Genomic DNA, 57,671 nt, shown 5'->3' on the forward strand with positions numbered 1-57,671 from the left:
ATCAAACGATTTAAATCCCATTCCATTTTTAAAAACAGTCCGTTTATTGTAAAGATGAATCGTTATGACGATTTATGGGTTCCTCCAAATTTTCGTATTTTAATTAAAGTAGAATCTCAACATCCTCTTTACATGTTGTTAATAAAGGGAAGAAATCATCATAACTTCAAAAATTTGTCCATATCTGTAACAGTAAATGGAGAAAAATCGCAAAACTATTCAATAACAACAAGAGACTTTTCTCTAGAGATACCAGTCTATTCAAATATTGCGGATAGTGTTGTTAACATTACTAGCAATAAACATATTATTCCTTCAGACCTTGGGTTAAGTTCCGATAAACGTTCCTTAAGTTTTATTGTTGATGAAGTGATCCCGCTACCACAATTAGAATACAATTTTATGAAGATATTAAAAAAAGATTTAGTGTTAGTTGAGAAATGGCTTCAAAATAATAGAAAGGTAGATCCCTTTGAATGAATAATATAAAAATAAAAATGAAGGGATGGAATCATGAATTTAGCCGATAAAAGAATTATAGTAACAGGCGGATCAGGTTTTTTAGGGAGACATGTATTACAAAAATTGAAAAAACGCGGTTATAAAAATATATTTGTTCCAAGAAGTAAAGAATTTGATTTAAGAAAAGAAAAGGATATTAAACGTATGATGAATGATTACAGTCCTGAGGTTATCATTCATTTGGCAGCTGTTGTAGGAGGTATAGGGGCGAATAAAAATAATCCTGGAAAGTTTTTTTATGATAATTTAATGATGGGTGTACAATTAATGGAACAATCACGTTTGTTCAATGTGAGGAAATTTACAGCAATCGGAACAATTTGTTCTTATCCCAAGTTTGCACAAGTTCCCTTTAAGGAAATTGATTTGTGGAATGGATATCCTGAAGAAACAAACGCTCCATATGGATTAGCCAAAAAAATGATGCTTGTTCAGTCCCAAGCTTATCGCCAACAATACGGATTTAATTCTATTTTTTTGTTGCCTGTTAATTTGTACGGTCCCCATGATAATTTTGATTTAGAAACCTCTCATGTGATACCTGCCATCATACGAAAATGTGTAGAAGCCATTCATCATAAAGAGCCAACTATTACACTATGGGGAACGGGAAATGTAACAAGAGAATTTATATATGTTGAAGATGCAGCAGAAGCGATTATTTTGGCAACAGAGCAATACGATGAATCAGCTCCGATAAACATTGGTTCAGGGTATGAAATATCAATTAAAGAGTTAGCAGAACTGACTAAACAATTAACAGGTTTTAAAGGAGAAATCATTTGGGACGATAGTAAACCAGATGGTCAACCAAGAAGAAAACTAGATACTCAATTAGCTAAAGAGAAATTTAATTTTGAAGCAAAAACAGATTTAATTACTGGTTTGGACCGTACAGTTCACTGGTATCAACAGAATTATAACAAATACATTTAATTTGGTTAGGTAAACGGTTGCTTGATCACAAAAAATGGAAAAAATTCTAAACGTAAGATAAAGGGGGGTAGGGATGAATCAACCGCTTGTAACAGTGATTACTCCGTCTTTTAATCAAGGTATGTTTATCAAAGAGACAATTGAAAGTGTACTTCAACAAGATTATCCTTTCATTGAATATATTGTTATTGATGGCGCTTCAACTGACAATACAGTTGAAATCTTAAATCAATATAAGGGTAAAATCAAATGGATTTCTGAACCCGACCAAGGACAAACAAATGCTTTAAATAAAGGTCTTTCCATGGCTAATGGAAGTATTATAGGGTGGTTAAATTCTGATGATCTTTATTGTCCCGGAACAATAAAGAGAGTTGTAGAAGCCTTTCAACAAAATTCAAATGTATCTGCTGTGTATGGTCCGGTAAAACAAATTGATACAAACGGCAAATATTTTGGTGATTATAAGGGTGAAGAATTTAAGTATTCTTGGTTGCCACATATATGTTTTATTCCTCAACCAACATGTTTTATGAAGAAACAGATGCTTGTAGATGTCGGAGGGTTTGATGAGACGTATAAGCACTGTATGGATTATGAATTATGGATGCGAGCGGGTAAAGACTATAAATTTATGAAACTTGATTTGCCTCATTTAGCATGTAATCGGAATCATTCAGACAACAAGACTCATACGCAGTTTCGTACAAATGGTTTATTTGAAATATTTAGAAGTAGCTTTCAACATTTTCAATTTATATCAGATCAGTGGATTAATAAGTATTTCGATTTTTATCCAGACACAAAGCTAATCAATTTTATGGAACTTTGGAAAAAGTATGGGGCAATACCGACAATGCCTTCACTTGTTTCTTTAGATAGGTATTCCGATTATTGGGTCTCCCCTAAGTTTTATTTTACAGTTACGAATTCATCGAAACATCCAGTAAAATATATTCATCTTGTAGCGGGTGTGAATCCCTATTTAGAAGAACAAAAGGTTTCTATTTTTATAAATGAAAAGTATTTAACGAAAATAACGATCAAAGCTGAAAATTTTGAAGAAATAATCTCTCTAAATGACCTAGAATCTACCTCGCCAAAACTACACTTTAAATTAATTTCAGACAATGTGCTTATTCCCAAAAATCATGGTGTATTAGATGAACGTTCACTTGCATTTCTCCTTTTTAATATTGTTCCTTATTCAAAATTTGAATATGATATGTACAATTTTCTAAAGAATAAAGACAAATTTGTTAGTAATAAATCAAATTTTTATCGGTAAAAATATAAAATTGCTAACTTCTTAGTTTAAAGTGTTGGTGAATGATTCCCTTAATGATTATTTAAACAAATACCTATTAATATAGGTTAATTTTGTTTGAGCTAATAATCGAAGATATAGGACTAATGTGAAAAAAAAATTGGAAGGTGATTTTATGCCATATTATAGTCAAATTGGGCAGGATAAATATACGAACGAAAAGATCTTTAAAGGTATGGAAAATGGTTTCTTTGTGGACGTTGGTGCACATGATGGAATTGAGTTAAGTAATAGTTACTTTTTTGAAAAAGTTAAAGGTTGGAAAGGTATTTGTATTGAACCATTACCTGAAGTATACAAATTATTGAAAAAAAATAGAAATTGCATTTGTATAGAGGGAGCAATCTCCACCCAAAATGGGTATCAGGATTTTTTACAATTACAGGGCGATATTGCTATGCTTAGCGGTCTGGAGAATAATTATGATAACAGACATAGGGCTAATGTAAACCGTCGAATTAAAGAATCTGGTCAAAATCCTAAGATTATAAAAGTTCAAACCTTTCCGCTACAATCTGTATTGAACCAATATAATGTTACCCATATTGATCTGCTAAGTATTGATACTGAAGGTTCTGAATTACAAGTACTTCAATCAATTAATTATAATAAGGTAAAGATTGAATGTATTATTCTTGAAAATGGTTTTAATGATGAACATGTTAGAGATTTTTTATCAGGTAAAGGCTTCAAATTAGTGAAAAGATTATCTTGGGATGACGTATATCTTCATAAAAACAGTAAGTTTTCACATAATTAGTTAGATCAAATTAACGTTATAAAGAAAAAATGTACCCTCCCATTGAAAATTGTTAAATAGTATTAATTGGAGGGTACTTTTGAAAGTAATTAAAATTTTATATATCAACTAAAAAATAAAACAAACACTATAGAAGATTATGTTGTATAGGCCTTGTGTCTGTTTTAACTTACTCATATGAACTATTTTTATAGAAACAAGTATTTAAAGTTAATATTTTTGAATTTTCAAAAAATAGTGAATCATCCTTATAAGAAAAAAGCAGTAATATGAACAATATTTTTTAATCCAGACGAAACTAAGGGTGAATAATTAAATGAAGATAAATATTTTTGGGGTAGGACGATCAGGTACAAAAGCAGTTCAACTATATTTAGCATATTTAATTGCAAGCAAGGAAGGGGTTGTTAAAGTAAATTATGAACCATATTATTGGTTGAACCGAAAACTAATATGAACCATATTATTGGTTGAACCGAAAACTAACTGGAATATATCAAAATGGTATACACTCTCATATTAACTCCGACTTAATTAATACAGATGGGGTTCTTACCGAAGATCATTCTAATTTTCTTTCAAGTCTGCTTCCTGCAAATATCAGTACCGTAACAAAATTTATAAGGGCTAATGGTCGAATTAAAGCCATTAATAAAATTATGAAACCAGATTATACGGTTGTAATCATTAGAAATCTTTATGACGTTTTGAACTCATTATCAAAGTTTAAATGGGATTTATTAGGGAAGGGATTACCCTACCCAAATGATTGGGATAGGTTAATTATTGAAGTTCAGGAAAAAAATATTATTTCTGAAAATGATCTTAAACAATATCTACAAAATATAAAGAATAGCATGGATAAAAATGCACTCTATTGGTATGTTATGAATTTATCAGCATTAGCTAGTTATGAAGAGGTAGATTTTTTCTTGGATTACTCTAACATTTGCCAAATTGAAAAAGTTGCGAAACATCTTCATCTGTTTGATCAGAATATCAAACCAATTACAGATGAAATGTTTGAGGGGAAGAAAATATGTGAAGACTCCTTACTTGTTGAAGCAGATGAAAAACAACTTCAGTTATTAAATGTACAAAAAACTAGTGTTGGTACTATTGATAAGGTTGGAATTGATTTCAATGCGGGAGAAAAGAGCCGAAATGAAAGGTCTAATTTCAAAAAGGAACCTATTATGAATGATTTATATAAATTTTTTAGATATTAAAACAAGACTAACTAAAAATGAAAAAAATTACAAAAAAGTATAAATTTAACTGGTAATCATGTAACATATTTTGATGATTATAGATAAGTACGATCTTTAGGAAAAGGAAATTTAGTCTAGATTTTGTCTCTTTAAAAGTTTTAAAAATTATTTTTATAAAATGAGGAGCCCTGTAATTTAAAAGAAGAGTTATTTTTTAATAAAAGTTCAAACTTTACTTATACCAGTCATAAAAGAAAAGAGGATTAACGGTTAAGGATGAAGTCTTCCTAAATAGTGAAAAAAATTTATTATGGAGTGGTATATTGTAGAAGAACTGTATGGAAATGATGAAAAAGCAGAAGCACAGCTTGTCTATCAAACCAAGACCTTCATCATACGGGAGTTAAAAAGCTATATAGACATGGGGATGTGTATGTAGCCGGTGTAGCCGGTCCAATCTGATTATTAAACCGTCCTAAACATGGATTATTTTAAAAGTTTTATATGGACTTAAATAAAAAAGGTAATGTTTGCCCATTTAGGACTTTTCCTCTCACCTGAACTTTTTACAATAAAAAATATGCTCAAAAAACATCGGTTTGATACTAATGGCAACAGGCTTGAATTGGCTAAGAATTTTTCTTGCATCAAAGGTGCCTTAATAATTTAGTATAACTAGATATTTCAATGAAGTATTAGTTTATGATGCTAGTATATTTTCATGGACACATCTTAGTTAGGTTTTTCCATATTTGACTAAAATGTAAATGAAAGGATGTGTCCTTAATTCGATCAATCATACAGAAAAAGTACCGTCCTTATTCAAGTAGGTAAACAGTCGAAGAACGTGAGAACCTAATCGGTCGAGATTAATTTTTTGATTTTGTTTAAAATTCATTGTGGAGTCCTCCTTGGTTAGCAAATTAGGGGTCAATTCGGCGAGATTTGACACCCCGTATCATACCAAGAGGGCTCTTTTTTGTTCAAGTCTCCGAAAAAACTTCTAACAGGAATGCTCCTTTCTTAACTGTTATTGATATATCCATCAGTATTATATTTAGATAATTGTTAAATTACCCCTATTAAATCAATTTGTATGTTTATCCACTCCAATTTAAGATAAAAGGAGGATGTTGTTCGCAGAATAAAAAGAAATATATATATGCGTAGCTATTTTTGGCTACAGGTTAAGAACATAAGTAAGCAAGATTCTCCTTATTGTAGCTTGACAAAACATGAAAAGATTACGAAACACTTATACTGTGCAAAGTTAAGTGTTTCGTAACCTTTTTCTAATAATGGCTTTTAGAAATTTCTTGATTCCAAGATTAAAAACCCCATTTTGCGAAAAGCCAATGAATGCAGTTGACAATTTTCTGCTCTTTTAAAAATGAACAAAGTGATAATTTCGCTCTATCCTTTGACTGCCTATAAATTAGGATATTTAAACTTAATATATGTTAGAACTATTAGACTCTACTAAAGTGATATGTTTAAATTAGTGATATGTTTAAATTGCATCGGAATTAAACCGGTAATTAAATAAATCAATTTCCTTTTTAAAATATCTTTCTACCATTTGTTTCTGTTCTAATGTGTAAAATTCAGTATAATGTTTCCTATTTTTCCTATAATTCCCCTTAGCTTTTGGAAGCCATCCATCATATGGTAATCCTATTTTCCTACAAACCCTGATTATATCTTTATCTAAACTTTCGTACTTACCAACAAAATCAACAGCTGTATTACCATCTATTGTATATAAAGGGAAATTGCAGGAAAACCCTAAATATGAATCAAGGAATTGTTCAAAAGTTATTTCTTCTTTCGTAGCAACAAAAAAGTAAGCAGAAATAACTTTATCCCACGGATTTCTTTCAAAACAAAATTTATAATAAGAACCCCATATATCTACTCCTATTAACTCTTTAATATCTTTAGCAGGCATATGATTATAAAATTCTTTTTGCTTGATTTGATTGTTTTCCTGAACTTTAATTACATAGTTTTGTGGAAATTTGCCCAATTCTGCTCTTATATTTTCATCTTCTTTTGGATAAATCGGGGTTATTATATCATCCTCACCACAAAATCGTGATAAGCTAATCTCAATACTAGTGCCCGCTGTTTTTTTCGTTTTTATAAAGATAAATTTATGTTTATGAGATATAATCATAACTTTCTCCTAATTAAATATATTAATGCTAATCCTCGTTTTATAGTACAGGACTAACTAATTTTAATGGAAATTTAAAAAATATTAGCCATTCTGTTATGAAAAGGGACCAAACTTGCAATACATGAAGTCTATTTAAAAACCAAAAGTTTTCATATTTAACCTATTTAATATAGTTTCTTATCTACGAAGATTGAACTGTACCTGGATGTTCATATACAAATAAATCCCCATACTTAAATGTTACACTTGGGACGACAGTTGCTTGAAGAAGGTTTATCCCAGAAATATAAGGAATAACTTTTTGATCATTTGTTCTTACGACAACTTCATAACTAGTAGGAAAAACCGAAGGAGTAAAAGTTACGGAGTCCCCACTACTTGGAGGAATTAAAATAGTATCCGAAGCTATTAGAGTTTTAGGGGATACTCCTGTATTAAAAAGCAAAACATTAGCTACTTGAGATGTTCCTTCAGTTTTGTTCATAATATCGATGCGAACAGAACCAATATTTAATAATTCCACACCTACTTGCCCTGTCGTATGAATAAACATAATAAATAGTCCCCTTTCTTAACATTTAATTTTATACATATATATTGTATTTAGATAACTGTTAAAAAGAACCGTAAATTCCTTTATCAAATTACTTTTTATATTTGTCCACTCCTTTTTACATAACACAAGATACTTTCAGAATTAAAATAATGTATCTAAGTCAATTTTAATGTTGGCTGATTGATAATCTAAGTATTTTACATGGTGGATTTCTTCTTTTTTTAAAGTGGCATGAAACGATTCGATGCAGGCATTATCATATGGGCAACCTTTATGACTAAATGACTGTTTCATGCCTAAAGATCGAATGTGTTTTGTGAATTCTTCACTGGTATATTGAGATCCTAAATCTGTATGAATCGTAAGTCCTTTTGACGGCTGTTGTGTTTGGTACGCATTATCTAACGCTTTTATCACTAAGTCAGTCGTCATCGTTCGTGAAAAGGAGTAGCCAACAATCTTTTTAGAATGCAAATCTAGCACAAAAGCTAAATAACACCAACCCTCTCTAAGAGTATGGATATAGGTAATATCCGCCACCCATTTCTCATTGATCGTTTTCGTAGAGAAGTCTCGACCGATTAGGTTCTCACGTTCTTCGACCGTTTACCTACTTGAATAAGGACGGTACTTTTTCTGTATGATTGATCGAATTAAGGACACATCCTTTCATTTATATTTTAGTCAAATATGGAAAAACTTAACTAAGATGTGTCCATGAAAATATACTAGCATTAACCGTATATCTTCATTTCTAATGTTAAATTAGGAAAGACACCTCTCGTAATTTCTATCTAAAAACAAATATTAAATATAACATTTACCGTCGTACAGAGTATAAGTACATCCCCTTAGATAGTGGAAATTTGATCTAGATTTACCTCAATAGGAAAGCTAATTAGTATTCTTTAAAAACGTAAAGCCCCGTAAATTAATAAAATACGAGGTTATTGTCATTCAAGATATTCCCATTATGATACTATGTTGAAGTTATTGGATTTTAGCCATTTTTTGTACTTTAGCCGTGCTTTTTTAAAGATTTTTGAATTTAATAATATATATACTTTACGGTTGCTCTCTTATAGTCATTAAAAAGACGAATAACAAGCAGAAAAGGGAGCAGTTTTTGTAGGGGGTAATGTCTGAGAAAACTCATCATTTTTGTATTCATTGGTTTTTTAGCTCAATTAGTAGACGGAGCATTAGGGATGGCATACGGTGTTACTTCTACATCCTTATTATTTATTGGAATTTGGACTTGTTCCTGCTATTGTTTCAGCAACTGTACACATGGTGGAAGTAGTGACAACCGCAATATCTGGTATTTCTCATATAAAGTTTGGAAATGTTGATCGACAAGCTGTATTTAAATTAATTATTCCTGGATCTATAGGGTCTTTTTTAGGAGCATGTTTTTTGAGTAATTTACCAGGTGATATTATACAGCCTTATATTTCCTTATTTTTATTATTTCTCGGGGGATATGTTCTTTTTCGTTTTTTGCTTATGGAACATTAGAAAAGCGAACAAAAGTCAATTGATTTATCAAGAAAAAAGTCGATTTTATTAGGATTTATAGCCGGATGGGGACCAATTACAACTCCTGTACTCTTATCCTAAAAAGGATCCTCAGCTAGAAAAGTTATTGGCACCGTGGATACAAGTGAGTTTGCGATTGCTGTTTCAGCAACGTTAGGGTTCCTTATTTATTAGGAGTACTCGTAGGCGGATTTATTATTTTAACAAATATTCAAACCTTACTACAAGTGTGGTTTATAAATAATTTATGGGATGTATTAATTAACTCATGTATTGTTATTGGTTGGATGGTTGCTATTCTCTTTGTCATTAGGAAAAACAAAGGATAGTTCCTTGCCACAATTCTTAAAAATTGAAAATAGAATTGAGGTTATTATTTGATTTTATAGTAGAAAAGGAGCAGAGTCGTGAGTCAACAACATATTTTTCCTCATTTGTTTAATGTGAAAAAAAAGGACAGACAAGAATTACATGGACATAAAAGTTTTATTCTTTGGTTTACAGGTTTATCAGGTTCAGGTAAGTCCACAATAGCTAATCTAGTTGAGAAAAAACTTCATGAAATGGGAATATCCACGTACATTCTTGATGGTGATATTCTCCGAGAAGGATTAAATAGAGACCTTGGTTTTAATTCAGAAGACCGTAAAGAAAACCTTCGCCGCATTGGTGAAATTGCTAAATTGTTTGTGGATGGAGGTATTGTTACTTTAGCTACTTTTATATCTCCCTATGCTAGTGATCGTAAGGAAGTCAGAAAAAAGGTAGGTCAAGGTGAATTTATTGAAATTTATGTGAAGTGTTCATTGGAAGAATGTGAAAATAGAGATCCAAAAGGATTATATAAAAAAGCAAGACAAGGAGAAATTTCAAATTTTACGGGGGTTTCAGCTCCCTATGAAGAACCTGAAAAACCTGAAATTATAATTGAAACGAATCTGTATTCTGCTAATGAATGTGTAGACAAAATAATCAATTATATAAAACAAAATGATTATTTGTAAAATTAGTGATTTAGAACATTACTGAGTAGTTCTTCAGTGAAAGGAGTGGAAAACATGGATGTGTCAAAAAAGTTTATTGAACCACATGGCGGCAGACTAATTCAACGTGTATTAAAAGGAAATGAACGTGAAAGCTATCTTCAAAAAATAAATAAACTGCCTGAAATTATGATTTCAACATGGAGTATTTCAGATATAGAATTGATTTCAAATGGAGGTTTTAGCCCGCTTAACGGATTTATGGGGAAAAAGGATTATGAAAACGTCTTAAAAGATATGCACTTATCAAATGGCTTACCCTGGACCATTCCTATTACTTTACCAGTAACAAGAGAAATAGCGAAAGGATTAAGGCTTGGAGATGAAGTCTTCCTGAAAGGGGTGGATGGAACCTATTATGGAGTGATTCATTTAGAAGGGATATATGAATATGACAAAAAGAAAGAAGCGCAGCTTGTATATCAAACAACAGATCCTCATCATCCAGGGGTTAAAAAGCTATATGAACAAGGTGGTGTGTATCTAGCTGGTCCTATCTATTTATTAAATCGTCCAAAACATGAAGATTTTGAAAAATTTTATATGGACCCTAGGCAAACAAGAGAAATGTTTACTGATCTAGGATGGAATACCATTGTTGGGTTTCAAACAAGGAATCCCGTTCATCGGGCACATGAATATTTACAGAAAGTGGCTTTAGAATCAGTTGATGGTCTTTTATTAAATCCTCTTGTTGGTGAAACGAAAAAAGATGATATCCCTGCAGATGTTCGAATGAAAAGCTACGAAGTACTGCTTAACAACTATTATCCACTAGATCGAGTTAGGCTCGTTATTTATCCAGCTGCTATGCGTTATGCAGGACCACGTGAAGCTGTTTTTCATGCAATTGTTCGAAAAAATTATGGCTGTACACATTTTATTGTTGGCCGTGATCATGCAGGTGTGGGAAATTATTATGGCACCTATGACGCACAAAAGGTTTTTAGCCAATTTGATCCCGCTGTAATTGGTATCAAACCAATGTTTTTTGAACATAGCTTTTATTGTAAGAAGTGTATGAATATGGCTTCTTTAAAGACGTGTCCTCATTCTGATAATGAACGGATTATTTTTAGCGGTACAAAAGTTAGGGAAATGCTTAGAAATGGTCGTCAGTTACCGTCAGAATTCACACGTCCAGAAGTGGCAGAAGTGCTAATTAAAGGTATGAAACACAATAATTAAGGATAATCGTAATCTCTAAGTGGATTAGGATTTATCAGAACACTCTATTTCATGTATTCTTTATTATTATTGAAAATGGAAAGTAGCAAATAAATTTTCTTCGGCATCTTTTAATTGTTACTTTGATTTTATTATTCTTCAACAAAAACTAGCAAAATACGTTTAATGTAATACTTTATCATAGTTCTCCGAGATGTCTTTGTATCTACCAGAAAAGAGAATTAAATCAGGGTTGTCATCAAAGCAATCAATATGAGTGAGTTTATCCATAAGATCTAATGCTACTTGATCATCATCCTTAAATTCAATGTTACACACGCTACAATATTATTTCATATTAACCCCCCTCCTTTTTCCATATTATATACATAAATTAAAATATTTTATTAAAACGGCTCTCACGAATATTTTTAAGTAGTTTGCTAATCTTATTTCAACGCTTTAAAAAGTTCTAATTGTTCCGTATTTGTAAGCTCATTCACATCTAACCACACACTTGAACAATATTATATCGACTCATTAGTAATATGATCAATAAAGCAACAATCTATACGAAAACAGTGTTTTTAAATGATTTTCTCATTCACCGGAAGAAGGTATTGACATTATACCTGTATGGGTATATCATAACTCTTGTCAGGTAATAAAATTTAATTCAATGTGAAATAGTCTAATAATAATAGAAGGTTAATAGGAGGCATAAAAATGAGTGAAAAAGTAGCAATTATCGCAAGCAATGGTGGATTATTTGATGCATATAAGGTATTTAATATCGCAACAGCTGCAGCTTCAATGGATCAAGAAGTAGCTATTTTCTTTACATTTGAAGGATTAAACTTCGTTCATAAAGAAGCAAATCAACAATTACCAATGCCAGCAGGAAAAGAGAATTTTGCAGAAGGCTTTGCTAAGGCAAATGTTCCGGCTATTCCAGATATGGTAGCAATGGCGCAGGAATTGGGAGTTAAAATGATTGGTTGTCAAATGACAATGGATGTCATGGGACTTGAACAAGAAGTGTTTGTCGATGGAATTGAAGTTGGTGGAGCTGTAACTTTCCTACAGTTTGCTAAAGGTGCTGACGTAACACTCACATTTTAATACAAGCGTTGCAAAAAAGATCTGTTAAATAGTAGTGTTCCAAAGCTTGCAGGAGAGTGAATCCGTTTCGTTTTCTATTTTAAAAAAGAGCTGTTTCTCTTGTAAGCCACTTTCAACCATGATCATTTATTTCCTTTTTTTTATAAAAAAATATACCATACTGGGTAATGGTGGACTGGTTGAGCATGTATAATTTAAATTAACTTTTAGGGGGCATTTTTTATGACAGAGAAGGTAATCATCGTAGGTGGAGTTGCGGGTGGAGCAACAGCAGCAGCAAAGTTAAGAAGAATTAGTGAAGACGTAGAAATTATTTTAGTAGAACGTGGAGAATATATTTCATTTGCCAATTGTGGTTTGCCTTATTATATTGGTGAAACGATTAAGGACCGCAGTAAACTATTAGTGCAAACAATCGAAGGAATGTCAGAACGTTTTAACCTCGATATTCGCAATTTAAGTGAAGTTGTGAGCATAAATCCTGAAAAGAAAACGGTGACGATTAAGAATTTACAAAATAATGAAGTATATGGTGAAACATATGACAAATTATTATTATCTCCTGGGGCAAGACCGATTGTACCTCCTATCCCAGGTTTAAAAGAAAATGAAACTTTATTTACCTTAAGAAATATTCCTGATACCGATAGGATTAAAAGCTATGTAGACGAGCAAAAACCTCGTAAAGCGGCCGTTGTTGGCGGAGGATTTATCGGGATTGAAATGGCAGAGAACCTAGTCGATCGCGGGATTGAAGTAACGATTATTGAAATGGGCAACCAAGTGATGGCACCCATTGATCTTGAAATGGCAAGCATTTTACACGCTCATTTACAAGAAAAAGGAGTTCGCCTCATCTTAGAAAATGGTGTCCAATCATTTGCAGATAATGGAAAAAAAGTAGTTTTATCAGATGGAATGGAAATTGAGACAGACATGACTATTCTTTCAATTGGGGTTCGACCTGAAAATGAATTAGCAAAAGCGGCAGGTCTTGAATTAGGAGAACGTGGCGGTATTGTTGTTAATGACTATCTGCAAACATCAAATGGAGATATTTATGCTGTTGGGGATGCGATTGAAGTCGTTGATTACATCAATAGTAACAAGGCGATGATTCCACTTGCAGGTCCAGCTAACCGTCAAGGCCGTATTGCAGCGAATAATATGATGGGAAAAAAAGAGAAGTATCAAGGAACACTTGGAACGTCTATTGCAAAAGTGTTTGATTTAACAGTTGCTGCGACTGGAAATAATGAGAAAATATTAAAACATTTAGAAACTCCATATGAAGTCGTTCATATTCATCCAAGTTCTCGTGCGGGTTACTATCCTGGGGCTGTAACGATTGCGTTAAAGTTAATTTTTGATAAAGAAACAGGAGAAATCTTTGGTGCTCAAGCTGTTGGAGCAGAGGGTGCGGAGAAGCGAATTGATGTCATTGCGACAGCCATTAAAGGTGGATTAACGGTAGAGGATTTAACGAATTTAGAATTGTCCTATGCCCCGCCATATTCATCTGCAAAAGATCCTGTAAACATGGCTGGCTATGTTGCTACAAACGTTATGGACGGAGAGTTGGAACAGATCCAATGGTATGAAGTAGATGGAGTGGTTTCTAGTGGTGGACTGTTAATTGATGTTCGTGAACCAATGGAACGTGAATTTGGTTACATTGAAGGATCTAGCAATATTTCGTTAAACGATTTAAGAAATCGATTAGATGAAATACCAAAAGATCAAACGATTTATGTTAGCTGTCAAGTTGGATTAAGAGGGTATTTAGCTTGCCGAATTCTAAAAAATAACGGATATCGTGTGAAAAATGTTGATGGTGGTTGGAAAACGTACTCCTCTGTATTTGGTAGCAACATTCATACAGGTGTTGAAATAACAGCGAATAAGCTTGGAGAAACAATCATAAAAGATAACAACGATATAAATGTTGATAAAGTTGTAGATGTTACTGGGTTAACTTGTCCAATGCCGATTGTGAAATTGAAAAAAGGGATTGAGTCAATTGAGAGCAATCAAATATTAGAACTTCATGCAACCGACCGAGGCACATTAAGTGATCTGCCTGCCTGGTCAAAAAATGCTGGCCACACGATCTTAAAAACGGAACAAGATGGTCCAGTTCTTAAATTTTGGATCCAAAAGAAATAACACGAGGCTAATACGCCTGGCTGACTTTAAATAAAATAAACAGGGCATTCAAATTTGAATGCCCTGTTTATTTTAGGTAAGAACATTAAAATTGAGGTTTGAAAGGTTTTTATTTCGTTCATAAAGGTAATAAAGAATACTATTTTAATTCAAAAGGAAGTGCCTTATGAATGATATGTTATCAGTTTTTTCTAATTCTAATGAGCAGATGTTAAAGTTAATTATATCTATCATCGCCATCCTATTTATAGTGTCGATCGTGCGTTCAATCTTTCGATTAGTGATGCCGATTGTTATCATCGGTTTAGTCATGGTTGTCTTTTTAGGGTTTACACCTAATGAGGTCATTAATAAAGGAAAGCAGTTCGTAAGCGCTGGTACAAATTTTTTCTTAGAGAATATTTTACCCTATATAGATCCAAATAACGAATCTTTAATTGATAGAGATGGAAAAGGAAATGATATTTCAGAAACCCTACCTGAAAATAAACCTTTTATAGAAGAAGGTTTAAAGAGGTTTTTTCATGATAATGAAGAAAACAAAGAGAATGAAATATTTGATGAACCAAGGAGTGATGATAGTCTAAATACACTTTGATGATATAAAATCTAGAGTGGTGTATAAGTAAAATAAACAACCACGAGTCCCTGCATTTATGTATGGGATTAGATTGTTTTATTTCTTGAAACAATTGTTTTTAAAAAATAATGAACGTTAACAACTTATTTAATTAAAGTGAGTTTTTCATAAAAGAGGAAAGAGTATTCAAACAAAGAGATGTTGTCATAAATATCTCTTTGTTTGCTTTTTGAAAATAAGTTTAGGAACGTAGCGTTTTCTTGAATTCATTCATACAGTTCGTCACACGTTAGGTGTTACAACACAAAAGATCGTATGAAATTACACTATGTGCTAAATACACATTAATAAGTCAAAAATCCTTCGTCCGATAAATTTGCCATTTTCGTTTTTACGTGCTCGTAGTAAGGTAAATAAAATATGATTATATTGTGTTTTGGTACGATGAAGAATTTGTATTTAAAAATGTGAGTTAGGATAAACGGATGAGATATTATCTCTTACTTGAAGATAAGATGAGTGGATTGTTGTAGTTGTTGGAAAATGGTTATACAAGGAATGTTAGATAAAAGTCGGTAAATACTACTGATAGAAATAACATAGATGATTTGCAGCAGACTTTAAATGACTAAGAAAAGGTGATGTTGATGAAAGAGAAAGAGAAAGATGGAGAACCTCAATTTCAAAGTGGTGAGAAGGTTAATAAGACTTTGAAAGGGTTATATGGACTAGATCCGGAGATGAGTTTACTATCAGTTCATTTCGCTACAACTGAAAATCCATTTTTAAATGAACATTATCAAGAAGACCCTGAAGAAAATGAATGATTCAGGATATTCTATATAGAAGGGCTGAATAATATCAGTCCTTTTTCCCATGGAGTTTGGGTCAAAACTTATATATTTCTACTAGAACCTGAGCAGTTTTTTATAGATGGTTCTAGGGTAGAGGGTCCATCATTGAAGGGGAAGAACCAATAAAAAAGCCGAACTCTATTGAAATCGGCTTTTATTGGTTAAAAAAACCTATAAAAGTGTTATATTTCCTTTTTTGCAATTCTCTATGGTTTGATCATTCCATACAGAAGCTTGAACCTCTCCGATATGGGCTTTCTTTAGTAAAAACATGCATAATCTGGACTGTCCGATTCCTCCACCTATTGTATAAGGAACCTTTTTATTAAGGATCGATTGATGATATTCAAGATGTTTTCGATCCTCATTGTTGGAAAGCCTTAGTTGTTTTAACAGAGTCTTTTCATCTACTCGAATTCCCATAGAAGAAATTTCAAATGACCTTTCTAAGATTGGGTACCAAAGAACAATATCTCCATTTAGGTTCCAGTCATCATAATCAGGGGAGCGTCCGTCGTGCTTTTCACCAGAACGTAAGTTGCCGCCAATTTGCATAATAAAGACAGCGCCAAACTCTTTAGCAATTTCATTTTCTCGCTGCTTTGGGGTTAAATTTGGAAACCTGTCCTCGAGATCTTGAGTCGTGATAAAGCGAATATCTTCTGGCAGGATAGGTTCAAGTTGAGGATATAACTTATACAAGTAATTCTCAGTCGACTTTACTGTCTGATAAATCTTTTGTACTTCTGATTTTAAGGTGTTTAGATTACGTTGTTTATAGGTAATGACCTTCTCCCAGTCCCATTGATCCACATACATGGAATGCAAGTTGTCTAATACCTCATCTCTTCTAATGGCATTCATATCTGTATATAGTCCTTCACCGACATTAAATCCATATTTTGTGAGAGCCAATCTTTTCCACTTTGCCAAAGATTGAACCACTTCAATTGATGAATGTTTGACATCTAATGCATCGAAAGAAACGATGCGTTCCACTCCATTTAGGTTGTCATTTACGCCATTTCCATTTTTTAAAAGAATAGGGGCTGATACTTTAACTAAATTTAGTGCTTTCGACAGATTGCTTTCAAAATACTCTTTTCCTTGTTTAATTGCCATTTCTGTTTGGATAAAATCCAATTTGGGTTGATATACCTTTGGGACAATAAGGGATTTGGTCATTGTTTACGAAATACCTCCAGTTAAAAACTAATTTTTTATTTTTCTTAGGTGATTACCCTTTTTACTCTATGATGGAGCTTTGAGGTTTGCTATCCGCATATGCCTAAATCAGTTTAGAAAATAGTAGGCGAAGCATAAATTAACTTTTGTACTGGTTAACTTTACTAAATCAATGGAAGAACTTCATCAATTAGATCATCGTCTTTATTGTCAAAATATCATTAGAGGTTTTATGAATAATATTACTTAAAAAAAGCAAGATAGGGTTATAGAGAATAGAGGAAACATGATCGTGGTTAAACAGGAAATAGGTAATTCTAGACAGTGGATTCAGAAAAATTACCCTCTACCGAATAGATAATATATAGTTCATTTTACTTTTTCACCTATTGTGAACCAGTAGCAATGAATATCTTTTTAATAACAAAGGAAAACACGGTTACATTTAATCGTGTTTTCCTTTGTACTTATACGGTAGTAAGCTTCATTCCTACTGAAGAAAGAAGGGGAAGAGAATATGAATAAAGATAATGTGATCGATGCCGTAGATCCTCTTTTAAAAATACGCATCGAAAATGAAATTGAAGGTTTAAAGTTCACAAAAAATTTTCGATCAGCTACTGCGGAGGAATGGTATGTTTTTCTGCCTGGATTTAAAGATAGACAATTAGGTGGTGCAGCGGGAAAGGTGATCATTCATTATAATCTCTATGGAAATCGGGATATGTTTATCAATACAACGATTATTTTTGATGATCCAGAAATGTATGTATCACAATTACAAGAGCTTGTTTATACACTTGCAGATGAAATTGTCAATCGTCTTGTAGGTTATGCAGATACGCTACTTTCTGTCCATGCTGGAGAAAACTCCTATCAGGCAGAATATAAATCACATTAATACAAAGCCGATCTGTTGAGAGACGTGAAATATTCTAACAACCATACTTTTTTTGAAAGTTGTCTATCGTCTTAATACTTATTAGTGGAGGTAAGGTACTTGTATGATAATATTCTATTGGATCTTGTAGTAGGTTATATGGCTCTATTTATTGTTGTTAAACTTTTAGGGAAAAATCAACTGAGCCAGATTACTCCTTTCGATTTTATATCGGCTTTAGTAATGGGGGAACTTGTTGGGAGTGCGATCTTTGATCAAAAAGCAGGAATTTTACAGATCCTATTTGCGATAGCAGTCTGGGGATCGTTAATTTTTTTTACAGAATTATTAACGCAAAAATTCCGCTCGATGCGTTATTTATTTGAAGGTAGGCCCGTCATGATTATTAATCAAGGAAAATTAGATTGGAAGGCAATGAAAAAGAACCAAATAGATGTTGACCAACTACAGGAATTGTTAAGGTTTAAAGATGTTTTCTCACTTCAAGATGTGGAATATGCCATATTGGAGAATAATGGCGGGGTTAGTGTGTTGCGAAAATCAGAAGTGGATCAGCCCACATGCCGAGACTTAAAAATTAAAGGAGAAAAGAGAACAGTTCCTTTAACGATCATTAGTGATGGGGAAGTGTTAGCGAATAACTTGAAAAAGGCTGGTGTAAATGAGGATTGGCTTTATAAACAGTTAAAGATAAAAGGTGTTGATCGGCCTAAAGAAATTAGTTATGCGGAATATGAGCCGGGGAAAGACCTATTTATTCAAAAGTATTGATTCAAATGTAGTAAAGTGGAGTTTGTTTCATATTCAGCACCCATGAATGTACCTCATTTGTTAACAGGAGGATAATCCATTATCTATTAGATCATATTAAAGGAGTAGTGTCATTCTTGAAAGACCTTTAAAACTAAAATGTTTCCAAAATATAATACACAAAAAGGCGTGTCAGCAATGGAATATGTAGAAAATATTCAACCCGAAAAAGATAAAAAAGGCTCAAAACGTGATTCGAAAAACAAACCTAATAACCAAAAATGGGCTGTATTGTCTATTTCATCCATTCCGCTTGTTATGACATTGGGAAATTCGATGCTAATCCCAGTTCTTCCAATGATGGAACGTGAAATTGGGATATCACCTTTTCAATCCAGTATGATTATTACCATTTACTCGATTGTAGCAATCATTTTAATTCCTGTTGCAGGATTTTTATCCGATCATATAGGCAGAAAAAAAGTCATCATTCCGTGCCTAGCGATAGCAGCAATTGGTGGGCTCATTTCTGCATGGGCAGGTTGGAAAATGGATAACCCCTATTGGATTATTTTGATCGGACGAGCATTACAAGGAGTTGGGGCGGCCGGTGCTTTCCCTATTGTTCTGCCGCTCGTTGGTGACATGTTTAAGACGAATGAAGAGGTAAGTAGTTCATTAGGATTAATCGAAACGTCTAATACTCTTGGAAAAGTATTAAGCCCTATTTTGGGAGCCTTTTTGGCAGGTTTCTTTTGGTTTATCCCTTTTTTTTCCATTCCAATCTTTTGTCTAATATCAATATTACTCATGTTCTTTTTAGTGAAAACACCTAATAAGAAACAAGAACCGATCCCATTTAAACACTTTGTAAATAATATCAAAGATACTTTTAAAAACAACTGGAAATGGCTCTATGCTGTTTTTGTTATTGGGATTATTCTTATGTTTGTGTTATTTTCCGTTTTATTTTATTTATCTGATACGTTGGAAAAAGTGTATGATGTGAAGCATATAAAAAAAGGACTTTATCTAGCTATACCATTGGGGGGACTTTGTATTGCCTCCTATATTACAGGAAAGTTAATTAAAGAAAATAAAGTTCTTATGAAATGGATCACCTTTGGAGGCATTATTCTACTAGCTGTCTCGATCGCAACGTTAAGTTTTTCTCAAGGAATGTGGTTTATGATTACTTTATTTGTGTTAAGTGGAATTGGGATTGGTGTAGGGCTACCTTGTCTCGATTCACTGATTACATCAGGAATTGAAAAGGAGGAGTGTGGAACCGTTTCATCTATTTACAGCTCGATGCGTTTTATCGGGGTAGCCGCTGGACCACCTGCTATGGCTATTATGATGAAGTATACGGAAAACTCTCTTTTTTATATTTTAAGTGGTTTAAGTGTTATTGCAGCGGTCGCCACTTTTATAGCGATTAAACCCGAAAAAGGAGAATAGATGTAATTGAATCAATTAATAAGAAAAAGAGAGTGGAAAAAATCCCTGTTTTTATGATTTTTTCACTCTCTTTTTTGTTGAATTTTTTAGAAGGAAATAAAAGGGATTATAAGGATCTAAATTAACAATGTTATTTCCTCAATTAAATTTCGATTATAATAGGCAGGATCATGGGTTTTCTTTTCGTTTGGGTAAATAAATATTGTCCGACTGATTTTTTTATGTTTCGTTTGATCACGTTCCATTGTTGTATATTCTCTTCTTGTAAGTCGTTAACGGTCGTTTTAACGAGTCGATTCACGTTTCTTATGAGGTCCTCGGAATCTCGTGCATAGACAAACCCACGAGAAATGGTGTCGGGCTCAGAAACCATTTTTCCTTCTATCTTATTAATGGTTAAAATAATCACGAGCATTCCATCTTCAGAAAGTTGTTTACGGTCCCGTAACACAATATCTCCAACTTCACCAATACCTACTCCGTCTACGTAGGTATCTCCAGCTGGAATCTTCCGAGTCTGACGAGCTACCGAGTTTTCAATATCAACGACATCGCCATTTTTAATGATAAAGGTATTTTTTTTCTCTATTCCAACGGCTTCAGCTAACAAACGGTGTTGGTGCAGCATTCGAAATTCCCCGTGAATGGGAATAAAATATTTCGGTTTCATTAAGGTGAGCATGAGTTTTAAATCCTCTTGATTGCCATGTCCGGAAGCATGCATCCCTGTAATACTTGAAGATCCATAAATCACTTTGGCCCCTAGTTGAAACAAGTTGTCTACAATACGTGAAACAGCCTTCTCATTTCCAGGTATCGGAGATGCAGCAAAAATAACCGTATCTTCTGGTAAAATCTCTACGTCCCGATAGTTTGAACTAGACAGGCGAGAAAGAGCAGCGAGTGGCTCTCCTTGACTTCCTGTACATAAGATCACTACTTTTTCAGGAGGTAATTGATTGACTTCACGTGCATCGATGAGCATCCCATCTGGAACATTTAAATACCCACGTTCTATAGCAACAGCTACGACATTCACCATACTACGACCAAGTAATGCAAGCTTTCGATTTGTCTTTAATGTTGCATCGACTATTTGCTGAACACGATTTATATTAGAGGCGAAGGTAGAGATAATGATTTTACGCTTCACTCCCATAAAGGCTTCTTCAATATGGCCACCGACCAGTCGTTCCGATGGGGTAGAGCCAGGCTGTTCAGCGTTGGTACTTTCAGATATGAGAGCTAAAACCCCTTGTGTACCAATTTCGGCCATTTTATGGATATCCGAATATTGTTCATTCACAGGAGTTAAATCAAATTTGAAGTCTCCAGTATGAACAACATTCCCTTCTGGTGTATGAAAGACAACGCCTAGACAATCAGGAATACTGTGGCTAACTTTGAAGAAAGTGACACCGATTGTTCCAAAATTGAAATTTGAATTTGAGTCTATTTGTACCAACTCTGTCTCCCTGAGAAGCTTATGTTCTTTTAATTTTAATTCAATTAATCCGAGTGTAAAACGAGTGGCATAGATAGGTACATTTAATTTTTTTAAAAAGTAGGGAATGCCTCCTATATGGTCCTCATGTCCATGTGTAATAACGAGAGCCCTGATTTTTTCCTTGTTTTCTTGTAAATAGGAGATGTCAGGGATAATCAAATCAATTCCTAATAAACTTTCATCTGGAAATTTACCACCACAGTCGATAATCACGATATCGTCTGCGTATTGAACCACATACATGTTTTTACCGATTTCATTTATACCACCTAAGGCGAAAATGGATAATGCACTTTCTTTTACGGTCAAAATGATTCCCTCCTAATTTCAGTATGTATGATTAGCATTCCCCTATAAAACCCTTTTATAAATGCTAGTAGGAACTAGTTTTAATTAGAAAATTAAAATGGTTATTTCATATACAATGTTAGCCCATAGATCTAAGTGATCGCAGGAAGAATAAATAATAGGTGTAAGAAAATAATATAAACAAAGTTTGTTTAATTTATTGGGGGTGAAAAAAATGCCTGTTTTTGTTTACCAGACATTTGAAATCAAGCAGGATAAGTTTCAAGAAGGAATAGAAAACTTACAAGAAATGAAAAAGTATCGAAATGAGAATTATAACCATCAGGTAGACATCTTAGCACCCATCACTGGACGTGATCATTCATACGCACTTCTTTCAACATACGAGGGTCTAGCCGAAATGGAATTGCAAAATAAGAAAATGTTCGAAGATGAAGAGTATACAAAGTTGATTGGTGAATTTTTTCTCGAAACCATTGTACAAGGTAGTATGAATACACAATTATACCGGACTATGGCGGATAAAAAATCTGATAAGAAGAATGATAAGAAACAAGATTAAATGTCAATGCCTGAAGTAACTGGTTTAAGAATGTATGAACAGAATTTAGGACGTGCATGTAATTAAAAATAAAAAGTCTACTCCGAAAACATACTTTTGAGAAATCAAAAAGGAGTGCGGGCGCGTTCCCCACTCCTTGTGAAATAAGAAAATATAAGCAACTGAAGTGATAACTAGCACCCTTTAGTCGCTATAAGAAACAGTTGTTTTTATTCCTAGTGATTGTAAGTTGTTTGTGTATCGAGGTGAGGCTGATTTTGACAGAATTTTATATACTTGTTTTCAATCTCATAGATACAACGTTTACAATAACCCATTTCACCATCAAATTCATACCACTTCTCACAGTTTAAACATCGCTTATGCCATACATTGTTAATAATGAGATCATAGCCATAATAGGTTATTTTTTTCTCAATTCTCATGTTTTAATCTCCACCTTATAGCATAATAGGCACTGTATGCAGAAGGATAAGAAAAGTGATGAGGAAAAATTGATTATGTTTAGCAATATTCATGTTGTTAAACATAATCATTATAATTTGAGTTAGACCGGAAAAAGAGAAAAGACATTAAAGGACGAATGTTATAAAGGAGTCAACCGAAGAAATTGGATCAAGAGATAAAGATTAATATCTGCGATTAGCTACATTGATGTAATATATATGGGAGGTAAATAGCATGGATAATAAAGAGAACCTTGAACAATTACTCCACAATTATGGATACCCTAAACAGGCTATCCATCGCTTTATGCAAGATGCAGAGGGATTAGATTATGAAGAAGTAAAAAAGCGAATTTTACCTTATCGAGATATAACTGCTCGTAAATCATAAAGCAGGAATGCTCACTAACTATTGGTCTTTTTGTAATCATTCTGTTCATATGAGAATAAGGAGGGATCAAACATGGACATTGACCATATGAAAAAATGCACATTTAATATGGAGAATAATAAAGGCGAGCTTGTAGTAAAAGGAGAAATCATCGGAGAAACGGAAATTTCGTTTTTTGATGATTTAAAGTTAAAAGCAGTAATTGCTCTGCTGAATTCTATTGATCATCAAAATTTCATTGATTCAGGGAATGATCAGCTATTTGATCACTATATAAGAGAAATAGAAGAAATGATCAACGAAGTGAAAAAACACAAACAATTTCAGGGGAAAACCAAATTAATGTGATTTGTTTATACAAAGCTTAGCATAAGGTGACCTGTTATGGTAGTTGCACTTAATTGTTGTGCTTGATGACTTTGATTATTGGATATCTGACCAATGGTAATTACACCCATTGGTCTTTAGAAACATTTTTATTTCGCTAACACCGATTTAACTTCCTCAAAATTCCTTCATAAGATTCTGTTGATCTCAAACCGTTTTATTCCAAATTTTATTTAGATCCAATGGTACATAGATTTCATCACCATGAATTTCTCTATGTATAATAGGGTTAAAAAAATATTGATCTAAATTATCGTTGAATAATTCCTGTCGCCTAGCTCTCGAATTTATTCCTAATACATTTTTAATGTTCTTCTCATTCATAAGAATACCTCGCTTATTAAATGTTTTTTGTATAGATCATTACTTATGAAATATATTGTTCCTTTTTTGTTTGAATTGTATGTATATTATAGGGTGCACCTTGGATAATTCTTAGTCAAATTTCCCATAAATAATATAGGCCATTACGATTAAAAATAAAAAAGAAAAAGAAAAGGAGAGCAAACATCATGAGAGGTTATGTTCTTTCATTTTGGAGTTTAATCGACCCTTTATACTATTTTTTCACACGTCTAACGTGCCTTCCCTGTGAAGAAATAAAAGGTAATATTTTTCGGATTAGATTAACAAAGTATAAAGGGCGGAATATTGTCCTTTCAGATGGAACGCAAATAAACAAAAATGATACGTTAGTAAAAATTCATTTTCACAATGTTAGACTATTGAAAGAACTAAAAGACATAAAGAGTGAAATAAAAAAAGCGAAAATTATTTATCGCTATGTTCAAAAGTCATTGCCAGGTATTGGAGTTTATATTCAGAATTGTAGACATTCACAAGAAATTAAAGGGATTATAGGTATTACCCTGTTGAACAAAGGCTGTGAACGGCTTGGTTTTGAGGTTGTTTACATATCCCATCCCATTTACAAATGGTTTAAACGGTTAGCTTTTTTGCCAATAGGGATTCTCTTTAGTCAAAATGCTTCTATCAGGCATATCCTTAATGATCAGCAGCCAACATATTTATTTATGTCTAAAAAGAAATTATCAAATATGTACAGATATTAAGTAAGTCATCGCCTTTAAAGAGTTCTGTCCTTAATAGAAAAAAAGCTGTTAAAAGTTAACAGCTTTTTCTTTAAATGGCTTTAACTGCTTCTCTGTCGGCAGTAACTAACGTTAACTCATGAAGAGTTATTTCAGGACGGCTTCCGACACGGATATTAACACCGGTTTGACCAAGTCCTTCACTAATATAAAAAGGTTTTCCATCTTGCCAATGAGATCCTTTAATCATATTCATTCGTACCAATTTTCCCATTTTTACAAGGTGATATGCTTTTGGATAACAAATTTGTCCACCATGAAAATGGCCAGCAAGTAAATAATCAAAATGATATTTTTTCATGTGTAGAACGATATTTGGATCATGGGTTAATACTAAGTTTGTTCCTGGTTTCATTCCTTTATATGAAGCTTCCAGGTCGCTATGTTTTGTACTAAAGTCATCAATGCCAATGATATTGACTGGTGTTCCGTGAACAAAAATCATGTCATTTTCATTTCGTAAAACCTTGCAGTTATATTTTTCAAGTGTTTCGATTAATATTTGTAAGTCCTTTTGGCGTAAAACATAATCATGATTGCCTAAAACGGCATAGATGCCATGTTTTGCATGTAATTGGTTTAGTGTTTCTAAATAGGGGACAAGCTTCGGAATCGTACGTCTACGGTCGAGAAAGTCTCCAGTAAGTGCAACCAGATCAATAGGCTCATCTTTTAACTTTTCATATAGTTGGGCGGGAGAAATCGATATATTTTCAAGATGTAAATCGGAAAGGTGAAGAATATTTAATTTTGGACTATGTCCACTGGATAATGGTGTACTGATTTTCATTCTATTAATCATGATATCCTTCGTGTTTTTGTAGGCTCTTTTGATGAAATAACAAAGGAAAATGGCTAATGCAGCAAAGAATAATATCTTCAAATGGAATCACACTCCTTCTTTACAGATTATACATGAAAAAGAATGTTATTTTTACAAGAAATAGATGGAATGAATACCATGGAAGTATTTTCAAATAATCTTAATCGAAAGAATGACAAATATGTTAGATAGAAGAAGAGGTGCTTTGTGAAAAAATTGACGAAATCTATTCTATTCTTGCCTTTTTTGCAAATCCCATCTGGTCATCATCAGGTTGCAAATGCATTAATAGATGAGGTCCTGCGAATTCATCCACAAATAAGGTGTCATAAAGTAGATATTCTTGCATACAGTTATGGAAAAATTGAACTTCTCGTTTCTAAGATTTATCTCAAATGGATACAAGCATTTCCCGAAATGTATAATTCCATTTATCAAAACTCAGTCTACAAAGATATAGAACAACATAAACGTTATCGACTGTATGAATTTTTATTTATTTATTTCATGAAAAGACTTATACAAGAAAAAAAACCAGATCTTATTGTTTGTACTCATGCTTTGCCTGCTTATATGTTAAATTACTTGAAAGAGAAAAACGAACTAAGAGTGCCGATTATCAATGTATACACAGATTATTTCATACATCGCTTTTGGGGAGTTAAACATATCGACTTTCATTTTGTACCTTCTTATCAAATGAAAAACTTCTTGAACGAAAAAGGAATCGACGACAAGCGGATTTTTATTACTGGAATTCCGATCCATTCAAAAATTTCAAAACAGAAGAAACCAGCACCAGTACCTTCCAGCCAGTCTATATCTTCTGTTTTAATTTCCGGTGGAAACCTAGGAGTGGGTGCAATCGACGACTTAATTCAAAAAATTGCAGAGGTTAAGTCTCCCCACCAAATTCATTTTTATGTGTTATGCGGAAAAAACAGGAAATTATATGAAAAGCTTAAAAGAATGAACAAAAGTCATATTATTCCTTTCCCATATATCAACTGTAGAGAGGAAATGAATACACTTTATGAGCAAATGGATGGCATTTTAACAAAGCCTGGAGGAGTGACAATTAGCGAAAGCCTTTTTAAACGAAAGCCCATTTTTATTTATGATGCTTTGCCCGGTCAAGAAGAAATCAATCTGAAGCAGTTAAAGGATTTAGGCTTGGTCTTTCACCTAAACAAGGGTGAAGTTTACGAGCAATTATATTCCATTCTTCAAAATCAAAATGAACTAAAAAGATATCAAAATCGAGTAGCAAATTTTCACTCGCGTCTCCATACAAAAGAACCATCAGAATTAATAGCAGAAATTTTAACTTCATTCAGCAGAAGTCCTCCACTTCTGTAAGTGGGGGATGAATGCAAAAAGCTCTCTGATTCAGTGGGGGTTCAAACCCCGGCTGAATGAAGTTAAGCCTCCGGCGGATGCCTCGGATTTTTTAAAGGTCATTTATCGAGCGAGCTCGATAAAAATCCGGGCGCAAATTCGGCGGGGCGAATTTGATTGTGAAGGTAAAATAGTTCTGACCTTTTCTAAAACACCATCATTTTAAAAAGAGCTATCGTATGTTTGTCAACTAGATTTTTTTTAATTAGTTTAATTTTTTTATCAAAGGATTTACTGAAATGGAGTCCATATCAAAAGATTGCCAGTATCATCAAACCTCTGTAAGTAAATATTAAATGGTGGAAGGGAAAAGTTTGCTTTCCAAATTCTCTATAAAGGAAGTGCTTAAAAATGAATAACTGGATACCAGCGCTTTTAAATACAGGGAGAAAACAAAATATGTTTAAGATGTTTGGCAGAAAAAGAAACAATAGGGGCATGATGTGGGCATCTTTATTAGGTCTAGGGGTTAGTGCAGTCGCATATAGACTAAGAAGAAATCAAAACAGAAATATGTTACGTCCTGTTCAAAATGCAGTGAATAGTATTCGAACACAAACAACTGGCAATATGCCAAACGTTGCTGCTGTAACAGAATTTGCAAAGGAATTAGTACCTGATAAAAATTCTTTAACAAAAAAATAAATATTTCTTCAAATAAAAATGCCCGCATTAAAGTGGGCATTTTTATTTGAAGAAATGGGGATCAATAAAATCTAAAACAAATTTTTCTGTTAGTACTGTGTAAAGATAAATGGAAGTTTCTTGTTATCCAAAAAAGGTCAAAAAATTATATATAAATTTTTAAATATATAAAATCCAATAAAGTTGAATAAAAACCTTCTTCATTAAGCATTCTAAAAAAGGTCAAAAAAATATTAGGAGGCGTTATTCATGACAGTAATCAGTGACGTAAAGACAACTCTAGCAGGATTGAAAAGTGCTCAAGCTAGCTTTGAAACATTTGCTCTTGGTACAGAGAATCAACAAGCGAAGCAACTTTACCAAGATGCAGCTAAACAAACTCAATCTGTAGTAGACAGCGTTGCACCACGCGTTCAACAGATCGAAGAAGAAGAACCTCAGTACAAACAACAATAATTAAAATATTTAGAAAAAGGGCTGTCCCAAAGCAAGGGTTTCAGATGCCACAAGATTATATCTAGTATCAATAGGTTGAACATGATTCTAGATGGATATGATTTTGTGGATGTCAGAGACCCTATGGGGGAGCCCTTTTTACTCATCGATAAGAATGGTAATTGAGGTGGTTTTTATGAAAGACAAAATAACCAAATTAATAATTTTCTTTTTAGTACTAATGCTTATCGGAGTAGGTTCAGGATGTAACCAAAATCAGAATCAGTTGGGTGATAGTAATAAAGGTTTGAGTGTTTCACAAGTACATACTAGCAATCCAATCAATCAAACTGTTGCCAATCAAGCAAAGGAGAGGGTCATTACTAAGGAAGAAATTTCGGATGTGAAGGCTGTGAATACAGATAAGGAGTTATTAGTAGCAATAAAGGTTAATCCATTTGATCGATTTCGCTTAAAAAAGATAGAAAAGACTGTGAAATCAGACTTAGAAAAAGCATATCCGAATCATAAAGTTCTTGTCTCGACTGATTCAAAAATGTATTTGGAACTGGAGCAATTAGAACAAAAACTACAAGAAGATCACAGGAATAGGAAGAACTTAAAAAAGGATGTCAATAAAATCAAAAGTCTGATAAAAGAACAAACGTAAAGCGAAGGAAGGTTAGTTCCATGTCAAATAATCAAAAAAAACAATTAACTCCTGTTCAACAGGAATATCAAAGTATGCAAAAACAACGAGAAATAAAAAGGCCAGTGGTTAAAAATTGCATAAAAGCATTTTTAACAGGGGGACTTATCTGTCTTGTTGGTCAGTTCATTCAAACATTTTATATTACTTACTTTGACTTTACTGATAAAACAGCTGGAAATCCAACAGTGGCAACATTAATTTTTATTGCTATGCTCCTTACAGGTTTTGGAGTGTATGATCGAATTGCTCAATTTGGAGGAGCAGGATCGGCTGTACCGGTTACTGGATTCGGCAATGCAGTTATATCAGCTGCCATTGAACATCGAAGCGAAGGATTTGTATTAGGTGTAGGTGGCAATATGTTTAAACTAGCCGGTTCGGTTATTTTATTTGGTGTATTTTCCGCATTTGTAGTTGCTTTGATTAAAACGATTTTAATACAGTGGGGTGGTTTGTGATGTTGGCAGGTCATCGTACATGGATCTTCGAACAAAAGCCTGTGATCATTTCCACTGGAACAGTGGGTGGACCATTTGAAGCAGATGGAGCTATCTCGGAAGATTTTGATCTTCTTCATGCCGATTTATGGATCGGACAGGATTCCTATGAAAAGGCACATAAAGTCCTTTTTGAAGAAGCCTGTCAAAGAGCGATGGAAAAAGGGGAAATCCAAAAGGACCAGGTTCAGTTTATCCTCGCAGGGGACTTAATCAACCAGATTACGCCCACAAGTTTCGCCAGCCGAACCATTGGAGCACCTTATTTGGGTTTGTTTGGTGCCTGTTCTACCTCTATGGAAGGATTGGCTCTAGGAGCTTATATTATTAATACAAAGGGAGCTAAATATATATTAACAGGAGCTTCGAGTCATGACACGGCTGTTGAAAAACAGTTTCGTTATCCGACAGAGTACGGAGGACAAAAACCTCCTACTGCACAATGGACTGTCACTGGTGCCGGTGCAGCCTTATTAAGTGATTCTGGGGAGGGGCCACGTGTCACTTCTGCCACAATAGGCCGTGTCATTGATATGGGACTGACCGATCCATTTAATATGGGAGGGGCTATGGCGCCGGCTGCGGTTGATACGATTGAAGCACATTTAACGGAAAGAAACATTGACCCTTCTTATTATGATTTAATTGTCACTGGGGATCTTGGTCAGATCGGGCATGAAGTTTCTCTTGATTTATTTAAAAAACATGGAATTTCCATCAGTGAAGAACAATACCAAGATTGTGGTCTTATGATTTATCGGGAAGGACAACCAGTCCTTGCAGGTGCTAGCGGTGCGGGGTGTTCAGCAACAGTAGTCTATGGCCATTTATTAAATCGCATGAAAAAAGGTGAATTTAAAAGAATGTTAGTAGTGGCTACTGGTGCTTTATTATCACCCTTGTCCTTTCAACAAAATGAAACCATTCCGTGTATCGCCCATGCGGTCTCGATAGAGTACGGGGGTGAACAATAAAGTGATCTACTTTTGGGCTTTTGTCGTAGGTGGTTTGATTTGTGTCATTGGGCAAATTATGTTTGACGTATTTAAACTTACACCCGCACATACATTAAGTACCTTTGTAGTAGTGGGCGCTATTTTAGATGGGATTGGTCTATATGAACCACTGATTGACTTTGCTGGAGCGGGAGCTACCGTACCTATTATAAGCTTTGGAAATTCACTTGTACATGGGGCCATGCAAGAAGCAGAACAACATGGACTAGTTGGCGTACTCACAGGAATGTTTGAAGTGACGAGTTCCGGTATTTCATCTGCGATTGTTTTCGGGATGGTGGGTGCTTTAATTTTTAAACCTAAGGGATAAGGAGGGTGTAATTATGACTGTAGGATCGGACGTGAAACAGTGTCTTTCCAGTTTAAAAGGAGTAGAAGCTAGCCTTTCCAATTTAGCCATACGGGCGCAAGAAAACGAATCCAAGGAAACCTTACATGAAACGATGATGGTAGTGAACGAATTAGTGACAGATTTGCAAAAAAGGGTTGGAGAATTGGAACGAGAGGAATTGCAGTATAAAGGATTTTAAGATGGGAGGATCTATTAATGCCTATTTGGTTAGATGTTGTTTTCCGAGCAATCTTGTTTATGATCGTGCTATTTTTTATAACAAAATTATTAGGCAAGAAACAATTATCCCAACTTTCCTTCTTCGAATATGTAACGGGTATAACGATAGGTGGGATAGCAGCAGTAGTTATTCTTGATGTCAAATATAGCATTTTTGTAGGGGGATTAGCAATTGTCGTTATTGCGGCTATCCCTTATATAGTTGATCTCATTTCTTTAAAAAGCAAAAAGTTTCGTGATTTTGTAGAAGGCAAAGGTTCTGTATTTATTAAAGATGGGAAAATTATGGAAGATAATTTGAAAACAGAACGATATACAACGGACGAATTATTGGAACTCCTTCGCAAGAAAGATGTTTATCAGGTGTCTGATGTAGAATTTGCAGTATTAGAGGCAACCGGAGATTTATCTGTCATGTTGAAGAAAGAGAACCAACCTTTAACACCAAAGGATTTAAACTTATCAGTTACCTCTGTCAAGGAGCCTCAGACTGTCATTATGGATGGAGAGATATTGGATGAGCCACTTGCTACAATTGGAAGAAGTCGAGCTTGGTTACACACTGAATTAGAAAAACTAGGGGTTACGATTGAAAATGTATTTCTTGGACAGGTAAATTCGTATGGAGAATTAACCGTTGACCTTTTTGATGATAAGTTGCAAGTCGCTTCCCCTGAAGAAAGACCTTTACTTCTTTCTACTATGAAAAAATGCCAAGCTGACTTAGAACTATTTGCTCTTGGAACTGAATCAAAAGAAGCTAAACAAATGTATAGTAAAAATAGTAAAAAATTACAAGAAGCCATTGATAAAGTGACCCCAATTTTAAAAGTTTAATTAAGGTATTATTGAGCTTATTTTAGGGTCCACCGAAATGGGGCCCTTTTTATATGTGTGCCAAATGATCAGGGAATAAAGAGGATACAGTCTTAATCCTTCCTTCTGCTTTGGAAGTTTTAAAGGGCTATCTTCAAGTTAGGAACGTTATAAGACTGCTGATAATACCCTTGTTTTAATTGTTAGTTACCAAAAAGGGCATTGATTCCTTGATATCCGAAATATAAGCCAAATCCAATTAATGATACTCCTGAGAAGATGGTTATAAATCTAAGGCTGCTAATATTAAGAAATCTTCGGAAACCTGTTGTGAGTGCAGCAATAAGAATATCCCATAAGGTTAAGCCTAGAAATATCATACTACTGTAAACCAGTAACATTCCTGTTCCGTTTACTTGGGCAGTTTTCGCCAAAATAGAACCATAAATCCCTAACCAAAAAAGAACGGATAAGGGGCTAGTGATCGACATAATAAAACCAGTAAAAAAACATTTAAATAATGAATCTTTTCCTCTACTATCTGCAAGAGTAATAGAATTCACACCTGAAATTCCTTCAACTCCCGAATAAATAAGGATAAATGCACCGAATAACCAAAGGAAGATTTGGATGATTGGAATTTGGAGAAAATGAACCATCCCTAAATAAACCATCAGCATGAAGAATCCATCTGCAATCATGGAACCTGCTCCAACAATCCATGCGTGCCAAAAACCGTTTTTAATTCCTTTATCTAAACGGGCAGAATTTACTGGGCCGATTGGTGCGGCTAGTGTAAAACCCAGCAAAATGTAACTAAATAAAATGCTCATGCTCAACAATCATCACTCCACTCGGCATAAAATAATAACTTGTACAAGTCTATGTAACAAAATATATGGCTATGAATCCTTGTCCCAAATAAAAAGCACAAAAAATCGCGCTGGAAACCAGTGCGACTTTTTTGTGCTTAAAAAACTTTACTATGACGATAGGATAAGCTGATCATGGATTTATCCCGACTGGCTCTCCTTCTTCCAGACCTTTTTTTGCATAATAAATGCAATCAGACCGATAATGGCGACAAACAATAAGCTTACAAAAAATCCCATACGGATACTTTTTTCCATCAAGGTTCCGCTTACTGCAGCAAGAATTAGGGCCAGGCCTATAAAAGCTAATATCTTTCCCCATACCTTCGTTTCTAAAATACGAAGAGCAGAAATAATAATGAAAGACCAATTGAACAAAATTAAAATACCCGCAGCTGTTGTAATGTACTCATAAATCTTACCAGGTAACAATAAAGCAGTGACGATGGATGAGATTAATCCAATTGTTGCAAGACCTAAAGAAGGAAGCGGAAGTTCCTTGAATTTTTTAAGCTTTTTCGCAAACAAAGCTGGGGCATCACCGCCATCTGCTAGGGTTACAAGGAGTGTTGTTACCCCAAATAATGATGCTGTCATTGTTGAAAAACCAGCTAAGATAATAGCTGCATTAAATACATGTGGAAAAAAGGCAAAATGATATTTATCTAATGCTGTTACAAAAGGACTCTCCTTTTCAGTAAATGCTCCATGTGACGCCATATAGACGGCAAGCCCTATTGAAATGACATATATGACCACTAGTATCAATAACATAATGATTCCTGCTTTTGGAGCATCTTCTTTCTTTTTAAGTCTCATGGCCATCAGTCCAATTACTTCTATTCCTCCATAGGCGTAAAAAGCATAAATCAAGGAAGACCAAAAACCTCTTAATCCTTCAGGAAACAGTTCAGTAGTTGTGTTAGGAAACCCAGCAAATGTCACATCCTTATGAATCCATCCAAATACGGCAGCAGCAGCAAGGATAATAAACATAACAATAGCAGCCGTTTTGATAACAGCCAATAAATTTTCCACTTTATCAAAACCCTTATTGCCTGTTAAAACAACAACAATGGAGAGTAATGCATACCCAGATGCAAAAAGCCAAAGAGGAACATTTGGAAACCAAAATCTCGATAAGATCGAAAGAGCCGTTAATTGGCTACCCATAATCAGGATATTTGAACTCCAATAATTCCAACCACAGCTAAATCCTGCCCAACGTCCATAGGCTTTGTTTGCATAGTAACAGAAAGATCCATCTTGAGGATCCTCGGCTGTCATTTTAGCTAATAAATTGTATACAATATAGGTCCCCATTGCTGCTAAAATAAAGGAAAAGATAATCGATGGTCCAGTTATTTTAATACCAATAGCGGACCCGAGAAAGAAGCCAGTACCAATTGTGCAGCCGATCCCTATTAAGGACAATTGCCACCAACTTAAATTTCCATCTTTACTCCCCTTACTTTTGTTATTACTACTAGGAATAAAAAAATCCATGTAATACCTCCTCATATAGGTATTATCATTCGATAAGGCTTTGTTTTTTATGTGTAATTTCCTTTTAACCAAACATTAAAGATTTCGCTGCTATGCTTCAGTTTAGTAGGATTATTAGAATTCTTCAGCTAGTTGGTCATCAATGATCCATTGGCCTGATGTAAGGTCCTTCCAAAGTATGAAATCAATGTTTTTGCTTTCACTGCTGTTATCTCGTTTATAAACCACTGCTGTCATCTTTATATGTTGAAAGAAGAGGTTCTGTTGTGTGTCATTTTTTAATGATGAGTTTTCTGCAAACTTTATAATAAGAATATCGTTTAATTTTTCGTGTAGACGTACTTGTTTGTCTCCATTTTTTATGATCCTATTAAGTATTCTTTGATCACCTTGATTGACAGCAGATTCAAAAACCTTTACGACCTGACGGGGATCAATTTCATTTAAATAGTTCTCAAGCTCTCCTCCTGCCCGTAAGATCATTAATTTGTGGGTTAAATCTTGATGTCTAGATCCATGTGTTGTACTTCCGTCAAAATGCACACAGAAATGACCGGGAAATCCATTCTTAAGTGCACCAGCTCCGTGTGGCATCCCATGCATGGAAGCAGCTACTAATTGATCTTTTGTCATAATTAATATTGCTTTGCGTTTCCAGCTCCATTTTCCACTATAAATTTTTTTCATGATTTTTGTATCTTTATGTGTTAAAGGTTGGACATCGGCATGCCTTTGACCTGCTCTTCTTTGGACGTTAAATTGTTCTCCTGTCTCAACATCTATAATGGTGAATATAGATTTTCTGGGAATGATTCTATCGACTTGTTCCCAAGGTAAAATATTGACGGTAAAACTTGTTGGGTTATGTAGGTTTTCTAGTGTAAGTGCACGAACAGGAGTAACATTCATATTCATAAAAGTAAATAAAACTATGCATAACATCAATTTCTTTATCATTTTTTCGTTCCCCTCATTTTTTCACTATTTTTTGTTAGAGGTCAAAATGATAAACAACTAATATTTGGAAATAGAGGTTAAACGTACAGTTTTACATTTTATAAATAATAAAGTTCAAAAAGTGGGTATGCTAAGATTACAAGCCCTTTGAATGATGAACTGTTGAAGGGATTGTGTTTATTTCCTTTTTTAACTCTACCTTGAATGGGGGATTAGTATGCCGAATGTAGAAGTCAAATGTTCTGTATCAAATTGTGCTTTTCACGCAATAGGGAATGTTTGCGGTGCTGATAGGATTACGATTGACATGGATTATGAGTCAAATTATGATACAGAGTTCTCGGGAGAACTAGGTTTTGAAGATCGAACGGAAGAGGCTAATAAATCCAGGGATACTTGCTGTAAAACATTTAAACAAAAATCAGAATAGCTTTCTGAAAGCTTAGAGTTTAATTTGTGACTGACCTATCCAAAAATAAATAGGTTTACCTATTTAACCGCTCGGTGAAATGATCAACGGAGCGGTTTTTTTGTATTTTTACTATTTCGTTTTGAATCGTCTTTTTTGAAATCTATTTGTTCTACAAGTTCTGGAAAATCAATAAAGGGATTGCGATTACCCTGTATAAGATAAATAGCTTGATTACGGTGTTTTTCATAAACCGTTTAAACTAATAGTTAAAAGAGTATCGAGTGCTTATTGTAGGGGAGAAATTGAGGTGATTTACTATGGATAGATCAGCAATGTTACGATTGATTAATGAGAATGAAAAAATATAAAGAATACAAAAGAGCTATTCCTAGAATTGGCTCTTTTGTACCGATTACTTTCTATTAAGCACTATTTAATCGCGTCATCCTTTGAGGCAAGCCAAAAGGCTGCTATAATTGAAGCAATGGTAACAATTACGGGTGCGTAAAAGATAAAGAAATCGCCCATTCAGAGTTCCTCCTTATGCATAATCCTTCCTTTTTCCTTCAACATAATCCTTGTTAAATAAAAACAAATTGAGGAGAAGATACAGTGATGGAATAAGCAATCCAAGTCCCGCAATAAAAGCTATGATTAAGGCAATGGCCATCGAGACGTTCGTAAAGCCATCATAAATGGAGAGAAATGGATAGAGCAAATAGGGATAATGAGAAATGCCATAGGCGAAAAAAGCTAGGAGAAATTGTCCTATTAATAATCCCAATGCGCCTCCATAGTTTCTCCTTTTCCATATTAAATAAATGGTTCCGACAAATAAGATAAAGGATAAACTAAACAACCACCAGAAATCCATAATTCGCTCGTAGTGTTGTGGATTATGTGAGCGCAATTCTACAATAATACCTGTAGCTGTTAAAATGGCTGGAAGTGCCCAGACTAATGCATATGTACGCATCAAATTCGTAGCAGATTCGTCTTTTGCTTTATGCGAATACCAAGTTAGAAATACTGCCGAAATATAGAGTACAGCTGTTGTGCTTAGAAAAACAATGCTCCAAGTTAGAGGACTTGTAAATAGTGTCCAATAGTGAAGAACAGGACCGGATTCTTCCATGGTGACGAAGCCACCTTCTGAAATGGTTAGAACGATCGATAATGAAGCTGGAATGAATAAACCGGTAAGGCCATACAAATATACATACCGTTTATGTTTCAGCCCTCCATAAATGGTAAATGCATAATAAGCTCCCCGGATTGCAAGTAGAATAATGGCAATGCTGACAGGTACAAGCAGTATAGTGCCGTAAAAGTAGGCCGTTTTCGGGAAGAATCCAACAATTCCGACGAAAAAGAATACCAAGAATACGTTCGTTACTTCCCATACAGGTGACAAATAGCGTTGGATGATCTTAGTCAAAATCTGCTGTTTGCCTCTAAGTGTACTGTATGCATTAAAAAAACCAGCTCCAAAATCGATAGAAGCGATCATGATATAACCAAACAGAAAGATCCATAATACTGATATTCCAATTATTTCCAAAGTCACAATGAGTCACCAGCTTTCTCTAGCTTATGATCAGCTAATTCTTGTTCAACGGTATTTTTGCGGAACATTCGTAAAAGAACCACAATACTTCCTATTCCTAAAACTAAATATAAACCGGCAAATAGGAGGAGCATGGTATCAACATGGGCACTTGTTGTTGCTCCTTGCGCTGTTCTCATAAATCCGCGTAATATCCATGGCTGTCGACCCACCTCAGCGAGCCACCATCCTGCTTCAATAGCAAGGAGGGAGAGTGGACCTCCAAGTACGATTAGCCAGTTAAACCACTTTGACAATATGAAACTCCATTTTAGCCATATGCCTAAACAATAAAGTAAGGCTAAAAATATTAGCAGTACCCCAATTGTGACCATGATGTCGAATAGATAATGTATATAGAGTGGTGGAATCTCATCCTTCGGGAATTGATCAAGCCCTGTGACTTCAGTATATGGATTACTATGGGCTAGAATACTGAGTGCATAGGGGATTTTAATGGCATATTTCACTTCTCCATCCTGGAGAATCCCATATAAGATAAGAGGGGCGCCTTCTTCCGTTTCAAAATGCCACTCAGCTGCTGCTAGTTTTTCTGGTTGGTATTCAGCGAGGTACTTTCCAGAAAAGTCTCCAAGTATAGCTGTTGTAATGGAGAATAGGAATCCAAGCTTCATCGTTAGGAATAGAGCTTTTTTGTGATACACATGATTGGAACCTTTAAGTAGTCGGTAAGCACCTATTGATGCAAGAACAAAAGCACAGGTCATATAGGCAGTAGCGAGAACATGGGTTACCTTTGTAGGCATTGCTGGATTAAACATGGCTAATAATGGACTAATATTAATCAATTGACCATCTACGATATCAAATCCTTGCGGAGCATTCATAAAAGCATTTACAATACTGATAAATACAGCAGAAAAAGCGGCTCCTAGTGCAACAGGCACGAGCAGCAGGAGATGTTTTTTTTGATTTTCAAACCGATCCCAAGTATATAAATAAATTCCTAGAAAAATGGCTTCGAAGAAAAACGCGAATGTTTCCATAAATAAGGGAAGGGCGATAACGTTTCCTGCCAATTCCATAAAGTTTGGCCATAGAAGTGATAATTGTAGTCCAATTGCAGTCCCTGTTACCACTCCAACAGCAACTGTAATGACAAACCCACGAGCCCAGCGTCTTGCTAAAAGGATATAATGTTCATCCTGTTTCTTAATTCCTACCCACTGAGCAATCATGATCATCAACGGTATCCCTACTCCAATGGTTGCATAAATGATGTGGAAAGAAAGCGTCAATTCTGTTAGTACTCGACTGAAAAAAATAGCCTCTTCATTTTCCATATTCCAAACTCCTTATCCTGAAAAAATACGTCCTATGAGTGACAGTCCCATGATGAAAGCCACAATAAAGCTTAGCCAAATCAATTTATGTTCGTGGTTTTTATACATTCCGATGCACTCCTTTAAGCTCATCAAACTACCATTATTGTAAATGTTTTCTGGCCTACAGTAATACTCTCTCGATAGAGTAACCTAAATAATGATAATTATACTTTCATGAATAGTTGTAGTAACGGATAAATCGATGACTTCTTTCGGTCATAAATATTGTTATCACATGTTGCGTAGGAAGTCAGACCGATCATGAAATAATGAATTAAATTTTAAGGAAAGGTTTATTTACCTAATAATTTTTTAGAGTTGATCATTAAATAAAGAGTAGGTGAATAATGATTTTAGAGATAGGTGGAAATAGCAAAGAGATGTTGAGGGGAAAAAACTAAATACCCTCCTAATCAAATGAGTGAGGAGAGTGCTCATTACGCGAAAAAAGGGGATCAAGTTATTATACGCCCATAAAATGGAAAACAGTGGAGTGATTAAAGTATGTAAAAACTACAGAAATAAATAAGTATAAAGAAGATTGCTTCGGCAACTTTTTTATACGGCTAGAATTTATATTAAGTGAACGATAATATAAGTGTAATAAGATTTTTCTTTGGGCTTTAGTCCTTAGAAAAATCCATCAGGTTCTGCGTGACGACGTCTCTGTTATCATCTTTACAGGATCACTCGTTGGAGAGTTTTCTTTATGTTTATTTCTAGAACTGTTATTTGGTGAATCGATTGGCATAGCTTGAGGCTACGAATGAATCCGGTTTTATTTTAGGTTCAAGTCCCATGGATTCAATTCGAGCTACCATTTCTTCTACAAATATCCTTGTTTTATTTCGATTTCCCGATCCAATGTCTAAATGTCCTTCCATCGTAAAAGTAGCACCCTTATATATATAAGGAAGTACGATATCAATCATAGCGTTCTTTCTTTCTTCGGTAAACAAAGCAACAATTTCTTCTGTTAGCGAAGTTTCTTGTGAGATTCGTTCATGCAATCGAGTCATTCTTCTTGGAATGATGACTTTTCGAATACAAGCCCAAGCTCCTTTTCCTTCGTTTAAAATGACAATGCCAGTAATAAATTTCGTATATTTAACATGAACTTGAGAGTCTGTACCGATTATTAAGCGGTAATTTCCATTACAATTTAATTTCATAAACTTTATAATCCTTTCAAATACTTGTTCAAAACTCATCTTTCTTTCTTGTAAATTTTGAAATAGAAAAAAGTTATCATCATTTATCATATAATCACCTCAACCTATCTGTTTTTTATTTCATCTTACTATGAAGCAGGCTCAACGTTAAAAACTTTCTACATTTATATCTATGCAGGTTGTTTTAGTTTTTGTGAATATTTTTAGTGATTCGTTGATTAGATGATGTTTTTTCTTTTATAAGTGAAGCAAGCATTTGAATTTTTGAAAAATAATGCTTGACTAGGGAAACTTCAGTTGTTTGTTATAGAGCTTGACAATTTTCATCTATCAAGTATAATAAAAATCTGCTGCAAACACTGTGAACTACGTCTGAAATGATCATGGAATATTCAAATTTAATGGGTTAGATAAATACTAGTTTGTAAGCTTAGTATATTGTAATTGGAAGTTTATATTGAAACCGTGTATAATAGATTTTTAGAGGGTGGTGCAACTGTGAATAAAGTATTTCAAAGAGGTCAAAGTATTTTCAATAAATATATTGGCTTTTTCTTATTGGCTGTCGTTTTCCTTTGGATCAAAACGTATGTAATCCAACTAACTCAATTTGATTTAGGAATTGAAAGTCCTATTCAAGAGTTCTTGTTATTTTTAAACCCATTAGGGTCTTCTTTACTATTTTTAAGTTTTGCTTTCTTATTTAAAGGACGCAAAAAGTATATTTGGCTGATCATCATTGATTTCCTTATGTCATTTCTTTTATATGCTAATGTTCTATACTATCGATTTTTTAATGATTATATTACACTACCAACTATTTTTCAGACGCAAAATTTTGGTGATGTAAGTGGTAGTGTGACGACATTGTTAAAACCATATGATATTTTATTCTTTATTGATATTATCGTATTAATTGGCTTGCTTGCATTTAAATTTGTGAAAATGGAAGTAAAAGATATGGCTCGCCGAAAGGTAGTTGCTGTATTCTCATTGGCTTTAGGGGTTTCATGCTTAAATTTAGCTTTAGCAGAGGCGGATCGTCCTCAATTATTAACAAGAGGATTTGACCGAAACTATATTGTGAAATATTTAGGGGTGTATAACTACACCATCTATGATGCTGTTCAAAGTACGAAAGCATCTGCACAAAGGGTTACAGCAGATAGTAGTGATGTTACAGAAGTCATAAACTTTACCCAATCTAACTATGCGGAACCAAATCCAGCTTACTTTGGTGCTGGAAAAGGAATGAATGTGATTTATTTCCATCTTGAATCAATTCAAAGCTTCCTTATTGATTACGAGTTACATGGAGAAGAGGTAACACCTTTTTTAAATTCTTTAACAAGGGAAGAAAATACCATGTACTTTGATAATTTCTTCCATCAAACGGCTCAAGGTAAAACGGCAGATGCTGAATTTATATTGGAAAATTCATTATATGGACTACCTCAAGGTTCAGCTTTTACAACAAAAGGGTTAAATGCCTATCAGGCTGCACCAGCTATATTGGGTCAGCAAGGTTATACATCTGCTGTGTTCCATCCTAATGCAGGAACTTTTTGGAACCGGAATGAAATTTATAAATCATTTGGATATAACAAGTTTTTCGATTCTAGTTATTATGAAATGAACCATGAAGATCTAGCAGATTATGGATTAATGGATAAGCCGTTTTTTGAGGAATCAATTCCACTTTTGGAAACATTACCTCAACCGTTTTATACAAAGTTTATTACGGTAACACATCATTATCCTTATCCAATTAATGAAGAAGATGCGACTATTGCACCTCATACTACAGGTGATAAATCCGTCGATACGTATTTCCAAACAGCACGTTATGCAGACGAAGCACTAGAGCAATTCTTTACTTATCTGAAGGAATCTGGTTTATATGATAATTCCATTATTATTATGTACGGTGATCATTATGGAATTTCAGAAAATCATAATAAGGCAATGGAACAAGTTCTAGGAAAAGAAATTGGTCCTTTTGAAAATAATGGTTTACAACGTGTACCATTGTTCATTCGTGTACCAGGAATAGAAGGTGGAGTGAATCATGAATATAGTGGTCAAATTGATCTTCTGCCAACTCTTCTTCACTTGACTGGAATTGATACAAAAGATTATTTACAATTTGGAACAGATATATTTTCTGAGGAGCATGATGAACTTATTCCATTTAGAAATGGTGATTTCGTCAGTCCAAGCATCACATTTACCAAGGGTAAATTCTATGATTCTACCACAGGACTAGAATTGCCAGCGGATCAAAGTGAAATGGCTAAACGATATCAGGAAATTGCAAACCATAAATTATTACTTTCAGATAAAGTCGTAAATGGAGATTTGTTAAGGTTCTATACACCTGAAAACTTTACTCCAACCGACCGATCACAATATAACTATATTAAAGTTCAGGACGATGAATCGGAAGCTCAAGATAACGAATTTGAAGCTCAAGATGGCGAACCTGATGAAGATTCTGTAAAAGAATAATGAAAGAATAAGAGGCTGACTTAAATGCAGTGTCAGACCGAACAAATAATATAGCAATCATGCGATATATTATTTGTTCGGTTGGACCTGTGTCAAGTCAGCTTTTTTTATTTTGTTAACTCTCCGGCTAACTCTCCAATTCTTATATAACTTCTTCTCGTAAAACATGATTAGAGAACAATCCATATTTATAAAATATATTTCTTAAAGTAACAATTATTAAAATTAGTATGATTCGTATGAAAAAAAGAAAAAAGATAGGTGGAATCAATTGTATACTTATTATTCAGAATATTTTAAACTAAGAATACGCTTACAAGTTAGATGAAAAAAGAGATGAATACTAGAACAAAATAATAGGTTCTCTTTTAAAAATGATAAGCGTTTAATTTACTAGAGGGAATTCAAGATTCATGAGATTGCTCATGAGAATGTACAAAAGGTGTAGCCAGTCTATGGGAAAAGAGTTTTGAAATTTCAGAATTATAAAAAGGGGGAGAAAGAATGTCAACAAAACCTACGTTCAAAAAAACCATTAGGGAGCAACCGTGGGATTGGAAAACGAAGAATGAATATGAAGAAGTAACGGTAAGACAACAACCATATGTACATATGCATTACCGTCATGTTTTTGATGAACGTGATTTTGATATTTATGATCCACGTTATACACGGTTAAAATCTTCTGACTGGGAAGCTTTCCGTGATCCGAAAAAATTCTGGTATACGACTTATGTCAATAACCGAAAGAAAATGGCAGAAGAAGTGGAAAATGGATTCGCTTATGCCGATCAACTTAATGTCATTAAAAATCTATCACCACAGTGGATTGATGCATTAAGGGATCTTTATACGCCGCTAAGACATCTTGAATATGGTGAGAATGTACAAATGCAGCATGTCATCCGTTATGCATTAGGAACAGCAATTGAACAATGTGCCACGTATCAAGCATATGACAAAACGGGACGAGCTCAGTGGATCTCTCAATGGGCGATGAACATGCAAGAGCATCATGGTGAGTTTCTTGCACACGGCAAAGAGGTGCTGTTAAACGAACCTGCCTTTCAACCATTACGTCATTATGTAGAAGAGGTTCTCGTGACGGATGACTGGGCAGAAGTTCTTGTAGCAGAAAACTTAACATTAGACCTTTTATTAGGAAATCTGATGTATCGCGAATTTAATCAAGAAGCCGTCAAACAAGGTGATACACATTTATCCATTTTGAACTTAGTGATTGCGAAGCAGTTAGATTGGCATCGTGATTGGGCATTCTCTCTTTTCAAACTATTAGCAAATGATGAAGCGGAAAGCCGCTGGGATTATTTAAAATCTTTAGGGTATGAAGAGTGGGAAGGCGATTATCGTTGGGGGAGAACGTTAAGTGATCCTCGAGAAACACCAGAAGAAACCCTTTCAAATGTAGAAATCATTCAAGAGTGGGTAGATAAATGGTATCCGAAGGCATTCGAAGCGGTACTTGCCTTAGAACCATTGTTTGAAAAACATGGAATCAAGATTAATCTTCCAGAAACATTGAAAAAGGTTGAAGAAGAACAAATTATTCCGATCTATAAAAAATATAAACTAGCATTTAAACCGTATGAGATTGCATTTAATTAAGAGAGGGGAACGATTGCTATGACAGTAAAACAAGCGTACGTAGGGATGGATTTAGATACTAGTGGGGGCAGCGTTGTAACAGCAATCATTGAAGCGATTCAAGAAGATAATGAAGGTGCCGTTGTAGAAGACTTTTCGGTTTATAAAAAAATAAAAGTGCCCGGAAAGCTTGTGTTAAATAGAGAAACGGTAGAAGAACATCTTGGCGCAGATTTTGAAATGGATCGAGTACATATGGTGATGAGCTCATGTTTCGGTTTTATTACAGATTGGGACGAAGAACATTTAACAATCGAGTGGGAAGACGCAGAATAAGGAGGAGGATATACTCGTGGCAAAATTAGGAATGAAAGAAAAGTATCATGCAATGACAAGAGATTTAATGTGGGAACCAAAGGATTTTGATATGACCAAGGTATATCCTTTAATTGAAAAAGAAGGAATTATCCTAAAGGATCCAAGTAGATGGGAAGATCCTTTCCGTATGGCGTATAACCAATATGTGAAGATTCAGTCGGAGAAAGATGGAATCTACCATGCCGTACGTAATGCCTTTGAAGCAAATGATGGTCATGCGAAAGTCGTTGATTCACGCTGGTATGAAGGGGTAAAAGTATTTGCGACAGCCGTTCAGCCTGCTGAATATTCCGCACACCGCCTAATGGCATATGTTGGTCGTAATATTCCAATTGAAGCCATTCGTTTTGCGACTTTCAATCAGGCCATTGACGAACTGCGTCATGCTCAAATTGAAATTAAGCACTATGCTCATATGAGTAAAGAAATTGACGGGCTTCATAATTTTGCGAACACAACGCAAAATTTATGGTTTAATACCGTACCAAGATCATTCTTTGATGATGCGATGACAGCGGGACCATTTGAAGCATTAATAGCGATTTCCTTCTCATTCGAGTATGTGTTTACAAATATTCTATTTTTACCGTTTGCTTCATCTGCGGGTGCAGTGGGCGATGATAACTTCGCTGCTGTTGGAAAAACCGTGCAATCTGATGAATCCCGCCATATGGCATTAGGAATGTCTGCCTTGAAGATGTTGTTAGAGGAAGATGACCGTAACGTTCCGATTATTCAAGGATGGATCGACAAATGGTATTGGAGAGCGTATCGGTTGTTCTCAGTTATTTCAGCACTTGTGGATTACTATCCTCGTATTCGTCCAATTTCTTGGAAGAAAGCATTTGAAATTTATGTAGAACAACAAGTGTTCGATGGATTGTTTAAAGATTTACGAAAATATGGAATTCGTTTACCGAAGCATGCAGAAGACAGCATAAAGGAAAAAGACCACTATTCTCATTCGGTTATGCGAATTCTTGATCACTATAAGCATGCGAACTTGTTCAGAGGCTTCAAATTACAGCCGGATGATTATCAGTGGTTATCAGAAGAATATCCAGATACATTTGACCGGTATTATTCTCCATATTTCCATCGCATGGATGACCATGTGTTAGCTGGGGCAAGTCCAGGAATTCCGTCTGTATGTACGGTATGTCAAGTTCCTGCAGAGTTTCCGGATCCAGATAACCCATCCAAAATGTGGACGCAATACAGTGAATATAACAATAAAACCTATATAACTTGTTCACCAGGCTGTAAGCATATTTTTGACCTAGAACCACAGAAATATATGCAAATCTGGTGGCCGGCAGAAGCTTATTTAAGTGGAGAATTTGGGGAAGATCCAATCGCTGGAATATTCAAATATACTGGCTTATCTCCAGAAGAAGCAGGTGAACACTACTCTTCCAGAGAACATGCTCATTGGCTGGAGCATCGTAAACATTTAGGATTAGATAAGAAATTTTTCTAAAGCTACGTGAAATAGGGGTGAAATAAATGGCAAACTATTTGAAACAGGAAAATCAATTGATTGTTTGGCCGGTACTAAAAGAAGTAACAGAAAGTGATTTGTTTCAAGGAAGTATTGGGCTTAGAGCTCGTTACGATATGACAAATAAAGAATTATTAGGAGCATGTTTAGAGGCTTGGAAGGTCAACGACGACCAGAATTATCGTTTATTCTTAGTTCGTGGTGATGGAAAAACAGAAATTTCTTTAGAAGGAAATGTGAAAGAAGCAGGGCTTCGCAATGGCGATTATTTAGAAATTGTTGGGGCGTAAGTTCTATGTAAGATTCTTTTTTAACACTCTATAAATCTATTCTTCTTCATGTGTTACCATATGTCTCTATGTCACATGAAGAAGAAGGTTTAAGATTCATATTTTTACATAGTGATCTTACGTTTTATAAAAGGAATGACGAAAATGATGAGAGAGGAGATAGAAGGATGACAAAAACAGCAGTTGAAACATATGAAATTACATTAGAACCAAGCGGGAAAACGATTACAGTGAAGGAAGGCCAAACGTTATTAGATGCTGCAATTCGTAATGGGGTTCAAGTGGCTTATGGATGCCGTCATGGAAGCTGCTCTGCTTGTAAATGTCAGGTGCTTGAAGGCGATTATGAAATTATGGATCGTGTATCCGAATATTCTTTAATGAGTTTTGAAAGAGAAGAAGGATTTACTTTAATGTGTAGTACATTAGTAGAAAGTGATTTGGTGATCGAAGTAGAAGAGGAAGAATCAGAACTACCATTCTTCGCCGTACATGATTTTGAAGCAGAAGTTGTGGAAAATGTAGCATGTACACATGATATTCATATGATTAAGCTGAAATTACAGGAGCCGGAAAATGTTGAATATGCATCAGGTCAGTTTTTTGAGTTTGATATCCCTGAATTTGAGGACACGCGTGCCTATTCCTTAGCAAATAAACATAGCAATGGCAATATTTTAGAGTTTCATATCAAACGTGTTCCAGAAGGAAAAGGTTCTAATTATATGTGTGACCTACAAGCAGGTGATGTTGTAACAGGCTCTGGCCCTTATGGCAGTATGCAGCTTCGCAATCGAGATAAAGATTTAATTTTCATTGCAGGTGGTTCTGGTATGGCACCAATTAAGTCCCTTTTAGAAGAATTATTTTCGCAATCTTTTGAAAAAAATGCATGGTTCTTCTATGGAGCTCGTGCGAAAAAAGATTTGTATTTAACAGAGGAGTGGGAAGCACTAGCGAAACAATATCCAAACTTCCACTTTGTTCCGGCTTTATCACAGCCAGGTACTTCTGATAACTGGGATGGAGAAACTGGTTTTATTGCAGATGTGATTTCTCGTACACTTGAAGACACATCAAACATGGATGCTTACCTTTGTGGACCACCGATTATGATTGAAACAGCTTGTGATGCGCTTTATAAAAGCGGCATAAAAGGTACCAATATTTCCTACGATGAATTTTAATCAATAAGAAAGATGTACATGATATGGTTTTTCAGTAAAGCTATTTAATGAGATATGGTTTAACTCTAGTAACTATAAAGCTTTGAATGAATATCATTGCATTCAGGGCATCTCATGACATGAAGGATGAGGAGGGTAATAATGGACAACTCTAAGTATATTGACGTTAATGGAATTTCAACACACTACCATGAAAGTGGGCAAGGTGAGCCTGTTCTATTAATCCATGGATCAGGTCCAGGAGTGACAGCTTGGGCAAATTGGAGATTAGTTATCCCAAAGCTATCGGAACACTTCCATGTATTTGCTCCTGATATTGTCGGCTTTGGATATACAGAAAGACCGGATAATATTGAATATGGTGTTGAAACATGGACGAATCATTTAATTCGTTTTATCGAAACAATCGGTGAAAAGCGAGTCCATATTATTGGCAACTCGCTTGGAGGAGCATTAGCCTTGCAAATTGCCAATAAAAGACCGGATTTAGTCGAGAAAATAGTCCTAATGGGAGCAGCTGGTCTGCCGTTTACACTTACTTATGGTTTAGATAAAGTATGGGGATATGAGCCAAGTGTAGAAAATATGAAGCGACTATTAGGTATTTTCGCCTACGATCAAGAGTTTGCTACAGATGAATTAGCACAGTTGCGTTATGAAGCGAGTATTCAACCGGGATTACAAGAGGCTTTCTCAAAAATGTTTGCGGAACCACGTCAAGAAAAGTTGAATCAGCTAGCATTACCAGAGGAACAAATTAGAAAAATTAATCATCCAGTATTAATGGTTCATGGTCGGGATGATATTGTGATTCCTTATAAGGAAACAAGCTTAAGACTGCTAGAACTGTTGTCAAATTCAGAGCTTCATCTTTTTTCAAAATGTGGTCACTGGACTCAAATAGAGAAAAAAGATGAATTTGCCCAGCTTTGTGAGAATTTCTTTCACCGGAACTAACTTACGATAACTTATATCGATTCTAGGAAGAAGAATCTAATTTAAAGATTAGATGAATACAAAGAAGATGAATCTATAAGTCTGCATAAAAATAATAAATAACGAGGGGGAAAAATAATGGCTAGAATTATGCGTATGGGAAGAGTAGAATTAAAAGTTTTAGATTTAGAGAAATCAGTCGATTATTATACAAATGTGATTGGTTTGGAAGAAACAGGAAGAATGGGAGATAGTGTCTACTTAAAAGCATGGGATGAATATGATCATCATAGTTTGATTTTAACAAAATCGAATAGTGCCGGAATCGTGCATATGGCCTTTAAAGTAGAAAGCCTAGATGATCTTGCTTATTACGAAAAAAAAGTTGAAGAATTTGGCTGTACAACGACTCGTATTACGAGTGGTACAAGGTTAGGAGAAGGGGAAGCCGTTCATTTTGTTCTCCCAACAGGTCATCACTGTGAACTGTACTATGAAATTGAATTCTTAGGAAACGCTGTAGGAACGATCAATCCACATCCATGGCCGCTTGGAGCAAAAGGGATTGCACCACATCGCCTTGATCACTGCTTATTAACAGGTGATGACTTAAAAACCGTTACAAGATTCTTTGTTGAAGCACTTAACTTTAGACAAAGTGAAAAAATTACGACGATTGATGGAGAAGATTTGCTAGGAAGCTTCTTGTTTACGGGCAATAAAGCGCATGACCTGGCTTTTGTTAAAGGTCCTGATGCAAAGCTTCACCATGCAGCCTTCCATGTTGAATCTCTTAACGATGTCTTTAAAGCAGCGGATCTGTTATCGATGCATGAAGTTCCATTTGATGTTACACCGACACGACATGGAATCACAAGAGGACAAACGGTTTATTTCTTTGACCCATCTGGAAATCGTAATGAAGCCTTTGCAGGCGGTTATATGGCCTTCCCGGATATGCCGACGATTACTTGGACAGAAGACAAGATCGGACAGGGTATTTTCTATCATCGTAGAGAATTATCTGAGTCATTCATGAAAGCGTTAACTTAATATAAAAAATGATAGGGAAATGATCTTTAAAAAATAGGAGGGATATCTATGTATAAAGTGACACTTAAAGCAAGAGGGCAGCAGTTTGACTATTCTTGTCCGCCGAATGTGACACCATTACGGGCAGCTCGTGACCAGTTTATTCCGATTCCAACAGGATGTCAAAGAGGTGGATGCGGCGTGTGTAAAGTAAAGGTGCTGCATGGTGAATATGATCAAGAGTTAGTTCGTTCACATGATGCTTTGTCCGATGAAGAATTAGCGAATGATTATGTATTGGCCTGTTGTATGACAGCAAAAAGTGATCTTGAAATCATCACAGTTGAAGATTATGAGAAACTAAAAAGTGATGAATCGAATTTAAAAAGTATTGCTGAAGCGAAATAGTCATTTATGAGAATTTTGACTATGACTCTAACATTCTCTTGAAAATTTTTATAAATATCTAAATATTAAAAATAATATACTGTATGATCAAGATATTTTCAATGCAATTCGCCTAAAGAATGAACTAAACATATTATGAGTAGGATGGAATATAAGAACTTATTATTTTGTATATAATATATTCTAAAATAATTTATATGAAATATTCAGAATTTATTGTATAATAAAGTAGATAGATATCAAATAGAGACGATTAACTCGAAATAGTAAAAATGTACAAATCTGATACCTAATTTAAAGTATAGTAAATTTCTAATAGGGTAAACGTATCTTAATCGTTGATCGTTCTATTTCTAATAAGTTCATTCCTTGGGCGGTGAAAGCATTGAAATATGGAGAGATAAACACAGATAATGACAAGGTTAGTTCCGAACCAATGATTAAGATTCCAAGTTCTGCATTTGGAACACTTCGAAGGGAACTGATTAATACATTAGGAATCGAACGGGCAAAAGGCTTTCTTCTACGCTATGGTTGGGATTGTGGAGTAACCGATAGTTTGCAAATAAAGGAAATGAAGTGGGAGAGTGAAAAAGACCTTTTGTTGGCTGGAACTAAAATGCATACATCAAATGGTCATGTACAAGTAGAGCCGACTGTATGTGAATGCGATTTTGAACAAGGAACATTACATTTTGAAGGAGATTGGAAAAATTCCCATGAAGCAAAGCAACATATAAGGCTTTTTGGGAATAGTGATGATCCTGTTTGTCATTCATTAGTAGGTTATGCAAGTGGCTATCTATCTACTATAATGGGAAAAAAAGTGATTGCTAGAGAAACACAGTGTATAGCAATGGGGGATGAACATTGTCATTGGATTTGTAAGACTGCTGAGGAATGGAATGGAGATCCTTATATTGAGAAAGAGCGTCATTTTTATGAAGCAGATCGAATTAGTGATGAGCTGGAAGAAACATACGAGAAGCTAAGAATCGAAAGAGATAGTCTAAGTAAAACATATGATGTTCATCTAAAATTATTTAAAGAAATCATTTATGAAACCGGTTTACAATCGATGGTTAATGTATTGTATGAAGCAATGAAAACACCTGTTATTATCGAAACCCTTAACTGTGAGGCACGTGCAGTTGGAGGAATATCCATGCAAGAGGCAAAGAGATATTCAAATGAATTCAAAGAATGGTTAGCACATCAACAATATAAGAAAGGAAATGAAAAGAAAGAGATTAATCAAACATTATTTCTTAATATCTCACCTGGGCATACGCGAGTCATTGCTCCTATTTATTTTCGCCAAAATATCCATGGATATTGTTCATTTCTCACTGAGGAACATACGGTTAATGAAGCTGACAAGATGGTCTTAGGACAGGTTGCGCTAGCTTGTTCTCTACATCTATTGAATGAGAGAACTCGTTTTAATACAGAACAGCGTATAAGAGGAAGCTTCCTAGAAGATATTTTAAGTAAACGTATCACGATGGCTGAAATTGTTAATCGTGCACATTATACCGATTTTGAATTAAATGGCCCTTATTTTATGGTTGCGATTAATCGGCAGTTTGAGGAGCCATCCATTAAAGAAGAAATTGAATTTAACGATCAATTTATGAATGATCTTTCGAAATTCATCAAAACAAAACAAGTAAATGGGTTATTAGGTCAAAAATCGGGGAATGTTATTATTTTATTTTCTGAATCTACGATATCGAAAAATCATTTGAAAAAGGAAAGCTTTTGTAGGCAAGTACTTGACTATTGTACTACACAGTATCCTAAGTTTTTGTTTGAAATGGGAATTAGTTCAAGTTCTACTTCTATTGAGCAAGCTTCCAATTTATATGATGAAAGTGTAGCCTCCCTGAAAGTAACTAATTGCCACCAAAATCTTGTCTTTTTCGATTCATTAGGTATCGTGGGGATGCTACTTCAAACAAAAAATATAGAGTCGATTGAAAACTTTGCGAATAAAATATTAGGTAGTTTAGTAGAAGAAGATCAAGCTAAAAACATGGAATTAACGAAAACACTTTATCATTATTTAGAAAACGGTTCCAATGTCCATCAAACAGCTCGAGCTATGAGCTTTTCCATTAGTGGATTAAGATATCGACTGAGCCGCTTAAATGAAATACTGCAATTAGATATGAGTAAAGCGTACACTAGACATGAAATCTATTTAGCTCTTCAGTCGTTAATGGTTTTGGGAAAATTAGAGATTGATTAAATTAAAAACCTAGACTGAAATGTATAGGATGAAAAGCGACACACGATAGTGTGTTGAAAGTAATGACGAAAATGGGGGGATTTTCGATGGTTATGGTTTGTCAAGAACATGTCACAAGAGGGTTACACATATTACCTGCTCCACATGTGAAAGAAATATCGAAGAGTTCAAAAAAATGCTGTTCTTTTTGTAACCATGAAGCAAAATATGAATTGTTTATTTTGAATAGTTCGACCCAATTTACTTTTTTAAAAGAGAATCAACAAAAAGCGGAAATGGATAATGAATTATTGACTACCCCTGTTAGTCTCAAGGTTACGGATGAGATAAGCAAAAACTTAGATCGTGTCCTTGTTTAAATATTAATAAGAAAAGGAAAACAGCACATGTTAGCTGTGCTGTTTCGTTATGAACCAAAAATCATTTGAAAAAAGTTTTTCTTTTTTCGAGATGATTTTTTTTCTTTGTTTATATTCAGTTCATCTGTTATGGCTATTTCTGATTCTTTTTTCAATAATACTTCCATTTGTGATATCCTTTCATTCAATAAGGCAATCTGCTTTTGGAGTTCTTCCATTTCATGACGATGCTGTAATAATTGATAAGATACGACTGAATCAGCTTTTTGATTGAGACTTGTTTCAATACGGTGGATCTTATCTGCTAGTTCATCAACATTCGTTTCTGTGTGAAAATTCTTTACGGTTCCAGTTCGTTTGTTCTTAGCTAAAGTGATGTCTTGTAAAAGGATACCCTCATGTAATTGAGTTTTGACTTGTTTTAATAACTCTATATCTTCTTCTGAAAAAACAAAATGACCTAGCTCATTTCTCTCCATCTCTAGATTCAATTGTTTTACCCATCTTTGTACGGTACTTGTAGAGATCCCTAGTAATTCAGCAACAGATCTTGTATTCAATCAAAATCCCCTCCCTAAATATATATGTTCTCCTTTATTTTAGAGATTCCTTCCTAAGTGACAAAACAAGAGGGAATTCTTCAATAAAAGTAAAGGTATATCCATTTTGGCGAAGGTCCATTAGGGCTTTATAAGTAGTCTAACATAAGATTGAAGAGTGGGGTGGAAAGCGTTCTTTTGAAAAAAATTTAACATAGGATATAAGAGTGTACTTAAAAGTTTACTTTTAAGGAGAGGTTTTATGATACAGGATTTGGCTTTTGCCATTAGAAATAAAAATGTAATCCTTTTTGTTGGATCTGGTGTCCCGAAAAATTTGGGACTTCCTGTTTATTCTGAATTAATCAATCAAATGGCTGATCATCTTGGCTATGACATAGAGCAATTCAAATCATGGGGAAACGGTGACTTTCTCATTATGGCTGAATATTATTTTAATCAGAAAGGTACTTTAGGAGCTTTGAGAAGCTGGATGGATAGGATGTGGCATCATACAGATATTGATATAGGAAAATCAGAAATTTATAAACTCATTATAGATTTGGATTTCCCAGTTATTTATACGACTAATTTTGATCGTTGGCTTGAGTATGCGCATGATTATTATAAAAAGGACTATATCAAGATTACAAATGTCGCCGATATTGCGAGAATTAAAATGAATAAAACGCAGATTATTAAATTTCATGGTGACTTTGATGATGATTCATCCCTTGTTTTAACAGAATCAGGTTTTTTTAAAAGGCTTGATTTTGAATCACCACTAGATATTAAATTGCGCTCCGACTCTTTAGAAAAGTCAATTTTATTTATCGGGTATAGTTTGTCAGATATCAATATCCGCTATATGTTATATAAATTGCACAAACAATGGAATGAATCAAATTATGAGCATATACGTCCAAAGTCTTATATCTTTTTAGTTGAACCTAATCCGATTAAAGAAAGTTTATTAAAAGAAAGAGGAATAATTCCAATTGTAGGTACAAATGAGGACCCAGGAACTGCCTTAACCAACTTTCTCAAAAGTATAAAAGATAGAATGTAATATAAGGCTTGTTAGCTTTAAAAACATAAGCCATCATGTGAGAATCTTACTGATTTTTTCATCTTTATTAATAAATTATTCTATAATAACTATAGAAATATTTATAGATAAAGTAAAATCCCCTTAATATTGATGTCAAAGGGGATTGTTTCATTTATCGAGTGTTGAGCTTAGTCTTGTTTGTTTTCTAATGCTTGAATTCTACGTTCTAATTCTTGAAATTCTTCTTTTGTGACAATATTTAAGCTATTCAACGCTTGATTTACTCGTGTTTTCACAATATCATCTATTTCCTGTCTAGCTTCTTCTCCTTTTTCTACCCATTGTTGAATCAGTTCTTTAGATTCATTTTTATTAATTTCTCCCTTTTGAACAAGCATTTCAACTCTTTTTTCAATCTGTTCTTTTGTTATAACTGCTGCACCTAATCCTAATGTGAAAATTTGTTTAAACAGATCCATTTTTCATTCCTCCATTTACTAAATATAAACTTCAGGGATATTAACTAACACAAGGGGAGGTACATTATTATTAAATCATACAGCTAGGCCCCACAGACTAGTTACCTTTATCATACACTATTTATCACAAATTTGCGTAGTTGACCTATGACAGAATATACACTTTATTCATACATATAATGATTATACGTATTTTTTCTCCCACCCTTAACGGGCAGTAAAACCCCCACTGATGGAAGTCTTCTTTATAAATTGTTATATCTGAAATATAAATAAAAATAGTGAACGGTTCCTACATCCCGATGAGGGAGTTGATTCTTCTAGATAGAGATTAATACATTTGTTAAAAATTTAACTTCATTCAGCAGAAGTCCTCCACTTCTGTAAGTGGGGGATGAATGCAAAAAGCTCTCTGATTCAGTGGGGGTTCAAACCCCGGCTGAATGAAGTTAAGCCTCCGGCGGATGCCTCGGATTTTTTAAAGGTCATTTATCGAGCGAGCTCGATAAAAATCCGGGCGCAAATTCGGCGGGGCGAATTTGATATAAATAATTCTGGAATTTGTGATGATCATCACATTCAAATCTTTATAAATAGTGTACCTTTTTAAAAAGGAAAGGTGAATGTGACGATGAAGATTAAAGAAACTTATAAAACAATGTACACGGCAACAGATTTGTTAATGGAATCTCTTTTAGAGGAAAAAGTAGAAGTTATTTTTTCATCACCTAGTCAAACCCTATCTCCAATACATTCTTCTATTCAAAGATACGAAAGTTTAAAGCCGGTATTCATGAATCATGAGCAAGCCATTGTACATGCTGCGGATGGATATGCACGAGCAACGGGAAAAGTAGGTGTTGCATTTATTCCTGCAGGCTCTGGAATGACGAATGCAATTACAGGTATAGCTACGGCTCAAATGGATTCAGTTCCTCAAGTAATTATTACATGCAAAGAAACAGCAAATACGGAATGGGATCACTCTCGTGAAGTGGATACATTTGGAATGACTATTCCCATTATAAAGTATTACTATCCAGTTTGTGATGTGAAAGAGATTCCAAAGATTGTGAAGGAAGCTTTTAGTGTAGCAATTGAGGGACGTCCAAGCCCCGTCATTATTGAACTGCAAGCAGAGATGTTAACCTTTGAAGCTCCTGTTTTTGAAACGAAACGAGAAGAAAAAACAGTGCAAAACCAAGAAATGAAATTTTCTGCAAAACTTCTCGAACAAGTAAAAAGTGAAATGGTTTCAGCAAAAAAACCAGTTCTTTTTATTGGTGGGGGAGTCAATATTGCTGGAGCTGCTCCATTCGTAAAGAAACTCGCTGAAAGAGCTCAAATTCCAGTTGTCAGTAGTTTAATGGGGATTGGCGCCTTCCCAAGAAATCATCCGCTTTCCTTAGGCATGTTAGGGATGCACGGTACATATGCTGCGAACAGAGCAGTTCACCGTTCTGACTTACTTATTTGTCTAGGTGTACGATTTAGCGATCGTGTGACGGGTAAAATAAGTGGATTTTCTCCTAAATCACGAAAAATCCATGTTGATATTGATCCTGCTGAAATTAATAAAATTATCCAAGTAGATTTTCCAATTGTAGGAAACGTGAAAGATTTTTTACAACAAATAAATCCGATTATTATACCTGGGGATACGAAAGAATGGGTAAAAGAAGTATCTACTTGGCAAAGAAAAGTTCCACGCTATTCGGAGTCAGACTCTAGAAGTGAATTAAAACCACAACAAGTAATCGAGCTGCTTGATCAATATTCAAATAGTAACTGGACAACACCAAATATGGACTTCTCATTATTATCAATTCAAGCATTCTCGTTCGTTCATTACATCTGGAGGTCTCGGAACAATGGGATATGGGTTGCCTGCTGCAATTGGAGCTTCACTTGCAAATAGAGGGGAAGACGTAATTTGTGTAAGTGGTGATGGAAGTTTTCAAATGAATTTTCAGGAACTTATCACAGTGGCAAAATACCAACTTCCAATAAAGATAGCGATTTTAAAAAACAGCTATCTCGGTATGGTTCGGCAATGGCAGGAGATGTTTTATCAAGGTCGTTATTCTTCTGTTAACATTTCTTCTCCTGATTTTGTCTCATTAGCAGAGGCCTATGGTGTTCAAGCGGTGAGAGCGAATAATCTGACAAATGCAGAGAACGTGATTAAAGAGGCATTTCAAGATCATAGACCAGTAATTATGGAATTTGATATTACAGAAGAAGAAAATGTATTCCCAATTGTACCTCCAGGAGCCAATAACATGGAGGCTGTTGTGAAAAAGTGATAGTATAGAATTATTGAATAAAACAAAAAGGTATTTATCTCAAATACCTTTTTGTTTTAAACTGAAGTAACAATCTTTGAAAATAACTTAATGGGATGCTAATCACATATTCCTTCGTATTCTGAAGATAATATTAATAAAAAGAGGAGGATGGAAAATGACAAAATCTCCAGAAGAACATCAGCAAATCAGTTGCTACACTGAATATGATGTGTTAAAACGAGTGATCTTATGTCAACCTGAATATATGACAATTCGTGATGTGATCAATGAAACACAAAAGCATTTTAAAGATGAAGGAATACATATTGCACGCGCTCTTAAACAGCACAATGAACTAGTTAATACGTTACGTAATTATGATATAGAGGTCATTTTATTTCCTTATCATAAAAAATATCCAGAACAAGTATTTACAAGAGATATTGGTTTTACATTAGGGGAAACTATTTTTGTTTCGGATATGGCTAGTGATGTAAGAAAAGGGGAGGAAGACGTTTTAAAACAATGGTTAGAGGATGAGGGAATATCTTACTACAATATTGTTGGTGATCAAATTGAAGGTGGAGATGTGATTATTGATCAAGATACGATCTATATTGGCTTAAGTAACCGGACGAATCAAGATGCAATTAATCATTTACAAGAAATTTTACATACACAATTTGATGTCATAACGATTGATTTTCAAGAAAAATTTCTACATTTAGATTGTGTATTTAATGTGGTCTCACCAGATATTGCCTTAATTTATCCAAAAGCCTTGAAAAAAGAAGATATTGAACAATTTAAATCTCGTTATGAATTAATAGAGGTATCAGAGGAAGAACAATTTACACTTGGAACGAATGTGCTAGGGATTGGAAATAATCGGGTTCTTAGCTTGCCGGTCAATAAAAAAGTAAACGAACAACTTCGAAAACGTAATTTCGAAGTGATAGAGGTAGATATTACAGAAATTATTAAATCAGGTGGCTCGTTTCGCTGTTGCACATTGCCGATCGTAAGAAGTAAGTAAAAGACAAAGCCTGCGTGTTTAAAAACATGATATAAGAATAGGATGGAGGAACCAAAATAGGTTCCT

General features: G+C 34.5%; 58 protein-coding genes and 3 pseudogenes (1 of these 61 running past the window's edge). 45 read left to right on the forward strand and 16 right to left on the reverse strand.

Annotation, left to right across the window (positions count from 1 at the left end):
• The 6 genes from JMM81_RS07855 to JMM81_RS07880 form a co-directional block, all read left to right on the forward strand.
• On the forward strand, positions 1 to 480 hold the 3' portion of the coding sequence (locus JMM81_RS07855) for a glycosyltransferase family 2 protein (RefSeq protein ID WP_256241006.1). 771 nt of this gene lie to the left of the window's left edge; only the last 480 of its 1,251 coding nucleotides appear in the window; its start codon lies beyond the left edge, outside the window; it ends in the stop codon at positions 478 to 480.
• Positions 481 to 513: 33 nt separating this feature from the next.
• Entirely contained in the window at positions 514 to 1,458 is a 945-nt protein-coding gene (locus JMM81_RS07860; protein WP_256241007.1) for a GDP-L-fucose synthase family protein, read from the forward strand.
• A gap of 73 nt (positions 1,459 to 1,531) precedes the next feature.
• Positions 1,532 to 2,746 (forward strand): glycosyltransferase family 2 protein, encoded by a 1,215-nt coding sequence (locus JMM81_RS07865; protein ID WP_256241008.1) that lies wholly within the window; start codon positions 1,532 to 1,534, stop codon positions 2,744 to 2,746.
• 154 nt (positions 2,747 to 2,900) lie between these two features.
• Complete coding sequence (locus tag JMM81_RS07870; protein WP_256241009.1) at positions 2,901 to 3,545, forward strand: FkbM family methyltransferase; 645 nt, start codon at positions 2,901 to 2,903, stop codon at positions 3,543 to 3,545.
• 470 nt (positions 3,546 to 4,015) lie between these two features.
• Positions 4,016 to 4,774: a hypothetical protein gene (locus JMM81_RS07875; protein WP_256241010.1), complete on the forward strand. Its 759-nt coding sequence runs from the start codon at positions 4,016 to 4,018 to the stop codon at positions 4,772 to 4,774.
• Between the two features lie 292 nt (positions 4,775 to 5,066).
• Positions 5,067 to 5,195: a hypothetical protein gene (locus JMM81_RS07880; RefSeq protein WP_256241011.1), complete on the forward strand. Its 129-nt coding sequence runs from the start codon at positions 5,067 to 5,069 to the stop codon at positions 5,193 to 5,195.
• A gap of 1,071 nt (positions 5,196 to 6,266) precedes the next feature.
• Here the strand turns inward: JMM81_RS07880 and JMM81_RS07885 are convergent.
• The 3 genes and pseudogenes from JMM81_RS07885 to JMM81_RS07895 all read right to left on the reverse strand — a co-directional run.
• On the reverse strand, positions 6,267 to 6,932 hold the full coding sequence (locus JMM81_RS07885) for a sulfotransferase family 2 domain-containing protein (protein WP_256241013.1): 666 nt from the start codon (positions 6,930 to 6,932) through the stop codon (positions 6,267 to 6,269).
• A gap of 184 nt (positions 6,933 to 7,116) precedes the next feature.
• On the reverse strand, positions 7,117 to 7,488 hold the full coding sequence (locus tag JMM81_RS07890; protein ID WP_256241014.1) for a hypothetical protein: 372 nt from the start codon (positions 7,486 to 7,488) through the stop codon (positions 7,117 to 7,119).
• Between the two features lie 165 nt (positions 7,489 to 7,653).
• Positions 7,654 to 8,145, reverse strand: a pseudogene (locus JMM81_RS07895) (IS3 family transposase); the annotation flags it as partial.
• A gap of 488 nt (positions 8,146 to 8,633) precedes the next feature.
• Between JMM81_RS07895 and JMM81_RS07900 the strand changes: the two are divergent.
• The 7 genes and pseudogenes from JMM81_RS07900 to JMM81_RS07930 all read left to right on the forward strand — a co-directional run bounded on the left by JMM81_RS07900 (position 8,634) and on the right by JMM81_RS07930 (position 15,935).
• A pseudogene (locus JMM81_RS07900) lies at positions 8,634 to 9,359 on the forward strand (sulfite exporter TauE/SafE family protein).
• 78 nt (positions 9,360 to 9,437) lie between these two features.
• On the forward strand, positions 9,438 to 10,034 hold the full coding sequence (cysC, locus tag JMM81_RS07905) for an adenylyl-sulfate kinase (RefSeq protein WP_256241015.1): 597 nt from the start codon (positions 9,438 to 9,440) through the stop codon (positions 10,032 to 10,034).
• A gap of 54 nt (positions 10,035 to 10,088) precedes the next feature.
• Complete coding sequence (gene sat, locus JMM81_RS07910) at positions 10,089 to 11,261, forward strand: sulfate adenylyltransferase (RefSeq protein ID WP_256241016.1); 1,173 nt, start codon at positions 10,089 to 10,091, stop codon at positions 11,259 to 11,261.
• Between the two features lie 705 nt (positions 11,262 to 11,966).
• Positions 11,967 to 12,362 carry a DsrE/DsrF/DrsH-like family protein gene (locus JMM81_RS07915; protein WP_256241017.1) on the forward strand — a complete coding sequence of 132 codons (396 nt, stop codon included), beginning with the start codon at positions 11,967 to 11,969 and terminating at the stop codon, positions 12,360 to 12,362.
• 222 nt (positions 12,363 to 12,584) lie between these two features.
• Positions 12,585 to 14,528 (forward strand): CoA-disulfide reductase, encoded by a 1,944-nt coding sequence (locus JMM81_RS07920; RefSeq protein WP_256241018.1) that lies wholly within the window; start codon positions 12,585 to 12,587, stop codon positions 14,526 to 14,528.
• Between the two features lie 166 nt (positions 14,529 to 14,694).
• Positions 14,695 to 15,126 (forward strand): hypothetical protein, encoded by a 432-nt coding sequence (locus JMM81_RS07925; protein ID WP_256241020.1) that lies wholly within the window; start codon positions 14,695 to 14,697, stop codon positions 15,124 to 15,126.
• Between the two features lie 629 nt (positions 15,127 to 15,755).
• Complete coding sequence (locus JMM81_RS07930; RefSeq protein WP_256241021.1) at positions 15,756 to 15,935, forward strand: hypothetical protein; 180 nt, start codon at positions 15,756 to 15,758, stop codon at positions 15,933 to 15,935.
• 198 nt (positions 15,936 to 16,133) lie between these two features.
• Here the strand turns inward: JMM81_RS07930 and asnA are convergent, their stop codons facing one another.
• Positions 16,134 to 17,147 carry an aspartate--ammonia ligase gene (gene asnA / locus JMM81_RS07935; RefSeq protein ID WP_256241022.1) on the reverse strand — a complete coding sequence of 338 codons (1,014 nt, stop codon included), beginning with the start codon at positions 17,145 to 17,147 and terminating at the stop codon, positions 16,134 to 16,136.
• A 517-nt stretch (positions 17,148 to 17,664) separates the two neighbouring features.
• Here asnA and JMM81_RS07940 point away from each other — a divergent pair.
• The 3 genes from JMM81_RS07940 (at position 17,665) to bcbE (ending at position 20,259) form a co-directional block, all read left to right on the forward strand.
• Positions 17,665 to 18,048, forward strand: coding sequence for a hypothetical protein (locus tag JMM81_RS07940; protein ID WP_256241023.1), 384 nt, complete (start codon positions 17,665 to 17,667; stop codon positions 18,046 to 18,048).
• Positions 18,049 to 18,147: 99 nt separating this feature from the next.
• On the forward strand, positions 18,148 to 18,819 hold the full coding sequence (locus tag JMM81_RS07945) for a YetF domain-containing protein (RefSeq protein WP_375162355.1): 672 nt from the start codon (positions 18,148 to 18,150) through the stop codon (positions 18,817 to 18,819).
• 177 nt (positions 18,820 to 18,996) lie between these two features.
• Positions 18,997 to 20,259 (forward strand): bacillibactin exporter BcbE, encoded by a 1,263-nt coding sequence (gene bcbE / locus JMM81_RS07950; protein WP_256241024.1) that lies wholly within the window; start codon positions 18,997 to 18,999, stop codon positions 20,257 to 20,259.
• A 142-nt stretch (positions 20,260 to 20,401) separates the two neighbouring features.
• Here the strand turns inward: bcbE and JMM81_RS07955 are convergent, their stop codons facing one another.
• Positions 20,402 to 22,075 (reverse strand): ribonuclease J, encoded by a 1,674-nt coding sequence (locus JMM81_RS07955; protein ID WP_256241025.1) that lies wholly within the window; start codon positions 22,073 to 22,075, stop codon positions 20,402 to 20,404.
• Between the two features lie 214 nt (positions 22,076 to 22,289).
• Here JMM81_RS07955 and JMM81_RS07960 point away from each other — a divergent pair, with 214 nt between their 5' ends.
• The 4 genes from JMM81_RS07960 to JMM81_RS07975 all read left to right on the forward strand — a co-directional run bounded on the left by JMM81_RS07960 (position 22,290) and on the right by JMM81_RS07975 (position 24,934).
• Positions 22,290 to 22,637 (forward strand): hypothetical protein, encoded by a 348-nt coding sequence (locus JMM81_RS07960; RefSeq protein WP_256241026.1) that lies wholly within the window; start codon positions 22,290 to 22,292, stop codon positions 22,635 to 22,637.
• 681 nt (positions 22,638 to 23,318) lie between these two features.
• Positions 23,319 to 23,474 (forward strand): hypothetical protein, encoded by a 156-nt coding sequence (locus JMM81_RS07965; RefSeq protein ID WP_256241027.1) that lies wholly within the window; start codon positions 23,319 to 23,321, stop codon positions 23,472 to 23,474.
• A 72-nt stretch (positions 23,475 to 23,546) separates the two neighbouring features.
• The gene (locus JMM81_RS07970; RefSeq protein ID WP_256241028.1) at positions 23,547 to 23,822 is read left to right on the forward strand and encodes a hypothetical protein; all 276 of its coding nucleotides are present in this window, start codon (positions 23,547 to 23,549) and stop codon (positions 23,820 to 23,822) included.
• A 551-nt stretch (positions 23,823 to 24,373) separates the two neighbouring features.
• The gene (locus tag JMM81_RS07975; protein ID WP_256241029.1) at positions 24,374 to 24,934 is read left to right on the forward strand and encodes a YkoP family protein; all 561 of its coding nucleotides are present in this window, start codon (positions 24,374 to 24,376) and stop codon (positions 24,932 to 24,934) included.
• Positions 24,935 to 25,004: 70 nt separating this feature from the next.
• On the opposite strand, the gene JMM81_RS07980 is transcribed toward JMM81_RS07975, so the two are convergent.
• The gene (locus tag JMM81_RS07980) at positions 25,005 to 25,856 is read right to left on the reverse strand and encodes a metallophosphoesterase (RefSeq protein ID WP_256241030.1); all 852 of its coding nucleotides are present in this window, start codon (positions 25,854 to 25,856) and stop codon (positions 25,005 to 25,007) included.
• A gap of 147 nt (positions 25,857 to 26,003) precedes the next feature.
• Here JMM81_RS07980 and JMM81_RS07985 point away from each other — a divergent pair, with 147 nt between their 5' ends.
• The 9 genes from JMM81_RS07985 to JMM81_RS08025 all read left to right on the forward strand — a co-directional run bounded on the left by JMM81_RS07985 (position 26,004) and on the right by JMM81_RS08025 (position 31,907).
• Positions 26,004 to 27,155 (forward strand): MGDG synthase family glycosyltransferase, encoded by a 1,152-nt coding sequence (locus JMM81_RS07985; protein ID WP_256241031.1) that lies wholly within the window; start codon positions 26,004 to 26,006, stop codon positions 27,153 to 27,155.
• Positions 27,156 to 27,545: 390 nt separating this feature from the next.
• Positions 27,546 to 27,839: a hypothetical protein gene (locus tag JMM81_RS07990; RefSeq protein ID WP_256241033.1), complete on the forward strand. Its 294-nt coding sequence runs from the start codon at positions 27,546 to 27,548 to the stop codon at positions 27,837 to 27,839.
• 249 nt (positions 27,840 to 28,088) lie between these two features.
• The gene (locus JMM81_RS07995; protein ID WP_256241035.1) at positions 28,089 to 28,295 is read left to right on the forward strand and encodes a DUF1657 domain-containing protein; all 207 of its coding nucleotides are present in this window, start codon (positions 28,089 to 28,091) and stop codon (positions 28,293 to 28,295) included.
• A gap of 175 nt (positions 28,296 to 28,470) precedes the next feature.
• The gene (locus tag JMM81_RS08000) at positions 28,471 to 28,944 is read left to right on the forward strand and encodes a YhcN/YlaJ family sporulation lipoprotein (RefSeq protein WP_256241036.1); all 474 of its coding nucleotides are present in this window, start codon (positions 28,471 to 28,473) and stop codon (positions 28,942 to 28,944) included.
• A 20-nt stretch (positions 28,945 to 28,964) separates the two neighbouring features.
• Positions 28,965 to 29,444, forward strand: a complete 480-nt coding sequence (gene spoVAC, locus JMM81_RS08005; RefSeq protein WP_256241037.1) for a stage V sporulation protein AC — start codon at positions 28,965 to 28,967, stop codon at positions 29,442 to 29,444.
• The gene (gene spoVAD / locus JMM81_RS08010; RefSeq protein WP_256241038.1) at positions 29,444 to 30,457 is read left to right on the forward strand and encodes a stage V sporulation protein AD; all 1,014 of its coding nucleotides are present in this window, start codon (positions 29,444 to 29,446) and stop codon (positions 30,455 to 30,457) included. Before spoVAC ends, spoVAD begins: the two co-directional genes overlap by 1 nt.
• Position 30,458: 1 nt before the next feature.
• The gene (gene spoVAE, locus JMM81_RS08015; protein ID WP_256241039.1) at positions 30,459 to 30,809 is read left to right on the forward strand and encodes a stage V sporulation protein AE; all 351 of its coding nucleotides are present in this window, start codon (positions 30,459 to 30,461) and stop codon (positions 30,807 to 30,809) included.
• A 13-nt stretch (positions 30,810 to 30,822) separates the two neighbouring features.
• Entirely contained in the window at positions 30,823 to 31,029 is a 207-nt protein-coding gene (locus tag JMM81_RS08020) for a DUF1657 domain-containing protein (protein WP_256241040.1), read from the forward strand.
• Between the two features lie 17 nt (positions 31,030 to 31,046).
• Positions 31,047 to 31,907: a DUF421 domain-containing protein gene (locus JMM81_RS08025; protein ID WP_256241041.1), complete on the forward strand. Its 861-nt coding sequence runs from the start codon at positions 31,047 to 31,049 to the stop codon at positions 31,905 to 31,907.
• A gap of 182 nt (positions 31,908 to 32,089) precedes the next feature.
• On the opposite strand, the gene JMM81_RS08030 is transcribed toward JMM81_RS08025, so the two are convergent.
• The 3 genes from JMM81_RS08030 to JMM81_RS08040 form a co-directional block, all read right to left on the reverse strand.
• Positions 32,090 to 32,725, reverse strand: coding sequence for a LysE family transporter (locus JMM81_RS08030; protein WP_375162356.1), 636 nt, complete (start codon positions 32,723 to 32,725; stop codon positions 32,090 to 32,092).
• A gap of 174 nt (positions 32,726 to 32,899) precedes the next feature.
• Entirely contained in the window at positions 32,900 to 34,264 is a 1,365-nt protein-coding gene (locus JMM81_RS08035; RefSeq protein ID WP_256241042.1) for an amino acid permease, read from the reverse strand.
• A gap of 114 nt (positions 34,265 to 34,378) precedes the next feature.
• Positions 34,379 to 35,221, reverse strand: coding sequence for a hypothetical protein (locus JMM81_RS08040; protein ID WP_256241043.1), 843 nt, complete (start codon positions 35,219 to 35,221; stop codon positions 34,379 to 34,381).
• 217 nt (positions 35,222 to 35,438) lie between these two features.
• Here JMM81_RS08040 and JMM81_RS08045 point away from each other — a divergent pair, with 217 nt between their 5' ends.
• The gene (locus JMM81_RS08045) at positions 35,439 to 35,651 is read left to right on the forward strand and encodes a DUF1540 domain-containing protein (protein ID WP_256241044.1); all 213 of its coding nucleotides are present in this window, start codon (positions 35,439 to 35,441) and stop codon (positions 35,649 to 35,651) included.
• 83 nt (positions 35,652 to 35,734) lie between these two features.
• Here the strand turns inward: JMM81_RS08045 and JMM81_RS08050 are convergent.
• The 5 genes and pseudogenes from JMM81_RS08050 to JMM81_RS08065 form a co-directional block, all read right to left on the reverse strand.
• A pseudogene (locus tag JMM81_RS08050) lies at positions 35,735 to 35,887 on the reverse strand (endonuclease); the annotation flags it as partial.
• A gap of 175 nt (positions 35,888 to 36,062) precedes the next feature.
• Complete coding sequence (gene cydS / locus JMM81_RS23030) at positions 36,063 to 36,161, reverse strand: cytochrome bd oxidase small subunit CydS family protein (RefSeq protein ID WP_375162357.1); 99 nt, start codon at positions 36,159 to 36,161, stop codon at positions 36,063 to 36,065.
• A gap of 13 nt (positions 36,162 to 36,174) precedes the next feature.
• Positions 36,175 to 37,200, reverse strand: a complete 1,026-nt coding sequence (locus JMM81_RS08055) for a cytochrome d ubiquinol oxidase subunit II (RefSeq protein ID WP_256241045.1) — start codon at positions 37,198 to 37,200, stop codon at positions 36,175 to 36,177.
• Positions 37,197 to 38,543: a cytochrome ubiquinol oxidase subunit I gene (locus JMM81_RS08060; protein ID WP_256241046.1), complete on the reverse strand. Its 1,347-nt coding sequence runs from the start codon at positions 38,541 to 38,543 to the stop codon at positions 37,197 to 37,199. Before JMM81_RS08060 ends, JMM81_RS08055 begins: the two co-directional genes overlap by 4 nt.
• Positions 38,544 to 39,313: 770 nt before the next feature.
• Positions 39,314 to 39,847 (reverse strand): ribonuclease H-like YkuK family protein, encoded by a 534-nt coding sequence (locus tag JMM81_RS08065; protein WP_256241047.1) that lies wholly within the window; start codon positions 39,845 to 39,847, stop codon positions 39,314 to 39,316.
• Positions 39,848 to 40,255: 408 nt separating this feature from the next.
• Here JMM81_RS08065 and ltaS point away from each other — a divergent pair, with 408 nt between their 5' ends.
• The 11 genes from ltaS (at position 40,256) to JMM81_RS08120 (ending at position 52,212) form a co-directional block, all read left to right on the forward strand.
• Complete coding sequence (gene ltaS / locus JMM81_RS08070; RefSeq protein ID WP_256241048.1) at positions 40,256 to 42,265, forward strand: lipoteichoic acid synthase; 2,010 nt, start codon at positions 40,256 to 40,258, stop codon at positions 42,263 to 42,265.
• Between the two features lie 504 nt (positions 42,266 to 42,769).
• A complete protein-coding gene (locus JMM81_RS08075; RefSeq protein ID WP_256241049.1) occupies positions 42,770 to 43,891 on the forward strand; it encodes a ferritin family protein in 1,122 nt (373 codons plus the stop codon).
• Between the two features lie 18 nt (positions 43,892 to 43,909).
• Entirely contained in the window at positions 43,910 to 44,206 is a 297-nt protein-coding gene (locus tag JMM81_RS08080; RefSeq protein WP_256241050.1) for an MmoB/DmpM family protein, read from the forward strand.
• Between the two features lie 16 nt (positions 44,207 to 44,222).
• Positions 44,223 to 45,728, forward strand: coding sequence for a YHS domain-containing protein (locus JMM81_RS08085; RefSeq protein ID WP_256241051.1), 1,506 nt, complete (start codon positions 44,223 to 44,225; stop codon positions 45,726 to 45,728).
• Between the two features lie 26 nt (positions 45,729 to 45,754).
• Entirely contained in the window at positions 45,755 to 46,039 is a 285-nt protein-coding gene (locus JMM81_RS08090; protein ID WP_256241052.1) for a ubiquitin family protein, read from the forward strand.
• Between the two features lie 167 nt (positions 46,040 to 46,206).
• The gene (locus JMM81_RS08095) at positions 46,207 to 47,226 is read left to right on the forward strand and encodes an NADH:ubiquinone reductase (Na(+)-transporting) subunit F (RefSeq protein WP_256241053.1); all 1,020 of its coding nucleotides are present in this window, start codon (positions 46,207 to 46,209) and stop codon (positions 47,224 to 47,226) included.
• A gap of 141 nt (positions 47,227 to 47,367) precedes the next feature.
• Positions 47,368 to 48,183 carry an alpha/beta fold hydrolase gene (locus JMM81_RS08100; RefSeq protein WP_256241054.1) on the forward strand — a complete coding sequence of 272 codons (816 nt, stop codon included), beginning with the start codon at positions 47,368 to 47,370 and terminating at the stop codon, positions 48,181 to 48,183.
• A 117-nt stretch (positions 48,184 to 48,300) separates the two neighbouring features.
• Positions 48,301 to 49,215 (forward strand): catechol 2,3-dioxygenase, encoded by a 915-nt coding sequence (locus JMM81_RS08105; protein ID WP_256241055.1) that lies wholly within the window; start codon positions 48,301 to 48,303, stop codon positions 49,213 to 49,215.
• Positions 49,216 to 49,263: 48 nt separating this feature from the next.
• Positions 49,264 to 49,602 (forward strand): 2Fe-2S iron-sulfur cluster-binding protein, encoded by a 339-nt coding sequence (locus JMM81_RS08110; protein WP_256241056.1) that lies wholly within the window; start codon positions 49,264 to 49,266, stop codon positions 49,600 to 49,602.
• Between the two features lie 385 nt (positions 49,603 to 49,987).
• Complete coding sequence (locus tag JMM81_RS08115; RefSeq protein ID WP_256241057.1) at positions 49,988 to 51,853, forward strand: XylR N-terminal domain-containing protein; 1,866 nt, start codon at positions 49,988 to 49,990, stop codon at positions 51,851 to 51,853.
• Positions 51,854 to 51,939: 86 nt separating this feature from the next.
• Positions 51,940 to 52,212: a hypothetical protein gene (locus tag JMM81_RS08120; RefSeq protein WP_256241058.1), complete on the forward strand. Its 273-nt coding sequence runs from the start codon at positions 51,940 to 51,942 to the stop codon at positions 52,210 to 52,212.
• A 47-nt stretch (positions 52,213 to 52,259) separates the two neighbouring features.
• Here JMM81_RS08120 and JMM81_RS08125 read toward each other — a convergent pair whose 3' ends face one another.
• Entirely contained in the window at positions 52,260 to 52,772 is a 513-nt protein-coding gene (locus tag JMM81_RS08125) for a MerR family transcriptional regulator (RefSeq protein ID WP_256241059.1), read from the reverse strand.
• A 241-nt stretch (positions 52,773 to 53,013) separates the two neighbouring features.
• Between JMM81_RS08125 and JMM81_RS08130 the strand changes: the two genes are divergently transcribed.
• The gene (locus JMM81_RS08130) at positions 53,014 to 53,820 is read left to right on the forward strand and encodes an SIR2 family protein (protein ID WP_256241060.1); all 807 of its coding nucleotides are present in this window, start codon (positions 53,014 to 53,016) and stop codon (positions 53,818 to 53,820) included.
• 170 nt (positions 53,821 to 53,990) lie between these two features.
• On the opposite strand, the gene JMM81_RS08135 is transcribed toward JMM81_RS08130, so the two are convergent.
• Complete coding sequence (locus tag JMM81_RS08135) at positions 53,991 to 54,281, reverse strand: phasin family protein (RefSeq protein WP_256241061.1); 291 nt, start codon at positions 54,279 to 54,281, stop codon at positions 53,991 to 53,993.
• A 631-nt stretch (positions 54,282 to 54,912) separates the two neighbouring features.
• Between JMM81_RS08135 and JMM81_RS08140 the strand changes: the two genes are divergently transcribed.
• The 3 genes from JMM81_RS08140 (at position 54,913) to JMM81_RS08150 (ending at position 57,605) form a co-directional block, all read left to right on the forward strand.
• On the forward strand, positions 54,913 to 56,199 hold the full coding sequence (locus tag JMM81_RS08140) for a thiamine pyrophosphate-binding protein (RefSeq protein ID WP_256241062.1): 1,287 nt from the start codon (positions 54,913 to 54,915) through the stop codon (positions 56,197 to 56,199).
• Positions 56,129 to 56,587, forward strand: coding sequence for a thiamine pyrophosphate-dependent enzyme (locus JMM81_RS08145; RefSeq protein WP_256241100.1), 459 nt, complete (start codon positions 56,129 to 56,131; stop codon positions 56,585 to 56,587). Before JMM81_RS08140 ends, JMM81_RS08145 begins: the two co-directional genes overlap by 71 nt.
• 157 nt (positions 56,588 to 56,744) lie before the next feature.
• Entirely contained in the window at positions 56,745 to 57,605 is an 861-nt protein-coding gene (locus JMM81_RS08150; protein ID WP_256241063.1) for a dimethylarginine dimethylaminohydrolase family protein, read from the forward strand.
• The last annotated feature ends 66 nt before the right edge of the window (positions 57,606 to 57,671 follow it).

This window comes from Bacillus sp. V3B (assembly GCF_024494465.1).
GTDB lineage: Bacteria > Bacillota > Bacilli > Bacillales > Cytobacillaceae > Bacillus_BD.

Bases quoted from the DNA above. Each gene is read 5' to 3' on its own strand.
- JMM81_RS08000 (WP_256241036.1), top strand. From the start codon at position 28,471: ATGAAAGACAAAATAACCAAATTAATAATTTTCTTTTTAGTACTAATG.
- asnA (WP_256241022.1), bottom strand. From the start codon at position 17,147: ATGACCAAATCCCTTATTGTCCCAAAGGTATATCAACCCAAATTGGAT.
- JMM81_RS08020 (WP_256241040.1), top strand. From the start codon at position 30,823: ATGACTGTAGGATCGGACGTGAAACAGTGTCTTTCCAGTTTAAAAGGA.
- JMM81_RS07970 (WP_256241028.1), top strand. From the start codon at position 23,547: ATGGACATTGACCATATGAAAAAATGCACATTTAATATGGAGAATAAT.
- JMM81_RS07990 (WP_256241033.1), top strand. From the start codon at position 27,546: ATGAATAACTGGATACCAGCGCTTTTAAATACAGGGAGAAAACAAAAT.
- JMM81_RS08130 (WP_256241060.1), top strand. From the start codon at position 53,014: ATGATACAGGATTTGGCTTTTGCCATTAGAAATAAAAATGTAATCCTT.
- JMM81_RS07975 (WP_256241029.1), top strand. From the start codon at position 24,374: ATGAGAGGTTATGTTCTTTCATTTTGGAGTTTAATCGACCCTTTATAC.
- spoVAD (WP_256241038.1), top strand. From the start codon at position 29,444: ATGTTGGCAGGTCATCGTACATGGATCTTCGAACAAAAGCCTGTGATC.
- JMM81_RS07965 (WP_256241027.1), top strand. From the start codon at position 23,319: ATGGATAATAAAGAGAACCTTGAACAATTACTCCACAATTATGGATAC.
- JMM81_RS07995 (WP_256241035.1), top strand. From the start codon at position 28,089: ATGACAGTAATCAGTGACGTAAAGACAACTCTAGCAGGATTGAAAAGT.
- JMM81_RS08060 (WP_256241046.1), bottom strand. From the start codon at position 38,543: ATGGAAAATGAAGAGGCTATTTTTTTCAGTCGAGTACTAACAGAATTG.
- sat (WP_256241016.1), top strand. From the start codon at position 10,089: ATGGATGTGTCAAAAAAGTTTATTGAACCACATGGCGGCAGACTAATT.
- JMM81_RS08095 (WP_256241053.1), top strand. From the start codon at position 46,207: ATGACAAAAACAGCAGTTGAAACATATGAAATTACATTAGAACCAAGC.
- spoVAC (WP_256241037.1), top strand. From the start codon at position 28,965: ATGTCAAATAATCAAAAAAAACAATTAACTCCTGTTCAACAGGAATAT.
- JMM81_RS07930 (WP_256241021.1), top strand. From the start codon at position 15,756: ATGAAAGAGAAAGAGAAAGATGGAGAACCTCAATTTCAAAGTGGTGAG.
- JMM81_RS08100 (WP_256241054.1), top strand. From the start codon at position 47,368: ATGGACAACTCTAAGTATATTGACGTTAATGGAATTTCAACACACTAC.
- JMM81_RS07885 (WP_256241013.1), bottom strand. From the start codon at position 6,932: ATGATTATATCTCATAAACATAAATTTATCTTTATAAAAACGAAAAAA.
- JMM81_RS08035 (WP_256241042.1), bottom strand. From the start codon at position 34,264: ATGGATTTTTTTATTCCTAGTAGTAATAACAAAAGTAAGGGGAGTAAA.
- JMM81_RS08090 (WP_256241052.1), top strand. From the start codon at position 45,755: ATGGCAAACTATTTGAAACAGGAAAATCAATTGATTGTTTGGCCGGTA.
- JMM81_RS08040 (WP_256241043.1), bottom strand. From the start codon at position 35,221: ATGATAAAGAAATTGATGTTATGCATAGTTTTATTTACTTTTATGAAT.
- JMM81_RS07870 (WP_256241009.1), top strand. From the start codon at position 2,901: ATGCCATATTATAGTCAAATTGGGCAGGATAAATATACGAACGAAAAG.
- JMM81_RS08065 (WP_256241047.1), bottom strand. From the start codon at position 39,847: ATGATAAATGATGATAACTTTTTTCTATTTCAAAATTTACAAGAAAGA.
- cydS (WP_375162357.1), bottom strand. From the start codon at position 36,161: ATGGGCGATTTCTTTATCTTTTACGCACCCGTAATTGTTACCATTGCT.
- JMM81_RS08080 (WP_256241050.1), top strand. From the start codon at position 43,910: ATGACAGTAAAACAAGCGTACGTAGGGATGGATTTAGATACTAGTGGG.
- JMM81_RS08025 (WP_256241041.1), top strand. From the start codon at position 31,047: ATGCCTATTTGGTTAGATGTTGTTTTCCGAGCAATCTTGTTTATGATC.
- JMM81_RS08140 (WP_256241062.1), top strand. From the start codon at position 54,913: ATGAAGATTAAAGAAACTTATAAAACAATGTACACGGCAACAGATTTG.
- JMM81_RS07940 (WP_256241023.1), top strand. From the start codon at position 17,665: ATGAATAAAGATAATGTGATCGATGCCGTAGATCCTCTTTTAAAAATA.
- JMM81_RS08045 (WP_256241044.1), top strand. From the start codon at position 35,439: ATGCCGAATGTAGAAGTCAAATGTTCTGTATCAAATTGTGCTTTTCAC.
- JMM81_RS08135 (WP_256241061.1), bottom strand. From the start codon at position 54,281: ATGGATCTGTTTAAACAAATTTTCACATTAGGATTAGGTGCAGCAGTT.
- JMM81_RS08075 (WP_256241049.1), top strand. From the start codon at position 42,770: ATGTCAACAAAACCTACGTTCAAAAAAACCATTAGGGAGCAACCGTGG.
- JMM81_RS07960 (WP_256241026.1), top strand. From the start codon at position 22,290: ATGCCTGTTTTTGTTTACCAGACATTTGAAATCAAGCAGGATAAGTTT.
- JMM81_RS07915 (WP_256241017.1), top strand. From the start codon at position 11,967: ATGAGTGAAAAAGTAGCAATTATCGCAAGCAATGGTGGATTATTTGAT.
- JMM81_RS08110 (WP_256241056.1), top strand. From the start codon at position 49,264: ATGTATAAAGTGACACTTAAAGCAAGAGGGCAGCAGTTTGACTATTCT.
- JMM81_RS07865 (WP_256241008.1), top strand. From the start codon at position 1,532: ATGAATCAACCGCTTGTAACAGTGATTACTCCGTCTTTTAATCAAGGT.
- JMM81_RS07860 (WP_256241007.1), top strand. From the start codon at position 514: ATGAATTTAGCCGATAAAAGAATTATAGTAACAGGCGGATCAGGTTTT.
- JMM81_RS07890 (WP_256241014.1), bottom strand. From the start codon at position 7,488: ATGTTTATTCATACGACAGGGCAAGTAGGTGTGGAATTATTAAATATT.
- JMM81_RS08105 (WP_256241055.1), top strand. From the start codon at position 48,301: ATGGCTAGAATTATGCGTATGGGAAGAGTAGAATTAAAAGTTTTAGAT.
- JMM81_RS07920 (WP_256241018.1), top strand. From the start codon at position 12,585: ATGACAGAGAAGGTAATCATCGTAGGTGGAGTTGCGGGTGGAGCAACA.
- JMM81_RS08150 (WP_256241063.1), top strand. From the start codon at position 56,745: ATGACAAAATCTCCAGAAGAACATCAGCAAATCAGTTGCTACACTGAA.
- bcbE (WP_256241024.1), top strand. From the start codon at position 18,997: ATGGAATATGTAGAAAATATTCAACCCGAAAAAGATAAAAAAGGCTCA.
- JMM81_RS07925 (WP_256241020.1), top strand. From the start codon at position 14,695: ATGAATGATATGTTATCAGTTTTTTCTAATTCTAATGAGCAGATGTTA.
- JMM81_RS07880 (WP_256241011.1), top strand. From the start codon at position 5,067: ATGGAGTGGTATATTGTAGAAGAACTGTATGGAAATGATGAAAAAGCA.
- JMM81_RS08120 (WP_256241058.1), top strand. From the start codon at position 51,940: ATGGTTATGGTTTGTCAAGAACATGTCACAAGAGGGTTACACATATTA.